At 63.7% G+C, this 55430-nt stretch carries 56 protein-coding genes (1 of these 56 running past the window's edge); 30 read left to right on the top strand and 26 right to left on the bottom strand.

The annotated features are described in order from the left end of the window. The first annotated feature begins 25 nt into the window (after positions 1-25). Genes hmgA through QO034_RS02375 form a run of 4 tightly spaced genes read left to right on the top strand, consistent with a single transcriptional unit; the run spans position 26 to position 3805 of the window. Positions 26-1381, top strand: a complete 1356-nt coding sequence (gene hmgA / locus QO034_RS02390) for a homogentisate 1,2-dioxygenase (RefSeq protein ID WP_284483903.1) — start codon at positions 26-28, stop codon at positions 1379-1381. Between the two features lie 55 nt (positions 1382-1436). Beyond that, positions 1437-2075, top strand: coding sequence for a maleylacetoacetate isomerase (maiA, locus tag QO034_RS02385; protein WP_284483902.1), 639 nt, complete (start codon positions 1437-1439; stop codon positions 2073-2075). A 6-nt stretch (positions 2076-2081) separates the two neighbouring features. Then, positions 2082-3326, top strand: a complete 1245-nt coding sequence (fahA, locus tag QO034_RS02380) for a fumarylacetoacetase (RefSeq protein WP_284483901.1) — start codon at positions 2082-2084, stop codon at positions 3324-3326. Positions 3327-3358: 32 nt separating this feature from the next. Further along, entirely contained in the window at positions 3359-3805 is a 447-nt protein-coding gene (locus QO034_RS02375; protein ID WP_284483900.1) for a MarR family winged helix-turn-helix transcriptional regulator, read from the top strand. A gap of 56 nt (positions 3806-3861) precedes the next feature. Here the strand turns inward: QO034_RS02375 and hpaR are convergent, their stop codons facing one another. Further along, entirely contained in the window at positions 3862-4266 is a 405-nt protein-coding gene (gene hpaR / locus QO034_RS02370) for a homoprotocatechuate degradation operon regulator HpaR (RefSeq protein ID WP_284483899.1), read from the bottom strand. 104 nt (positions 4267-4370) lie between these two features. Here hpaR and QO034_RS02365 point away from each other — a divergent pair, with 104 nt between their 5' ends. The 5 genes from QO034_RS02365 (at position 4371) to hpaH (ending at position 9026) form a co-directional block, all read left to right on the top strand. Then, the gene (locus tag QO034_RS02365) at positions 4371-4763 is read left to right on the top strand and encodes a 5-carboxymethyl-2-hydroxymuconate isomerase (RefSeq protein ID WP_284483898.1); all 393 of its coding nucleotides are present in this window, start codon (positions 4371-4373) and stop codon (positions 4761-4763) included. After that, the gene (gene hpaE, locus QO034_RS02360) at positions 4760-6271 is read left to right on the top strand and encodes a 5-carboxymethyl-2-hydroxymuconate semialdehyde dehydrogenase (protein WP_284483897.1); all 1512 of its coding nucleotides are present in this window, start codon (positions 4760-4762) and stop codon (positions 6269-6271) included. The genes QO034_RS02365 and hpaE overlap by 4 nt, the downstream gene beginning before the upstream one ends. A 107-nt stretch (positions 6272-6378) precedes the next feature. Continuing rightward, a complete protein-coding gene (gene hpaD / locus QO034_RS02355; RefSeq protein ID WP_284483896.1) occupies positions 6379-7362 on the top strand; it encodes a 3,4-dihydroxyphenylacetate 2,3-dioxygenase in 984 nt (327 codons plus the stop codon). Positions 7363-7374: 12 nt separating this feature from the next. Beyond that, positions 7375-8229 carry a fumarylacetoacetate hydrolase family protein gene (locus QO034_RS02350; RefSeq protein WP_284483895.1) on the top strand — a complete coding sequence of 285 codons (855 nt, stop codon included), beginning with the start codon at positions 7375-7377 and terminating at the stop codon, positions 8227-8229. Continuing rightward, a complete protein-coding gene (gene hpaH / locus QO034_RS02345; RefSeq protein WP_284483894.1) occupies positions 8226-9026 on the top strand; it encodes a 2-oxo-hept-4-ene-1,7-dioate hydratase in 801 nt (266 codons plus the stop codon). The genes QO034_RS02350 and hpaH overlap by 4 nt, the downstream gene beginning before the upstream one ends. 344 nt (positions 9027-9370) lie before the next feature. Here hpaH and QO034_RS02335 read toward each other — a convergent pair whose 3' ends face one another. Continuing rightward, a complete protein-coding gene (locus QO034_RS02335) occupies positions 9371-10837 on the bottom strand; it encodes a DEAD/DEAH box helicase (RefSeq protein ID WP_284483893.1) in 1467 nt (488 codons plus the stop codon). A gap of 123 nt (positions 10838-10960) precedes the next feature. Then, positions 10961-11911 carry a glycosyltransferase family 2 protein gene (locus QO034_RS02330; RefSeq protein ID WP_284483892.1) on the bottom strand — a complete coding sequence of 317 codons (951 nt, stop codon included), beginning with the start codon at positions 11909-11911 and terminating at the stop codon, positions 10961-10963. Between the two features lie 180 nt (positions 11912-12091). Between QO034_RS02330 and QO034_RS02325 the strand changes: the two genes are divergently transcribed. Beyond that, a complete protein-coding gene (locus tag QO034_RS02325) occupies positions 12092-12859 on the top strand; it encodes an N-acetylmuramoyl-L-alanine amidase (RefSeq protein ID WP_284483891.1) in 768 nt (255 codons plus the stop codon). Between the two features lie 6 nt (positions 12860-12865). Here the strand turns inward: QO034_RS02325 and QO034_RS02320 are convergent, their stop codons facing one another. Continuing rightward, a complete protein-coding gene (locus QO034_RS02320) occupies positions 12866-14473 on the bottom strand; it encodes a peptide chain release factor 3 (RefSeq protein ID WP_284483890.1) in 1608 nt (535 codons plus the stop codon). Between the two features lie 282 nt (positions 14474-14755). Between QO034_RS02320 and QO034_RS02315 the strand changes: the two genes are divergently transcribed. The 3 genes from QO034_RS02315 (at position 14756) to QO034_RS02305 (ending at position 17791) form a co-directional block, all read left to right on the top strand. Continuing rightward, entirely contained in the window at positions 14756-15535 is a 780-nt protein-coding gene (locus tag QO034_RS02315) for an SDR family oxidoreductase (protein ID WP_284483889.1), read from the top strand. Between the two features lie 90 nt (positions 15536-15625). After that, a complete protein-coding gene (locus QO034_RS02310; RefSeq protein WP_284483888.1) occupies positions 15626-16579 on the top strand; it encodes a glutaminase in 954 nt (317 codons plus the stop codon). 87 nt (positions 16580-16666) lie between these two features. Next, a complete protein-coding gene (locus QO034_RS02305) occupies positions 16667-17791 on the top strand; it encodes an ABC transporter ATP-binding protein (RefSeq protein WP_284483887.1) in 1125 nt (374 codons plus the stop codon). Here the strand turns inward: QO034_RS02305 and QO034_RS02300 are convergent. Beyond that, positions 17788-18459: a helix-turn-helix transcriptional regulator gene (locus QO034_RS02300; protein ID WP_284483886.1), complete on the bottom strand. Its 672-nt coding sequence runs from the start codon at positions 18457-18459 to the stop codon at positions 17788-17790. The two genes, QO034_RS02305 and QO034_RS02300, sit on opposite strands and share 4 nt — an antisense overlap. Positions 18460-18679: 220 nt before the next feature. Here QO034_RS02300 and QO034_RS02295 point away from each other — a divergent pair, with 220 nt between their 5' ends. Genes QO034_RS02295 through QO034_RS02280 form a run of 4 tightly spaced genes read left to right on the top strand, consistent with a single transcriptional unit; the run spans position 18680 to position 21113 of the window. Then, complete coding sequence (locus QO034_RS02295) at positions 18680-18907, top strand: twin-arginine translocase TatA/TatE family subunit (protein ID WP_284483885.1); 228 nt, start codon at positions 18680-18682, stop codon at positions 18905-18907. A 6-nt stretch (positions 18908-18913) separates the two neighbouring features. Continuing rightward, entirely contained in the window at positions 18914-19399 is a 486-nt protein-coding gene (tatB, locus tag QO034_RS02290) for a Sec-independent protein translocase protein TatB (protein WP_284483884.1), read from the top strand. After that, positions 19396-20274 carry a twin-arginine translocase subunit TatC gene (gene tatC / locus QO034_RS02285; protein WP_284483883.1) on the top strand — a complete coding sequence of 293 codons (879 nt, stop codon included), beginning with the start codon at positions 19396-19398 and terminating at the stop codon, positions 20272-20274. The genes tatB and tatC overlap by 4 nt, the downstream gene beginning before the upstream one ends. 11 nt (positions 20275-20285) lie before the next feature. Further along, positions 20286-21113 carry an ATP-binding protein gene (locus QO034_RS02280; protein ID WP_407696715.1) on the top strand — a complete coding sequence of 276 codons (828 nt, stop codon included), beginning with the start codon at positions 20286-20288 and terminating at the stop codon, positions 21111-21113. Positions 21114-21130: 17 nt separating this feature from the next. Here the strand turns inward: QO034_RS02280 and QO034_RS02275 are convergent, their stop codons facing one another. The 6 genes from QO034_RS02275 to QO034_RS02250 all read right to left on the bottom strand — a co-directional run bounded on the left by QO034_RS02275 (position 21131) and on the right by QO034_RS02250 (position 25329). Continuing rightward, positions 21131-21466, bottom strand: coding sequence for a hypothetical protein (locus tag QO034_RS02275; RefSeq protein ID WP_284483881.1), 336 nt, complete (start codon positions 21464-21466; stop codon positions 21131-21133). A gap of 121 nt (positions 21467-21587) precedes the next feature. Then, complete coding sequence (locus QO034_RS02270) at positions 21588-22775, bottom strand: LysM peptidoglycan-binding domain-containing M23 family metallopeptidase (protein WP_284483880.1); 1188 nt, start codon at positions 22773-22775, stop codon at positions 21588-21590. A gap of 58 nt (positions 22776-22833) precedes the next feature. Then, entirely contained in the window at positions 22834-23481 is a 648-nt protein-coding gene (locus QO034_RS02265; RefSeq protein WP_284483879.1) for a protein-L-isoaspartate(D-aspartate) O-methyltransferase, read from the bottom strand. Then, positions 23478-24260, bottom strand: coding sequence for a 5'/3'-nucleotidase SurE (surE, locus tag QO034_RS02260; RefSeq protein ID WP_284483878.1), 783 nt, complete (start codon positions 24258-24260; stop codon positions 23478-23480). The genes QO034_RS02265 and surE overlap by 4 nt, the downstream gene beginning before the upstream one ends. Positions 24261-24378: 118 nt before the next feature. Then, positions 24379-25014, bottom strand: coding sequence for an SDR family NAD(P)-dependent oxidoreductase (locus QO034_RS02255; protein ID WP_284483877.1), 636 nt, complete (start codon positions 25012-25014; stop codon positions 24379-24381). Positions 25015-25056: 42 nt separating this feature from the next. Further along, on the bottom strand, positions 25057-25329 hold the full coding sequence (locus QO034_RS02250; protein ID WP_284483876.1) for a hypothetical protein: 273 nt from the start codon (positions 25327-25329) through the stop codon (positions 25057-25059). Positions 25330-25563: 234 nt separating this feature from the next. Between QO034_RS02250 and QO034_RS02245 the strand changes: the two genes are divergently transcribed. Next, positions 25564-26301 carry a hypothetical protein gene (locus tag QO034_RS02245; protein WP_284483875.1) on the top strand — a complete coding sequence of 246 codons (738 nt, stop codon included), beginning with the start codon at positions 25564-25566 and terminating at the stop codon, positions 26299-26301. 16 nt (positions 26302-26317) lie between these two features. Here QO034_RS02245 and purF read toward each other — a convergent pair whose 3' ends face one another. The 5 genes from purF to QO034_RS02220 form a co-directional block, all read right to left on the bottom strand. Further along, the gene (gene purF / locus QO034_RS02240) at positions 26318-27775 is read right to left on the bottom strand and encodes an amidophosphoribosyltransferase (protein ID WP_284484019.1); all 1458 of its coding nucleotides are present in this window, start codon (positions 27773-27775) and stop codon (positions 26318-26320) included. A gap of 206 nt (positions 27776-27981) precedes the next feature. After that, positions 27982-28611: a Hint domain-containing protein gene (locus QO034_RS02235; protein ID WP_284483874.1), complete on the bottom strand. Its 630-nt coding sequence runs from the start codon at positions 28609-28611 to the stop codon at positions 27982-27984. Between the two features lie 297 nt (positions 28612-28908). Next, positions 28909-29463 carry a CvpA family protein gene (locus tag QO034_RS02230; RefSeq protein WP_284483873.1) on the bottom strand — a complete coding sequence of 185 codons (555 nt, stop codon included), beginning with the start codon at positions 29461-29463 and terminating at the stop codon, positions 28909-28911. Between the two features lie 45 nt (positions 29464-29508). After that, positions 29509-30873 (bottom strand): DNA repair protein RadA, encoded by a 1365-nt coding sequence (gene radA / locus QO034_RS02225; RefSeq protein ID WP_284483872.1) that lies wholly within the window; start codon positions 30871-30873, stop codon positions 29509-29511. A 16-nt stretch (positions 30874-30889) separates the two neighbouring features. Next, positions 30890-31318 carry a paraquat-inducible protein A gene (locus QO034_RS02220; RefSeq protein ID WP_284484018.1) on the bottom strand — a complete coding sequence of 143 codons (429 nt, stop codon included), beginning with the start codon at positions 31316-31318 and terminating at the stop codon, positions 30890-30892. Between the two features lie 160 nt (positions 31319-31478). Between QO034_RS02220 and QO034_RS02215 the strand changes: the two genes are divergently transcribed. Beyond that, a complete protein-coding gene (locus QO034_RS02215; protein WP_284483871.1) occupies positions 31479-32180 on the top strand; it encodes a M23 family metallopeptidase in 702 nt (233 codons plus the stop codon). Between the two features lie 9 nt (positions 32181-32189). Here QO034_RS02215 and QO034_RS02210 read toward each other — a convergent pair whose 3' ends face one another. The 6 genes from QO034_RS02210 to pyrC form a co-directional block, all read right to left on the bottom strand. Further along, positions 32190-32936, bottom strand: coding sequence for an ABC transporter ATP-binding protein (locus tag QO034_RS02210; protein ID WP_284483870.1), 747 nt, complete (start codon positions 32934-32936; stop codon positions 32190-32192). After that, positions 32933-33715 (bottom strand): MlaE family ABC transporter permease, encoded by a 783-nt coding sequence (locus tag QO034_RS02205; protein ID WP_284483869.1) that lies wholly within the window; start codon positions 33713-33715, stop codon positions 32933-32935. Before QO034_RS02205 ends, QO034_RS02210 begins: the two co-directional genes overlap by 4 nt. Beyond that, positions 33712-34746 carry an alanine racemase gene (gene alr, locus QO034_RS02200; protein ID WP_284483868.1) on the bottom strand — a complete coding sequence of 345 codons (1035 nt, stop codon included), beginning with the start codon at positions 34744-34746 and terminating at the stop codon, positions 33712-33714. Before alr ends, QO034_RS02205 begins: the two co-directional genes overlap by 4 nt. A 119-nt stretch (positions 34747-34865) precedes the next feature. Further along, a complete protein-coding gene (locus QO034_RS02195) occupies positions 34866-36359 on the bottom strand; it encodes a replicative DNA helicase (protein WP_284483867.1) in 1494 nt (497 codons plus the stop codon). Positions 36360-36719: 360 nt separating this feature from the next. Beyond that, positions 36720-37400: an orotate phosphoribosyltransferase gene (locus tag QO034_RS02190; RefSeq protein ID WP_284483866.1), complete on the bottom strand. Its 681-nt coding sequence runs from the start codon at positions 37398-37400 to the stop codon at positions 36720-36722. Positions 37401-37437: 37 nt separating this feature from the next. Next, positions 37438-38478 carry a dihydroorotase gene (pyrC, locus tag QO034_RS02185; RefSeq protein WP_284483865.1) on the bottom strand — a complete coding sequence of 347 codons (1041 nt, stop codon included), beginning with the start codon at positions 38476-38478 and terminating at the stop codon, positions 37438-37440. Between the two features lie 108 nt (positions 38479-38586). Here pyrC and QO034_RS02180 point away from each other — a divergent pair, with 108 nt between their 5' ends. Beyond that, positions 38587-39036 carry a hypothetical protein gene (locus QO034_RS02180; protein ID WP_284483864.1) on the top strand — a complete coding sequence of 150 codons (450 nt, stop codon included), beginning with the start codon at positions 38587-38589 and terminating at the stop codon, positions 39034-39036. Positions 39037-39242: 206 nt separating this feature from the next. Here the strand turns inward: QO034_RS02180 and QO034_RS02175 are convergent, their stop codons facing one another. The 3 genes from QO034_RS02175 to QO034_RS02165 are packed head-to-tail and all read right to left on the bottom strand — an operon-like array spanning position 39243 to position 43251. Further along, complete coding sequence (locus QO034_RS02175) at positions 39243-41588, bottom strand: glycosyltransferase family 2 protein (RefSeq protein ID WP_284483863.1); 2346 nt, start codon at positions 41586-41588, stop codon at positions 39243-39245. Next, positions 41588-42220 carry a sulfotransferase family protein gene (locus tag QO034_RS02170; protein WP_321169982.1) on the bottom strand — a complete coding sequence of 211 codons (633 nt, stop codon included), beginning with the start codon at positions 42218-42220 and terminating at the stop codon, positions 41588-41590. The genes QO034_RS02175 and QO034_RS02170 overlap by 1 nt, the downstream gene beginning before the upstream one ends. A 2-nt stretch (positions 42221-42222) precedes the next feature. Further along, positions 42223-43251 carry a glycosyltransferase family 2 protein gene (locus QO034_RS02165; protein WP_284483862.1) on the bottom strand — a complete coding sequence of 343 codons (1029 nt, stop codon included), beginning with the start codon at positions 43249-43251 and terminating at the stop codon, positions 42223-42225. 243 nt (positions 43252-43494) lie between these two features. Between QO034_RS02165 and QO034_RS02160 the strand changes: the two genes are divergently transcribed. The 10 genes from QO034_RS02160 (at position 43495) to QO034_RS02115 (ending at position 53761) form a co-directional block, all read left to right on the top strand. Then, positions 43495-44403, top strand: coding sequence for an AAA family ATPase (locus tag QO034_RS02160; protein ID WP_284483861.1), 909 nt, complete (start codon positions 43495-43497; stop codon positions 44401-44403). Between the two features lie 83 nt (positions 44404-44486). Continuing rightward, positions 44487-45755 (top strand): vWA domain-containing protein, encoded by a 1269-nt coding sequence (locus QO034_RS02155; protein ID WP_284483860.1) that lies wholly within the window; start codon positions 44487-44489, stop codon positions 45753-45755. 145 nt (positions 45756-45900) lie between these two features. Next, the gene (locus QO034_RS02150) at positions 45901-46446 is read left to right on the top strand and encodes a YeeE/YedE thiosulfate transporter family protein (RefSeq protein ID WP_284483859.1); all 546 of its coding nucleotides are present in this window, start codon (positions 45901-45903) and stop codon (positions 46444-46446) included. After that, positions 46443-47036, top strand: a complete 594-nt coding sequence (locus QO034_RS02145) for a YeeE/YedE thiosulfate transporter family protein (protein ID WP_284483858.1) — start codon at positions 46443-46445, stop codon at positions 47034-47036. Before QO034_RS02150 ends, QO034_RS02145 begins: the two co-directional genes overlap by 4 nt. Positions 47037-47190: 154 nt before the next feature. Next, positions 47191-48162, top strand: coding sequence for an XdhC family protein (locus tag QO034_RS02140; protein ID WP_284483857.1), 972 nt, complete (start codon positions 47191-47193; stop codon positions 48160-48162). Then, positions 48159-49163 carry a molybdopterin-binding protein gene (locus tag QO034_RS02135; protein WP_284483856.1) on the top strand — a complete coding sequence of 335 codons (1005 nt, stop codon included), beginning with the start codon at positions 48159-48161 and terminating at the stop codon, positions 49161-49163. The genes QO034_RS02140 and QO034_RS02135 overlap by 4 nt, the downstream gene beginning before the upstream one ends. Before the next feature lie 141 nt (positions 49164-49304). Continuing rightward, entirely contained in the window at positions 49305-49733 is a 429-nt protein-coding gene (locus tag QO034_RS02130) for a hypothetical protein (protein ID WP_284483855.1), read from the top strand. A 167-nt stretch (positions 49734-49900) separates the two neighbouring features. Then, positions 49901-50386, top strand: coding sequence for a (2Fe-2S)-binding protein (locus QO034_RS02125; protein WP_284483854.1), 486 nt, complete (start codon positions 49901-49903; stop codon positions 50384-50386). 130 nt (positions 50387-50516) lie between these two features. Then, on the top strand, positions 50517-52880 hold the full coding sequence (locus QO034_RS02120; protein ID WP_284483853.1) for a xanthine dehydrogenase family protein molybdopterin-binding subunit: 2364 nt from the start codon (positions 50517-50519) through the stop codon (positions 52878-52880). A 92-nt stretch (positions 52881-52972) separates the two neighbouring features. Beyond that, positions 52973-53761, top strand: a complete 789-nt coding sequence (locus QO034_RS02115) for an FAD binding domain-containing protein (protein WP_284483852.1) — start codon at positions 52973-52975, stop codon at positions 53759-53761. Between the two features lie 90 nt (positions 53762-53851). Here the strand turns inward: QO034_RS02115 and QO034_RS02110 are convergent, their stop codons facing one another. Next, on the bottom strand, positions 53852-55430 hold the 3' portion of the coding sequence (locus tag QO034_RS02110; RefSeq protein WP_284483851.1) for a 4Fe-4S binding protein. 521 nt of this gene lie beyond the right edge of the window; the window shows 1579 of its 2100 coding nt (coding positions 522-2100); its start codon lies beyond the right edge, outside the window; the stop codon is at positions 53852-53854.

Below are 55430 nucleotides of genomic sequence, written 5' to 3'. Positions count from 1 at the left end.
CTCGGATTTTTCACGGAGACACCAGATGAACGATATGGACATCCAGCCGATGGTGCAGGCAGACGGCGCCACGACAACACCGGGCTACATGCCGGGGTTCGGCAACGATTTCGAGACCGAAGCGCTTCCCGGCGCCCTGCCGCAGGGCATGAACAGCCCGCAGAAATGCAACTATGGCCTTTATGGCGAACAGCTTTCGGGCACAGCGTTCACGGCGCCCGCGCATCAGAACGAACGCACCTGGTGCTACCGGATCCGGCCATCGGTGAAACATTCCCACCGTTACGAAAGGATCGATCTTCCATACTGGAAATCGGCGCCGCACGTGGTCGACGACGTGATCAGTCTGGGCCAGTACCGCTGGGACCCCGTTCCGCACTCGGACCAGGGGCAGACCTGGCTGACAGGCATGCGGACGATGACCACCGCGGGCGATGTGAACACCCAGGTCGGCATGGCAAGCCACATCTATCTGGTCACCGAAAGCATGGTCGACAGCTATTTCTATTCCGCGGACAGCGAGCTTCTGGTGGTGCCGCAGGAAGGCCGGCTGCGGTTCGCGACCGAATTGGGCATCATCGACCTCGAACCCAAGGAAATCGCGATTCTGCCGCGCGGGCTGGTCTATCGCGTCGAAGTTCTCGACGGGCCGGCGCGCGGTTTCGTCTGCGAAAACTACGGCCAGAAGTTCGAGCTTCCGGGCCGTGGGCCGATCGGCGCGAACTGCATGGCGAACCCGCGCGATTTCAAGTCTCCGGTCGCGGCATTCGAGGATCGCGAAGCTCCGTCGACGGTGACGATCAAATGGTGCGGTCAGTTCCATGCGACGCGCATCGGCCATTCCCCGCTCGATGTCGTGGCCTGGCATGGCAACTACGCCCCGGTGAAATACGACCTGCGCAACTATTGCCCGGTCGGCGCGATCCTGTTCGATCACCCCGACCCGTCGATCTTCACGGTTCTGACGGCGCCATCCGGTCAGCCCGGAACGGCCAACATCGATTTTGTCCTGTTCCGCGAACGTTGGATGGTCATGGAGAACACCTTTCGCCCGCCCTGGTACCACAAGAACGTGATGTCCGAACTGATGGGCAACATCTACGGGCAGTATGACGCCAAGCCGCAGGGGTTCGTGCCCGGCGGAATGAGCCTTCACAACATGATGCTGCCACACGGACCCGATCGCGAAGCCTTTGAAAAGGCGTCGAACGCCAATCTGGGGCCGGACAAGCTGGACAACACGATGTCCTTCATGTTCGAGACACGGTTTCCGCAACACCTGACCGAATTCGCCGGCAAGGAAGCGCCGTTGCAGGACGATTACATCGACTGCTGGTCGGACCTGGAAAAGAAGTTCGACGGCACGCCCGGCAAGAAATGACCGTATCGCGCCGCCCGGCCTTGGCGGGCGGCGCCCGATGCGGTGAGGACTGAAGATGAAACTCTATTCCTACTGGCGATCCACCACCTCCTACAGGGTGCGTATTGCGCTGAACCTCAAGGGGCTGAGCTTTGAGACCGTCCCCGTGAACCTCGTTGCGGGCGATCAGCGCTCGGACGCGTTCCGGGCGCTCAATCCGGGGCAGGGGGTGCCCGCGCTCGTGCTGGCGGACGGGACGGTCCTGGCCCAGTCGATGGCCATTCTCGACTACCTCGATCATCTCGTGCCCGAACCCGAGTTGATCCCGAGCGATCCCTTGAAACGCGCGCAGGTGCTCGCCGCGGCGCATGTCATCGCCATGGACGTTCATCCGGTCAACAACCTGAAGGTGGTGAACCGGCTGAAATCCCAATTCGGCGCCACCGCCGACGACGCCACCGCGTGGATGCGCCACTGGATGACCGAAGGTCTTGCCGCGTTCCAGGCGCTCTTGCCGCAGGGACCGCGGTTCTGCTTTGCCGATGCGCCGCAGATCGCCGATCTCTGCCTTGTCCCGCAACTTTACAACGCGCATCGATGGGGCGTCGATATGACCCCGTTTTCCCGTCTTCTTGAAATAGAGGCCGAAGCCTTGGAGTTGCCGGCATTCCACGCCGCGCGACCCGAGAACCAGCCTGACGCAACCAAAGGATAATTTCACATGACTGCTCTGCTTCGTTCCTGGATCGCTTCCGCGAACACCGCCGAAACCGATTTTCCGCTGAACAACCTGCCCTACGGAGCTTTTCGCACCGGATCCGGCGACCTGCACGCGGGTGTCGCGATCGGCGACCGGATTCTCGACGTCAGCGCACTGGAAGCGGCCGGCAAACTTGACCTGCCGGCGGGCACGTTCCGGTCGGGCGTATGGAACGATTTCATGGCGCTTGGGGCCGATACATGGGCGGCGTTCCGGGCGTTCCTGACGGAAAACCTGTCCGAAGGCGCCGCGGGACAATCCGACCTGCAAGGGTTTCTCGTTCCGATGGCGGGCACCAGGCTCGAAATGCCGTTCTCTGTATCCGAATACACGGATTTCTATGCCGGGCGTCATCATGCCTTCAACGTGGGTTCTCTGTTCCGCGACCCGGCCAACGCCCTGCCGCCCAACTGGCTGCACATCCCGATCGGTTACAACGGGCGCGCGTCGTCCGTCGTCGTCAGCGGCACGGAGGTGACGCGGCCAAACGGCCAGTTGAAAGCCCCGGACATGGAGATGCCGGTCCTTGCGCCGTCCAGACGGTTCGACCTGGAACTGGAAATGGGCGCCATCGTCGGGCAGCCTTCTGACCGGCCTGTTTCCGTGCAGCAGGCGGACGACATGATCTTTGGCTACGTCCTGTTGAACGACTGGTCGGCGCGGGACATCCAGGCGTGGGAATATCAGCCCTTGGGTCCGTTTCAGTCCAAGGCGACCGCCACTTCTATCAGCCCCTGGATCGTCACCAAAGCGGCGCTCGAAACCTTTCGCACATCGACACCGGTGCGCGAGAAAGAGCTTTTGCCCTACCTGCGGGAACCGGGGCCGATGCTCTATGATATCGAACTGGAGGTCGGTCTCGCCCCCGCCGGCAAGGACGAAACCGTGATCTCCCGCACCAACTACAACGAGATGTACTATTCCGCTGCGCAGCAACTTGCGCATCACACCTCGTCCGGTTGTCCGATGCGGGTCGGTGATCTTCTGGGGTCGGGCACGATCTCGGGACCGGAAAAGGAGAACCGCGGCAGCCTCCTGGAACTGAGCTGGGGCGGCCGGGAACCCCTGACGCTGGATACCGGCGAGACCCGCACCTTCCTGGAAGACGGCGACACCCTGACCCTGCGCGGCCACGCGCAGGGAGACGGTTACCGCATCGGCTTCGGCGCCTGTTCCGGAAAGCTTCTGCCCGCGCGAGCCGTGTGAGCGGCGCAGGCGCGGCTTGAGAAGGAGAACCGATGAGGCTTGAGACCTATTTTCCGTATCGGCTGGCCATCGCCGCCGAAGCCTTTTCGCAGAAGCTCGTCGAGGTCTACGGTCGCGAATACGGATTGTCGCGGGAGGAATGGCGGCTTCTGGCGTTGCTTGCGGACGAAAAGGAAGTGACATCCGCCGATCTCAAGCGGCGCGCGACGCTGGACAAGGTTCAGATCAGCCGTGCGTCCAAACGATTGGAGGAAAAGGATCTCGTCGTCGGTCGGATCGCAGAGCATGACAAGCGCCAACGGATCTACCGCTGCACCGATGCCGGGCGGGCCCTGTTCGCAGAGCTGTTTCCCCGGGTCGAAGCCCGCGCGGAGGCGATCCTGAACGACCTGTCGGAACCTGACCGCCTGGCGCTGCTTCGCGGCATCGCGGCATTGACCGAGGCGGTGGGCGGCAAAGAACCGAACGGGTCCGCCTAGCGTGGCGCGACGCGCGGCTGGAACGTGCCGCCAGCCAGGCCGGGATCAAGGCCGGCCTATCGCAGCGAAATGTCCTGCAGCCGGTTCAAGAGATCCAGCAACTGTCGCAATTCGTCCTCGCCGAATTCGTCCGTCAGGCGCTGGGACAGGGCGTTGCTGGCCTCGGTATGGTCGAGAACGATCTTGCGCCCTTTGTCGGCGATTTCGACGATCGATCTTCTCCGGTCAAGGCGGTCCTCGGTGCGTGTTATGAGCCCGTCGCGTTCCATGGCTTTCAGAATGCGTGTCAAGCTGGGCAACAGCAGGCAGGCATTCCGTGCAATCGCCGTTTGCTCTTGCGGGCCGTCTTCATCAAGCACCCGCAAGACGCGCCATTTCTGTTCCGAAACCCCGGTGCTGCCGAGCATCTCGCGCACGGGCTCCATGACAACCTCGCGTGCGCGCAGCAAGGCGATCGGCAATGACCGCGACGTCTTGCGAAGGGACGGAGGACCGATGGAGTTCATAATTGACATGTTAAGCAATAAAGTTAACATGTCAATTAAAAGGAATCCGGAGCTTCGCGATGCCGCATATACACATCGATTATTCGCCGAACCTCGCAGAGCGTCTGGATATGGGCGGCTTTTGCGACGCGATCCGCGTCGCGGCGATTGAAACCGGGATATTTCCGGTCGCCGGAATCCGGGTGCGGGCGACCGCCTGCGACCATGTCGCGATCGCCGACGGTAACGCACGGCATGCATTCCTGGACATTTCGATCCGGCTGCGCGCCGGCCGTCCGATGGACGCGAAGGAAAAGGCGGTCCGGCACATCTTTGCCTGCGCCGAGGATTTCTGCGCCCATGTCATGGCCGGATCGTCTTTCATGCTGTCGATGGAAATGCGCGACATCGATCCCGCGCTCAGCCCAAAGGCCAGTTCCATCCGAAATTACCTTTCGGGAGACCCCGAATGAGCAAGCTGAATACCAATCTGGAACGGCTGAACGGGCATCTCGCGCGGTTTCGCGAAACCGGCATCCTGAACCGGATCGCGGGCCGGGATGTTCCCGGTGAACACGGTGTGTTCCAATCCGTTTCGCCGGTGGACAGGAGCGCCATCTGCGATGTGGCGCGCGGCGGGGCGTCGGACGTGGATGCTGCCGCCAGGGCCGCCGCGCAGGCTTTTGCCGATTGGCGCGATCTCCCGGCCACAGAGCGGCGACAGATCCTGAACCGTATCGCCGAAGGGATCGAGGCGCGCGCCGAGGAGATTGCGCTCTGCGAATGCTGGGACACCGGGCAGGCCCACAAGTTCATGTCCAAGGCGGCGCTTCGCGGCGCCGAGAATTTCCGCTATTTCGCCGACCAGGTGGTGCAGGCGCGCGATGGCAAGCATCTCAGATCACCGACCTTGATGAACGTGACGACGCGCGTTCCCATTGGCCCCGTGGGGGTTATCACCCCGTGGAACACCCCGTTCATGCTGTCGACCTGGAAAATCGCGCCGGCGCTCGCAGCGGGCTGCACCGTCGTTCACAAGCCCGCGGAAGCGTCTCCGCTGACAGCGCGGCTGCTGGTCGAGATCGCCGAACAGGCCGGGCTGCCGCCCGGCGTGCTGAACACGGTGAACGGGTTCGGCGAGGACGCGGGAAAGGCGCTGTGCGAACATCCGGTCATCAAGGCCATCGCCTTCGTCGGGGAAAGCCGGACCGGCAGCCTGATCACCCGGCAGGGTGCCGACACGCTGAAGCGCAATCACCTCGAACTCGGCGGCAAGAACCCGGTCATCGTCTTTGACGACGCCGATCTCGACCGGGCGCTGGATGCCGTGATCTTCATGATCTATTCGATCAACGGTGAACGCTGCACCTCGTCCTCGCGCCTGTTGGTGCAGGACACGATCAAGGATCGGTTCGAAGCCAGGCTGATCGAACGGGTGAACAGGATCAAGGTGGGTCATCCGCTGGATCCGGCCACCGAAATCGGCCCGCTGGTCAGCGAAGAACATTTCCGGAAAGTGACCGGCTATTTCGAGATCGCCAAGGCTGACGGTGCGACCATCGCCGCCGGCGGCGAGACGGTCGGCGAAGACGGCTATTTCGTTCGCCCCACGCTTTTCACCGATGCCACGACCCGGATGCGCATCGCCCAGGAAGAAATCTTTGGTCCGGTCCTGACGTCGATCCCGTTCGGAACCGAAGAAGAAGCGTTGCGGATCGCCAACGACACCCCCTATGGCCTTACCGGCTATGTCTGGACCAACGATCTGACCCGCGCCCTGCGGTTCTCGGACAGGCTCGAGGCCGGAATGATCTGGGTCAACTCGGAAAACGTGCGCCACCTGCCGACGCCGTTCGGCGGGGTCAAGGCCAGCGGCATCGGCCGGGACGGGGGCGACTGGTCTTTCGAATTCTACATGGAGCAAAAGCACATCGGCTTTGCCACCGGACATCACAAGATCACCAGGCTGGGAGCGGGTTGATGCAATCGACCGCTGCCGCCGCGACATTCCAGATCCCGACCGATCAACCGCAAAGATCCGGCGCGGGCCGGCCCAGAACCGTCTGCCCCGTTCACTAGGAGACATCGATGCCCGTTCCCGCACCAAATCTCTATCCCGATTTCAACACGATCCGCCTCAGCCACGTGTGTCTGAACGTCAAGGATCTCGCCGCATCCCGAACGTTCTACGCCGACATCCTGGGCTTTCAGATCAGCGATGAAAACGACAGCCACATCTATCTGCGCGCCATGGAAGAACGCGGGCATCACAGCGTCATCCTGCAAAAATCCGACCAGCCCGGCACTGTCGAGGTGATGGGGTTCAAGGTCTTTGACGAAGCCGACCTGGACCGCGCCGAAGCCTATTTCACGGCCAAGGGCCGGCCGACCTCCTGGGTGGAGCGGCCATACCAGGGGCGCACGCTGCTGACGGCCGACAACATCGGCATTCCACTGGAATTCTATCACAAGATGGACCGGCTCGAGACGATCCATCAGAAATACGCGCTCTACCACGGGGTGAAACCGCTGCGCATCGATCACTTCAACTGTTTTTCGCCGGATGTGGATGCGTCCGTCGCGTTCTATTCCGATTTCGGCTTTCGCGTGACCGAATACACGGAAGACGAAGAAAGCAAGAAACTCTGGGCCGCATGGATGCACCGCAAGGGTGGCGTGCACGACATGGCGTTCACCAACGGGACCGGTCCAAGAATGCATCACGTGGCGTTCTGGGTGCCGACACCGCTTAACATCATCGATCTGCTCGATCTGATGTCGACCACGGGCTACATGAAGAACATCGAACGCGGACCTGGCCGCCACGGCATTTCCAATGCCTTTTTCCTCTATATCCTGGACCCTGACGGCCATCGGATCGAAATCTATTGTTCGGACTATCAAACGGTCGATCCCGACCTGGAACCGATCAAGTGGGATCTGAAAGACCCACAACGCCAGACGCTTTGGGGCGCGCCGGCTCCTGAAAGCTGGTTCAGGCACGGAACCCGGTTCGTCGGAGTGGACCTGCGCGAATCCGGTCTTGCCGTCAGCCCCATCATCGCGCCCTAGCCGGAGACTGCCATGCGGTTCGCAACCTATTCTTCCAATGGCCTGACGTTTTTCGGCGCCGTCACGGAGGAGGGCATGATCGCCCTGAATGACCATTGCCCCCAATGGCCGACGCTGCTCGATGCCGTGCGAGCAGGCGGGCTGGATCGGTTGGCCCGGATTGCCGGCGGCCTGCCGGTGACCCACCGGGATATCACCTATGACATGGTGTTGCCCAACGCGCCCCGCATCCTCTGCGTCGGCGTCAATTTCCCGGATCGCAACGCCGAATACAGGGACGGCAGCGACCAGCCGCGATACATGTCGCTCTTTCCCCGGTTCGCCAGCGGCTTCACCGGCCACGACCGGCCGCTGATCCGGCCGCCGGAGAGCCGCGCGCTCGATTATGAAGGCGAAGTGGCCATCGTGATCGGAAAAGGCGGGCGGCGCATTTCGCAGGACGACGCCTATGACCATATCGCTGCCCTGACGATCTGCAACGAAGGCACCATCCGCGATTGGGTGCGGCACGCGAAGTTCAATGTCACCCAGGGCAAGAACTGGGACCGTTCCGGTTCCATGGGACCCTGGCTGGTGCCGTTCACCGATCCCGGTCAACTGGACGCGGCCCGCATCGTCACTCGCGTGAACGGAGAAATCCGCCAGGACGACATGCTGTCGCGCATGATGTTTCCGATTCGGCGCGAGATCGAATACATCTCGACCTTCATGACCCTGCAACCCGGCGACATCATCGTCACCGGAACGCCCACCGGAGCAGGGGCCCGGTTTGATCCGCCGCGCTATCTTGCCCCCGGCGACGTGGTCGAGGTCGAGGTGAACGGCATCGGGACCCTGCGCAATATCGTCGAGGACGAGAAACCATGACCCCGCAAGATCACGCCAAGGCCGCCGCCGATCTTCTGCGGGCAGAAGCCACCGGCAACCAGGTCGGCCTGCTGAGCCTGCGCCATCCCGAAATGACGATGGACGATGCCTATGCGATCCAGAATGCGATCCGGCGCGAAAAGACGGCCGCCGGACGCGGGATCATCGGCTGGAAGATCGGCCTGACCTCCAGAGCGATGCAAAATGCCTTGAACATCGACATTCCCGACAGTGGAATCCTGTTCGACGACATGCTGTTCGAAGACGGCGCGACGGTGCCCGCAAACCGGTTCATCCAGCCGCGGATCGAGGCCGAGATCGCCTTCGTGATGAAGGCGCCGTTGTGTGGGAGGGACGTGACCCGCGACGACGTGGCGGCGGCAACGGATTTCGTCGCGCCGGCCATCGAGATACTCGATACACGCGTCCGGCGCGTGGATCCCGAGAGCGCCCGGACACGGAGCGTCTTTGACACGATCAGCGACAATGCGGCGAATGCGGGGGTCGTGCTTGGTTCGCAACGCCACGCTGTTGACGCCTTTGACCTGCGATGGGTGGGAAGCATCGTGTCCCGGAACGGAGAGGTCGAGGAAACGGGCCTGGGGGCCGGCGTGCTGAACGATCCGTTGGAAAGCGTCGCCTGGCTTGCCCGGCGCATGGCGAGCTACGACCAAGTCATCGCACCCGGCCAGATCATTCTGTCCGGCAGCTTCATCCGCCCGGTGGAATGTCCCTCCGGCACGAGAATTCACGCGGATTTTTCCGGGTTTGGCAGCGTCGCAATCGCGTTTGCATAGAACATCCGCTCCCCGATCCGCGTCCGGAAGTCCGGGGCCGTGCATCGCGTGGTCATCCTTCCCGCGGCGCTCGTATCCCGGAGACGAACCGAGATTTTCGGAAACCGAGACCCGTCCGGACGGTCCGGCGCGAACGTGAAACGGTGGCGCGTTCCGGACCCGACGGATGATGCCTCCGTTCGTTCGGGGCGCCGATGCAGCGCTGACCGGGTCAGATGCGGGATCATTGGCAGCAAGGCGCGGGGGCAATCGTCCGGCGGCAGCAGCGTGCGCCGACGCCGGTGGGAGAGATTGAGAAGACAATCTTCCCCGGCGTTCAGGATCGGAAAGCGGCTTTCGCCTTTTCAGTCGGCCCGCCGTTCCTCGAAGCTCAGCGCGATGAAGCTCGGCAGGTGATCCCCCATGCCCACGACAGCCGCGCCGCCGCCCGAAGCCCGGTCCGAAGACCGCCGGCGCGAGCCCCGTTCGGGCAATGCCGATTTCGGCGCGGCGATCCCGGCTGATTCCGAAGACGGATCGGTTTCGGCAACGGGTTCGGCCGCGGCTTCCACGGGTTTCTCCGCGGCTTTTTTCCTCGATCCGCGGCTGCGGCTGCGAGACGGGCCGGATTTCTCGTCCTTGGCGTCCGGTGTCTCCGCTGCGGTCTGATCCTCGCTTTCGGTTTTCATCGGATTGTCCAGACGGGGAATTTCCTTCTGCACAAGCCGTTCGATGTCGGCGAGGTTCTTTTCGTCGCGCGGCACGCAGATCATCATCGCGGTGCCGGCGCGGCCGGCCCGGCCGGTGCGGCCGATCCGGTGCACGTAATCCTCGGCATGGCCGGGCACGTCGAAATTGAACACATGGCTCACCGACGGGACGTCGAGCCCCCGCGCGGCCACATCGGAAGCAACCAGGAAGCGCAGGGTGCCGTCGCGGAATCCGTCCAGTGTGCGGGTGCGCTGACTCTGGTCGAGATCGCCATGGATCGGCGCGGCGTCATAGCCGTATTTCTTGAGGCTCTTGGCAACGATATCCACATCCGTCTTGCGGTTGCAGAAGATGATGGCGTTGGTGCATTTTTCGCCTTCACCGTCGATCAGCGCGCGGAGCACCTTGCGCTTCTCGCTGGCCTCGCGATCCTTCCGGCTGCCCTTGAACATCACCACGCCCTGTTTGATGTTCTCGCCGGTCGTCGCCTGGCGGGCAACTTCCACCCGCACGGGCGCTGACAGGAAAGTGTTGGTGATCCGTTCGATCTCGGGCGCCATGGTGGCCGAGAAGAACAGGGTCTGCCGGGTAAAGGGCGTGAGGCTGAAAATCCGCTCGATATCGGGAATGAAGCCCATGTCGAGCATCCGGTCGGCCTCGTCCACCACCATCACCTGAACACCGGTGAGCAGCAGCTTGCCGCGCTCGAAATGGTCGAGCAGACGGCCCGGCGTGGCGATCAGCACGTCGACGCCCTTGTCGATCAGCTTGTCCTGTTCGTTGAAGGACACGCCGCCGATCAGCAGCGCCTTGGTCAGCTTGACGTGCTTGGCATAGGTGTCGAAATTCTCCGCCACCTGCGCGGCCAGTTCGCGGGTCGGGCAGAGCACCAGGCTGCGTGGCATCCGGGCGCGGGCGCGGCCGCGGGCCAGCATGGTGATCATCGGCAGCGTGAAGCTGGCGGTCTTGCCGGTGCCGGTCTGGGCGATGCCCAGAACGTCCTTGCCCTCGAGCGCCGGGGGGATTGCGCCCTCCTGGATCGGTGTGGGAGATTCGTAGCCGGCTTCTTCAATAGCCTTGAGCACCTTGGGATTCAGGTTCAGTTCAGAAAATTTTGCCATGTGTGTCCGTGTCTTGCGGACACTTTTCTGGCCCGCACGTCTGATCGGAGCCGGACCCCACTGGTCCTGCGCTTCTGCGCATGTTGGCTCGTTCCAGCGCCTTAGCAAAAAGGCGGGCGGGGGTCAAACAATGCCTTTGTCGCAGGGCGCAATATCGCCCCGTCCGGAAATCCGCGCGCCCGGGTCGAACGTCGGAAAATGCCTGCGCCGTTTTTCCGCGAGATTCAGGTCGCGCAAACGTAACAGGCCTTTGGCTGCGAGGCGGTCGCGATGGTCCTGCGTGTCGGCGCAGAGCGTCTCGAAGAAGTCGCGAAGACCCTGCCTCCCCCGGTCGCGTTCAACGGTTCTCAGCAACCGATGCAGCGTCGGTGCGGCGCCGTCGGCCTGCGACGGGACCTTGGCCGGGTTCATGCGATAGGAGCCTTTCAGAAGACGGAACCGGTAGGCCGAAATCCACTGATCCCAATTGCGGACATGAAAATGGCACAGATCCACGTCGTCCAACGGGACTTCGTTCGGGTTCTCGTCTCCGCCCTGATAGACATTGTGTATCCGCAGGCTGATATCCGGAAGACCTGTCCGGACAAAGACCTTGCCGGCCAGATGGCTGAGAAAACCGCCTTTCACATATGCCCCGTAGTCCGGATAAAGTTCCCGGACGACGGTATCCCGATCCGCGCCACCGGGAATGAAGGCCTTGAAGGCCGTGCCGTCGCCGGCCAGCGCCTCGACGGGACGGACCCGGGCGCTTGTCGCATCGCGAGGCAGATCGGCGAGCCGAGACCCGATAGAGCGTTCGCACCACAAGAATTCATCCACGTCGATATGCGCCAGCCAGTCGACATCGCCGGCACGCCCGTAGGCATGTGTTGCGTTCAACACCTGCCTGACCTGATGCTTGCGTGGCCTCGGTTCGCCAATTCTGCGCCAATGCGTTGCGTCACATGTGGCAACCCGCACTTTCGGATGCGCCTTCAGGAACGCGTGGGCGCGCGGTTCCGGCGCATCCAGGTAAAGATAGAGCCGATGCGCGCCAAGGTGCAGGTGAAAGGCTGCAAACTCCAGTGTTTCCAAGGGCGACGCCTTGATTGTCGCGACGATTCCCCAACGCGGTGGCGCGGTGTCCGTGGATGCGCCGGCAGCCGTCATCTGTCGATACAGCCATTTTGCGTGGCTGTTGCAACAGGAATGGATTGAAGCGGCAAATTGTGATAGTGTTTTGCCATTATTTGAAGAGTTTCAAGGAAGAGGATCATGGCAGATGTTGTTCCGAAGTCATGGAAGCCAAAGGCTGACATGCAGCGTATTCATGTTCACTGGACAGCCGGCGGACACAAGGCGAATTCCACGGACAAGGCGGCCTATCACATCCTGATCGAAGGGGACGGTGATCTGGTGCGCGGCGACAAGTCGATTGCCGCCAACGCCAAGGGATCCGGCATGAAGCAGGCGAGCCATACGCTCAATGCCAACACCGGGGCGATCGGCGTGTCCATGTGTTGCATGGCCGGGGCGCGGGAAAGCCCGTTCGATCCGGGCAAGTTCCCGATGACGGAAAAACAGTGGAACAAGATGATCGAGGTTGTCGCGGATCTGGCCGAGACCTACGGGATCATGGTCACGCCGGTCACGATCCTGACCCATGCCGAAGTCTGGCCGAACCTCCATATCAAGCAGAAGAACAAGTGGGACATCGTGCGGCGCGCCTTTGATTCCAGCACCGTGGGGCATAAGGAAGTGGGCGACGTGATGCGCGCGGAAATCGCGGCGGTCATGGATCGCGACCTTCCGGAAATTCCGGTGGATGAGATTCCGCAGGAAATGAAACCTCCGAAGTATCGGGTGTCGGGTGTCTGGCCATCGACCCTGAATTTCCGCGATGCGCCGAACGGCAAGCGGGTCGGATCGCTGCCGGAACGCACTGTCGTGGAACGTCTGGGCGTGGTTGATGCCTGGTGGCGGGTCAGGACACGTCAGGGATTTATCGGTTGGGTCTTTTCGGATTTCCTGAAACCCGTCTGACACGGTTCAGACCATCATTTCCTTGGTCGCCGTCAGTTTCACATCCGGATAGTCGCGTTCGACGCGATCGATGTCCCATTGCAGGCGGGTGAGGTAGACGATGTCGCCGTCATTGTCATGGGCTATGTGCTGCTTGTTGGCATCGATGAATTTCTCGACGGCTTGCCGGTCGCCATTCACCCATCTGGCCGACTTGAACTGAGAGGCTTCGAAGCGCACCGGCAGGCCGTATTCCAGTTCGATCCGGCTGGCCAGGACTTCGAACTGCAACTGGCCGACGACTCCAACCACGAAGCCGGAGCCGATGGACGGTTTGAATACCTTGGCGGCGCCTTCTTCGGCAAATTGCATCAGCGCCTTTTCCAGGTGCTTGGATTTCAACGGATCGCCCGCCCGCACGCCCTGGAGAAGTTCCGGCGCGAAGCTGGGGATGCCGGTGACGCGCAGGATTTCCCCTTCGGTCAGGGAGTCGCCGATGCGCAATTGCCCGTGGTTGGGAATGCCGATGATGTCGCCAGCCCAGGCCTCTTCCGCCAGTTCGCGGTCACTGGCGAGGAACAGCACAGGATTGGTGATCGCCATCGGTTTCCTGGTGCGCACATGGGTCAGCTTCATGCCGCGTTTAAAGTGGCCCGACGCCAACCGCACGAAAGCCACGCGGTCACGGTGCTTCGGATCCATGTTCGCCTGAACCTTGAAGACAAACCCGGAAACCTTTGTTTCTTCTGGAAGAATGTTGCGCGGCTCGGCCGATTGGATCTGCGGTTGCGGCCCGTACATCCCGATGCCGGCCATCAGCTCCTTGACGCCGAAACTGTTGATCGCGGAACCGAACCAGATCGGGGTCATGTGCCCTTCCAGAACCGCCTGCGGATTCAGCGCGGGCAGCAACTCGCGGGCCATCTCCAGTTCCTCGCGCAATCGGTCCAACAGGTTCGAAGGCACGTGTTTCGCAAGCTCCGGATCGTTCAATCCCTTTATTTCAATGCTTTGCGCCACCTTGTTGCGGTCTGCCCGGTCCATCAGTTCCAGCCGGTCCCGCAGGATGTCATAGCAGCCGACGAAATCCCGGCCCTGACCGATGGGCCAGCTTGCCGGCGTCACGTCAATGGCGAGATTTTCCTGTATCTCGTCAATGATTTCAAAGACATCCCTGCTTTCCCTGTCCATCTTGTTGCAGAAGGTCAGGATCGGCAGATCGCGCAGGCGGCAGACTTCGAAAAGTTTCCGAGTCTGGCTTTCCACACCCTTGGCCCCGTCGATCACCATCACGGCGGCATCTACCGCGGTGAGCGTCCGGTAGGTGTCTTCGGAAAAGTCCGAGTGGCCGGGCGTGTCCACAAGATTGAACCGGAACTCGTTGAAATCGAAAGACATCGCCGATGCGGAAACGGAAATCCCCCGGTCCTTTTCCATTTGCATGAAATCGGACCGCGTGCGCCGCGCTTCACCCTTGGCGCGGACTTGCCCGGCCATCTGGATCGCGCCGCCGAAAAGCAGGAACTTCTCGGTCAAGGTCGTCTTTCCCGCATCCGGGTGGGAGATGATCGCAAAGGTGCGACGCCGGGCGATTTCCGGCGGAAGGTCGGGGCGATTTGAAACGGTGTCCAGCATGACCGGGCGTATAGGTAAGGTTTGGCGCAAGCGCAAGAAATTCAGGCGGTCGTGTTCCCGCGTCGGCCAACTCCGGATCGGTGGCGGACCGACCGGACCGGATCGGGGTGCGCCGCGAACAGGGGGGGTGACACGTTCCCGAAAGCGGAACCGGTCAGAGCCGTCATTCGCGGCTTGTCTGGCGCAAGCGGCAAGCGTTCCGAGCAATTCAGCGGTTAAACGCTGGCATCGACCTCGCCAGCGGTGTTAATCGGGACGGGACATGACATCGGGAGGACGAACATGGATCTGGGAATAACCGGGAAACGGGCGCTGGTCTGCGCCAGCAGCAAGGGCCTGGGGCTTGGCTGTGCGGAGGCTCTGGCCGGGGCAGGCGTCAATCTGGTGATGAATGCGCGCGGGGCGGATGCGCTTGAAACCTCCGCGCAGGCCATCCGTGATACCTATGGGGTCGATGTGGTGACGGTCGCCGCCGACGTGGCGACGCCCGAAGGGCAGGATGCGGTCATCGCGGCGGCGGGCGCGGCCGATATCCTGGTCAACAACGCGGGCGGGCCGCCGCCGGGCATGTGGTCGGACTGGGACAGGGACGATTTCATCAAGGCGCTGGACGCCAACATGCTGGCCCCCATCGCGCTGATGAAGGCGCTGATGCCGGGGATGATGGACCGGGGATGGGGCAGGGTGGTGAACATCACCAGCCAGTCGGTGCGGGCGCCGATCGCGGTTCTGGGCCTGTCCAATTCCGCCCGCACCGGTTTGACCGGCTATGTCGCGGGCACGGCGCGGCAGGTGGCGGGCAAGGGGGTCAACATCAACAACCTGCTGCCCGGCATTCACGCGACGGACCGGGCGGATGCGCTGGACGGGAATGTTGTGAAGGCGGAAGGGATCTCGCTTCAGGAAGCCCGCGACCGGCGCGCGGCGACCATTCCGGCCGGGCGCTATGGCACGCGGCAGGAATTCGGCGCGGTCTGCGCTTTCCTGTGCAGCCAGCACGCCGGGTTCATCGTTGGCCAGAACATCCTGCTGGATGGCGGTGCGACCAACCTGACCATGTAGGTGGAAACGGGTCCGGTCCGCCACGGGCCGGCCCGCGTCGTTTCACGGCAGTCGATCGCGCGGACATGTCGGTCGGGAACCAATTTCATCATGACACAGCAGAAGCCTTCCTCCGACAGCCTGCGCGCGATCCTGGCCGACATCGCGGAAACGATGGCGCAGGAACCATTCCGCGGCAGCGTGGCGGATTACATCCCCCAACTCGCGCGTGTCGATCCGGCGCAGTTCGCCATCACGCTGGCCACGGCGGAAGGCGATGTCATCTCGGTCGGCGACGCGGATACGCCATTCTCGATCCAGAGCATTTCCAAGGTCTTTACCCTGGCCGTGGCGCTTGGAAACCAGGGCGAACGCCTGTGGAGCAGGGTCGGGCGTGAACCGTCCGGCGATCCGTTCAATTCGATCGTGCAACTGGAATATGAGAAGGGCCTGCCGCGCAATCCGTTCATCAACGCGGGCGCAATCGCCGTGACCGACAGCATCCTGGGGCAGTATGCGCCGAAAGAGGCGCTGGGTCAGATCCTTCAGTTCATCCGTTTCGTCGCCGGGCAGGAGGACATCGCCATCGACCCGGCGGTCGCCCGGTCGGAACAGGAAACCGGGTTCCGCAATGTCGCGCTGGCCAATTTCATGCGCGGCTTCGGCACGCTTCAGGGGGCGCCCGAGCGGACGCTGGGCGTCTATTTCCACCACTGCGCGATCGCGATGACGGCGCGGCAACTGGCGCTGGCCGGCCGGTTCCTGGCCTTCGATGGATGCCTGTCCCCCGGCGGGGCGCGGGTGATCAAGGCGCGCATGGCGCGCCAGATCAACGCCCTGATGCTGACCTGCGGGCTCTACGACGGATCCGGCGAATTCGCGTTCCGGGTTGGCTTGCCCGGAAAGAGCGGCGTGGGCGGCGGTATTCTGGCGGTCGCGCCGGGGCAGGCCTCCATCGGCTGCTGGTCGCCGGGGCTGAACGCGCTTGGCAATTCGCATCTGGCGTCCCGTGCGCTGGAACTGCTGGCGGATCGAACCGGGTGGTCGGTCTTCGCCCCGCGATGACGGCGACCGCTTGCACAGGGCCGGTCGGGTTGCTATCTGCGCCAAAGCCCGATGGATTTGATCGGAAAACGTAGACGAGGCCCGGCGGTGCAAACCGAAACCCAGCGCAGTTCATCCGGAAATACGCTGGCGTCGCGTGTTCCGCGGCTTGAAATCCGTCACCTGGTGCGCCAGTTCGACGGCCGTCCCGTAGTGGATGACGTTTCGCTCAGCATCATGCCGGGTCAGGTGACGTGCCTGCTGGGGCCGTCGGGATGCGGCAAGTCGACGACGCTCCGGATGATCGCCGGTGTCGAGATGCAGGACAGCGGCGAAATCTGGGTCGATGGCAAGCTGATCTGCGACACGGTCTTCCGTGTGCCGCCCGAGCGGCGTCAGATCGGCCTGATGTTCCAGGATTTCGCATTGTTCCCGCATCTGAGCGTGGCCGGAAACGTGGCCTACGGGCTCCGGGGCGGCAAGGACGAGAAACGGGCGCGTGTGGTGGAACTGCTCGAAAGGGTCGACCTGCTGCAATTCATCGATGGCTACCCGCATCAGCTTTCCGGCGGCGAACAGCAGCGTGTCGCCCTGGCCCGCGCTCTCGCGCCCCGGCCAAGGATCATGCTGATGGACGAACCTTTCTCGGGGCTGGACAACCGGCTGCGCGACGGCATCCGGGACGAAACTCTGGGCCTGCTCAAGGAAGAGGACACGGCGGTCCTGCTGGTGACTCATGAACCCGAAGAAGCGATGCGCATGGCCGATGAGATCGCGCTGATGCGCGACGGCAGGATCGTCCAGCAGGGCGCGCCCTACAACGTCTATACCCGTCCGGTGGACCGTGCCGCGGTGTCGTTTTTCAGCGATGCCAATGTGCTGAACGCGCAGGTCAACGGGGCGCTTGCGCAAACCCCGTTCGGCCAGTTCCTCGCGCCCGGTGTGCCCGATGGCACGAATGTGGACATCGTGTTCCGTCCGCAGCATGTGAAGATCGATTTCGACCGGGCCGGTGTCGGGCCGCTGCCGACCCCGACCGATGGCGTGGCGGCGCGGGGCACCGTGGTGCGGGCCCGGTTCATGGGCCACGAGAGCCTGGTCGAGTTCCGCATGGATTTCGACGACAAGATCCTGAAGGTGACGGTGCCCAACGTCTTCCTGCCCGCCGAGGGCAGGGTGATGTGGCTGACGATCCGCCGCGACCGCTGCTTTGTCTTTCCGACCTCGCGCTAGCCGCGGAGCGGTCGGTCCGGCAGCCTTTTGCCCGGCTCGTCCACGAACAGTTCCGGCAGCGGCGAGGCGGCGTCGATCAGGTCGATGCGGAAATCCCGGAAATCCGCGCAGAGTTCGCACCAGGCCGTCAGAATCCAGACGTGCCCCCAATTGTCCAGTTTCAGCGGGCGCACCGTGCGCGTCGTCCGGGTTCCGCCGGGATCGCGGCAGGTAAGGCGCAGCTTCTGCTTGCCCTTGATGGCGCTGCGCAGGCTGGCCATGTGCGACAGCCCGCGGGCGGTGTCGGCCAGCGGAGTCAGCGCGGTTTTCCAGGCATCGGCCTCGGCAACGGTTTCGGCGGGCAGAACGGCGTCCAGCTTGTCCGTCAGGGCCAGAGCCGCGGCCTTGAGATAGGGATCGGCCGCTTCGGCGACGATGGCGACGCCGATGTTGAGCGCATCGAGTTCCTGCGGCGTCAGGGTCAGGGGCGGCAGGGTGATCCGGTCGGCTGCGCGGTATCCCGTCCCGCGCGTGCCCTGCACCGGCACGCCGGACGCGGCCAGCCGGTCCATGTCCCGATAAATCGTGCGTATTGACACGCCAAGCCTGCCGGCAAGGTCCCCGGCGCGATGCAGGCGCCCATCCCGCAGGATGGCGATAATGTCGATCAGTCGGTCCGTGCGGGGCATGGGATCTGGTGGCACAGAAGCCGGGGACTGTCCAGAGAAACCGCCAAAAACATGTCAGTTGTGTTGGGTGACTTTAGGGTTGCACGACAAATCCTCCGGTTTTCGGGCGCTCATCCGAGGTTTGCCGCTTTTCCTTGACCTGTGCGCTGCGTAGAAGTCTGGCGACTTTCCAAATGCGCGCGCCGTTTCGCGGTGCGCCCTTCAGTCTGAGGAGACGGACATGTTGAACAATATCGGCCTTCCCGGCCTTTTGCTGATCGCGGTCGTGGTGCTGGTTCTGTTTGGCCGCGGCAAGATCAGTTCGCTGATGGGCGAAGTCGGCAAGGGCATCACGTCGTTCAAGAAGGGCATCAACGAGGGCCAGAAGGAACTGGAAGACGATGCGTCGGAAACGGCCAAGGACATCACGCCCAAGACCGATGCCGCAACCGACAAGGACAAGGCGTAACCGCAAATGTTCGACCTGGGCTGGACAGAGCTGCTGCTCATCGGGATCGTGGCGCTGATCGTGGTCGGCCCGAAGGATCTGCCGGTTCTGTTCCGCAATGTCGGACGGTTCGTCGGCAAGGCCAAGGGCATGGCGCGGGAATTCAGTTCCGCGATGCATGACGCGGCAGAGGAATCGGGCATGCGGGACGTGGCCAAGGGGCTGAAAGCCGCGACAAATCCGGTGTCCAGCGCAATGGACGGCGTCAAGGAGGCAACGCGCGACCTGACCGACGGTTTGAATCCGGCCAAGCTGGACGGCAAGAAATACGACCCGAACAGCGCAACCGGGAAACTGGCGGCGGAACGGGCTGAAAAAGCCAAGAAGATCGAAGCGGCCACCGCGCGCGCCGCCGCCGACCGGCTGACACGAGAAGCGGCCGAAGCGCAGGCCAAGGCCGCCGAGATGGAAGCCGCTGCGGCGGCCTCTTCGACACCGGATGGCAAGACATGAGCAATACCGATGAGATCGACGACAGCAGCGCGCCGCTGATCGAACATCTGGCGGAGCTGCGCAACCGGCTGATCCATTCGGTCGTGGCCTTCATCGTCGGCATGGTCATCTGCTTCACCGTGGCCACCCCGATCTTCAACTTCCTGACCGCGCCGCTCTGCCAGGTGCTGGCGGAACGCGGACAGGATTGCGACCTGATCTTCATCAGCCCGCAGGAAGGGTTCTTCGTCGCCATCAAGGTCTCGCTGCTGGGCGGGTTCCTGTTGGCCTTTCCCTATATCGGGTTGCAGATGTGGCGCTTCGTGGCGCCGGGCCTCTACAAGTCGGAAAAGGGCGCGTTCCTGCCTTTCCTAATCGCCTCGCCGTTCATGTTCATCCTCGGCGCGAGTTTCGCCTTCTACATCGTGACGCCGCTGGCCTATGATTTCTTCCTCGGATTCCAGCAGTTCGGCGCCGAAGGCGAGGCCGTCACCGAGGGCGCCGCGCCGCTCAGCGTCGTGTTCCAGGGCAGCGCGCAGGAATATCTGAACCTGACGATCAAGTTCATCGTGGCCTTCGGCCTGTGTTTCCAGCTGCCAGTGCTCTTGACCTTGATGGGCAAGGCCGGTCTGGTCAGCGCCGAGGGGCTCGGCAACGTGCGCAAATATGCCGTCGTGGGAATCCTCGTGCTCGCGGCACTGGTCACGCCGCCCGATGTCATTACGCAGGTGATCCTGTTCGTCGTGGTCTACGGGCTGTATGAGGTCTCGATCTTCCTCGTGCGGCGGGTCGAGAGAAAGCGCGAGGAAAAGCTGCGCGCCGAAGGCTATTACGACGATGAAGAAGAATTCGACGATCCGATGATGGCCGAATTCGAGGAGGAAGACGGCAAGTGATCGACGACCCGATGGATCGAATCGCGGCGGCTCTGGAACGGATATCGCCGCCGCCCCAGCCCGCCCCTGATTTCGACGTGGCGACAGCGTTTGTCTGGCATGTGGAACCGGACCGCCTCGCGCCGGTCGCGCAGGTCAACCGGGTGGACCTGGACCTGCTGGTGGGAATTGACCGGTCGCGCGATACGCTGCTGGACAACACCCGCCGCTTTGCCGCCGGATACGCCGCGAACAACGCCTTGCTCTGGGGCGCGCGGGGAATGGGAAAGTCCAGCCTCGTCAAGGCGATACATGCCAGGGTTCAAGCGGATTTCGCGGATCTGAAACTGGTCGAACTGCAACGCGAGGATTTGCCGAGCGTCGGGCGGCTGCTGAACCATCTGCGCACCGCGCCCTACCGTTTCCTGTTGTTTTGCGACGATCTGTCATTTTCCCATGACGACCAGCATTACAAGAGCCTCAAGGCCGTGCTGGACGGAGGGATCGAAGGACGGCCCGGCAATGTGGCGTTTTATGCCACGTCCAACCGCCGCCACCTGATGCCGCGCGACATGATCGAGAACGAACGCAGCAGCGCCATCAGCCCGTCCGAAGCGGTCGAGGAAAAAGTGTCGCTGTCGGATCGTTTCGGCCTGTGGCTTGGATTCCATCCCTGTTCGCAGGACGAATACCTGTCGATGATCGATCGCTATTGCGCGGCATACGGAATCGAGGTCGCGCCGGAAACCTTGCGGGCCGATGCAATCGAATGGCAGGCCACACGGGGCGCAAGGTCAGGTCGTGTCGCCTGGCAGTTCTTCACGGATCTGGCCGGTCGCAACGGTATCGGGCTGACCTGACAGCCTGGCCGGAACGATTACTCGACCGGGCGCGTCTGCAGGCGGGTGTCGATTCCTTTGCCGATGAAATTGACGTAGTTGCCATCTTTGGCGAGCGTTGCGTTGACGCCGTTGATATCGGCCACCCAACCATGACCTTCCGGTGACAGGGAAAAGGTCTGCGGCACATCCTGTGCCTGAATGCCGGCGTTGCCGGAAGACTGAAACGTCATTTCCGTGCAGTCCGCGTTGACTTCGAACTGGGCTTGAAAGCCACCGTCCTCCCCGCGGAATGAACCGCCTGCCCAACGGCAGTCTTCCGCCATGGCGGTCGCGGGACCGAGAATGAGGCCGAGGGTCAAAACGAACTTCATATCGAAACCTCCCGAGGTTGACAACGACCACAGTGTGCGGCGGGCGCAGCCTCCGTCAAGTGACCAGATCAGAAGCGGACCGGACGGGTCAACGCAACGCCTTTGAAGTCCTGGCCGAAGTCTATTCCAGATAGGGCATGGGATTGACGCTGTCAAAACCGTTGCGGACCTCGAAATGCACATAGGCATTGTCGCCGCCGCGCAACTGCGCCAGCTTCTGTCCGCGCCGCACCGGGTCGCCTTTCTTGACCGTGATCTTGTCGACGTTGGCATAGACCGTCAGCAGATTGTCCGGATGGCGCACCACGACGATGGGAATCTGGTCGGCATCTTCGGTGATGGCGGCGACCGACCCGGCGGCGGCGGCGGTCACGGACGTTCCCGGAGCGGCCGAAATGTCGATGCCGTCGTTCTTCCCCTTGGCATAGGTGCGGATGATCTTGCCTTGCACCGGAAAGGCCATCACGGCGTTGCTGCTGATCGACGGTTGTCCCACATCGGTCTTCGGAGGCTCCGGCGGTTTCGGGTCGATCTTTTCATCGGGCAGGGGGGTGGCCGCACTTGGCGGCGTCGGCGTCGGCGATCCGGCGCCCGGTTCTGTCACCGCGGCGGCGGTGGCCGCCGCTGCCGTGCCGCTCCTCTGCGGCGCGGTGCCGCCGACGACGGGAATCAGCAGATATTGGCCTTCGCGGATCGTGAAATCGGAATCCAGCCCGTTCCATTCCGCCAGTGACTTGACCGGAACCTGGTAGAGACGCGAAATCGTGTAAGCGGTTTCGCCCCGGGCCACCTTGTGGCGGACGGGTTCCGGGTTCGGTGTGCTGACGACCGTCGGGGCCGGCCGCGTCGCCGCCGGTTCGAGCGTGCTGGTCTGCACCGGGCTGGTATCGGGCGCGGAATCGATCGCGCTGCCGGCAAGAGTGGCGATATCCACCGCTCCGGTCGCCGCCGAGGGTTCCGCCACGCGGCTGGGGAGCGCCACGATTTCGCCGGCGCGCAACGGGATTGTCGGGTCGAGCCCGTTGTAGCGTGCGACCGCTTCCGGCGACAGCCCGACCCGGTTGGCCACATCCGCCACGGTGTCGCCGCGCCGCGCCACGGCCATCTGGTAATTCGGATAGGATATGACGCCGCGGCTGTCCGGTTCGGGACGTTCCGTCGTGATGTTCCTGGCCGCATCGCTGGTGTTGAACGCGCCGATCTGGCCGCGCATGTCAAAGTCGAGCGGTTGCGAACATCCCGCCACGAGCGCCGCCAGGGCGACCGCGCCGCCGATGCGTGCCAAACCTGTCCGGGAAGAAAATTCCATCTCTCGTTCCTCGCTCTGTCCCCCCTGTTTCATCGGGAGGTTCCGTATCCTGTGCCTGTCATCCGTCCTTGCCGAGCCCTTCGAGCAGGGGAACGAACCGGACGGGGCGGATTTCATCATAATCGAACCCGGTTTCGGACCGATGCACCCGGATCAGCGTCTGCACCGCATTGGACTGACCGACCGGAACCATCATGATACCCCCGATCTTCAACTGCGCCAAGAGCGGCCCGGGGGGGTCTTCGGCGGCCGCGGTGACGATGATGCGATCGAAAGGCGCCTGATCGGGCAGGCCAAAGGATCCGTCCGCCACCATGGCGGTGATATTCGTCAGGCCGATATCGGCAAAGACCTCGTTGGCGGCCCGCACCAGCCGCGCGTGGCGGTCCACCGTGTAGACCCGGCGCGCCAGCTTGGCGAGGATGGCGGCTTGGTAGCCCGATCCGGTGCCGACCTCGAGCACCTTGTCGCGCGGCGTGATCTGGAGCGCCTGGGTCATCAGGCCGACCACCGATGGCTGGCTGATCGTCTGCCCGCAGGCGATGGGGAGCGGCATGTCCTCATAGGCGCGGTCGGCGAAGATGCCGCGCACGAACTTGCCGCGGTCGATCGCCTCCATTGCACCGAGCACTCTCTTGTCGGTGACGCCGCGCGACCGCAGGGCAAACAGGAACTGCATCTGGATTTCGGCGGCGGGTCCGGTCATTCGATGGCTTTCATCGCGTCCAGAACGTCATGCGCCGTCAGATCCGCCCGCATCGGCGTGACCGAGACATAGCCATCCAGATTGACCGCCGCGTCGGTGCCGGGTTCGGTCCTGATCTGCTGATTGCCGCCCTTGATCCAGAGAAACCGCCGTCCGGACGGAGAACTGTGCGGTTCGACACCAAACCGCGTCCCGCGCCGGAATCCCTGCGGTGTGACGCGGATGCCCCTGACTTCACCGGCAGGGACCGGCGGGAAGTTGACGTTGAAGAACAGCCGGTAATCTTCGTCCGCTTGCGGGCAGGAGGTCAGGATCTTCCGGATCACATCGGCACCATGACCGGCGGCGGCGTCAAACGGGTTGTCGAGCCCGAAGTTGCGCGGACCGTAATATTGCGACAGGGCAATCGCCGGCAGTCCCTGGAGCGCGGCTTCCATCGCGCCGCCGAGCGTGCCGGAATACAGCGCGTTCTCGGCTGAATTGTTGCCTCGGTTGACGCCCGACAGAACCAGATCGGGGGCTGCATCCTTCATCACGTCATGCAGGCCCGCCATGACGCAGTCCGCCGGGCTGCCTTCGGCGGCAAAGCGGCGTTCGCCCATCTTTGCGATCATCATCGGATGGGTATAGCTGATGCAGTGGGCGACGCCGGATTGCTCGAATGCCGGCGCCACGGTCCAGACTTCGCCATCCGGTCCGGCAAGATCCGTCGCGATCGCGTCCAGAATCTCGAGTCCCGCTGCGTTGATGCCGTCATCATTGGTGATCAGAATGCGCATGAAATCCTGCCCTTTCGGCCCTTGATAGACGCAGCCCTGAGCACGGGCAAGCAAGCGCGTTTCCGCGGCCCTCGAATTTCGCCGGTCTGTTGTGGGTGGCCCGCAGTGACAACCGCGTTCAGAGCAATGCCAGAAGCCGGGCCGCTTCCTCTGCCGGACGGGCCAGCGCCGTGCGGTCCTCGCCGGGAAAGAATCGCGCGCGCGTCGCCGTGGGCATCGGGGCCGGGGTCAGGACCCGCACTTTCGGTCCGGTCTTCACGGTTTCCGCCGCCCAGCTTTTGGCGAGCGCGATCTGGGCGGCCTTCGTGGCGCCGTAGATGCCGAAGAACTTGTCGCCTGCGCGGGGATCGTCAAAGAAAACGGCCTGGCCTTCCGGCCCGAGCAGGGGCGCGACATAGGGGATCAGGACCGAGGTTGCCGTGGCATTGATCGCGATGGATTTGTCCCAATCCTTGGAATCGACGAAATTCGCGGGACACAGCATCGCGGCATGGATCGCGCTGTGCAGCCAGATGTCCAGCTTTCCCCAGCGGTCGTGTATGCCGCGGCACAGGGTCTGCATCGCCTTCGGGTCGGTGATGTCCATCGGGGCCAGAGTCGCGCTTCCGCCTGCGGCCTTTATCCGGTCGTCGAGTTCTTCGAGCGCGCCCGTCGTGCGGGCGACGGCGACGATGTGATGGGACGGGGCCAGCGCCTCGGCGAGCGCTGCGCCAAGGCCACGGGAGGCGCCGGTAATGAGGGCAAGCTGTGTCATGTGGGCGGTTTGGCCCCTGTTGGCGACCGGGTCAAGCCCGGATCAGCTGGCGGGCAGGTCCAGCCGGAAGGTGCGGCCGTTCTTTTCCATCATCACCCCGGATTCGTCGATTGCGAGCACGCGCCCGCCGGACAGCCTGTCGCCGCGTTCCACGCGCTGGATGGATCCGTTCGGCTTGCGCACAAGCGCGGCGAGGTTGTCGCGGGGACCGAACAGGCCGATCAGGTCGGTTGAGCTCCGGTTGAGCGCACTTTTGGTGGTGGCCATCTTGGCCACGTTCGCGGGCGTTTTCGCCGCCCGGTTCCTGCTTGTCATGGTTGCCTCGATAATCGCGAGAGAATTATGCTGCGATGCAGCAATTTCGGTTCGCGGCGAGTATCACGACCAAAATACGAGGGAAAGAGGGCATACCGCAGCGGATTCGCCGCGTCGGCAACCTCTTGCCCATTGACGCTTCGGCAATCGATGGCCGGAGCTTCTTACGGATCGGGTTCCCAACTGGGCGCGATACGCTAGCATCCTCACCATTGATTGGCAGGGGACCGGGACGTGACGGAAATCGCAATCTATCTCACCGGCTTGATCCTGATCCTGGGGGTCTGGCTGCAATACCGTCGATTCCTGATTTTCGATGAGGAACTTTCGGGCTTGAACGAAGTGTTCGATTTTCCCTTTGCTCTCTGCGAAGTTCTGATCGGCGGAACTTCGATGGAACAGTATCGCGCGGCGAAAGTCACTGTGCTTCAAAAGCAATTGTCAGTTGTCAGCACGGCGCGTCAATCCGGAGCGCCAATGGTCGAAATCATCGATTCACTTGGTAGCCCGCGCCGTATGCCAACCGAGGGTGCCACCGGATTTCTGTTGCGGGAAATCGGATACCAAGAGGACGAAATACGGCATCTGAAATTCTGGCGCTGGATCAAGTACAACCTGCACGCCCTGATCATCCTGGCCTACGCGGTTGGATTCGCGTTTGTCGGCGTGGTGCAAGGACTGGATCGAAGTACGCTCGATCTGTGGCCGGTCGTAGGGGCGCTTGGATGGGCCGTGGCGTTCTCTTTGCAATGGGTGTTCAGCTGGATCTTCCTGTCTGTGGCAATCGCGCTTTTCATAGTAGATTTCATTCAGACCTACACTGATCAGGTTACGCTGGTCTTTGTGCGCAACATCGCACACGCGCTGGCTGAAAACCCGGATCTTCTGTGCGGTCTCGCGGTGATGCTGGTCTCGGCAGCGATCACATCGCTGGTGGATGTCGTGGAACTGGTTTCAGACACCAGGGGATAATCCCCCGGCACGCTGCCTATTCTGCGGCGGCTTTCATCACGAAACCCTGTTCGACCATGTCGGCGGGTTTAACGGGGTATTCCCCGGAAAAGCAGGCGTCGCAATACTGCGGACAGTCCTTGCTGCGCCCCTGCGTTTCGCCGACGGCGCGATACAGCCCGTCCAGCGAAATGAACTTCAGGCTGTCGACTTCGAGATGCGCGCGCATCTCTTCTTCGGACATGGTCGCGGCCAGCAGTTTTTCGCGCTGCGGCGTGTCCACGCCGTAAAAGCAGGGCCAGGCCGTCGGCGGAGACGCGATGCGGAAATGGACTTCCTTCGCGCCGGCATCCAGGATCATTTCCTTGATCTTGCGGCTGGTCGTTCCACGCACCACCGAATCATCGACCAGAATGACCCGCTTGTCCTTGATCAGCGCGCGGTTGACATTCAGCTTCAGCCGCACGCCCATGTTGCGGATCTGCTCGGTCGGTTCGATGAAGGTGCGGCCCATATACTGGTTGCGGATGATCCCCATGGCGTAGGGGATGCCGCTTTGCAGGGAATAGCCGATGGCCGCAGGGGTGCCGCTGTCGGGCACCGGGCAGACGAGATCGGCATCGACCGGGCTTTCCTTGGCCAGTTCGCGGCCGATGTTTTCACGGGTTTCATAGACGCTGCGCCCGCCCAGGATGCTGTCCGGTCGGCTGAAATAGACATGTTCGAAGATGCAGAAGCGCGAGGGCTGCGGGCGGAACGGGAAATGGCTTTGCACGCCGTTGCCGTTGATGACCACCATTTCACCGGGCCGGATTTCGCGGACGAATTCGGCCCCGATGATGTCCAGCGCACAGGTTTCCGAACTCAAGGCCCAGCCGTCGCCGATCTTGCCCAGGACCAGCGGGCGCACGCCGAGCGGATCGCGCACGCCGATCAGCTTGGTGCGGGTCATCGCGACCACGGAAAACGCGCCTTCGACCTTGCGCAGGGCTTCCTCCATGCGGTCGGGGATCGACCGCCCCATGGATCGCGCCATCAGGTGGATGATGCATTCGCTGTCCGACGAGCTTTGAAAGATCGAACCGCGTTCGATCAGTTCGCGCCGCAGGGCGTTGGCGTTAGTGATGTTGCCATTATGCGCGATGGCCGCGCCGCCCATGGAGAATTCGCCAAAGAACGGTTGCACGTCGCGAATCGCGGTCTGCCCCTTGCTGCCCGAGGTGGAATAACGCACATGCCCGATCGAGATCGGGCCCGGCAGGGTTTCCATGATCTTCTGGCTGGTGAAATTGTCGCGCACATAGCCGAAGCGGCGGGCCTGGTTGAAACCGGTTTCAGGGGCGTGGCTGACGATGCCGCCGGCTTCCTGGCCTCGATGTTGCAGCGCGTGCAGGCCGAGCGCGACGAAAGTCGACGCATCCTGAACGCCGATGACGCCGAAAATCCCGCATTCTTCGCGAAGCTTGTCGTCGTCAAAAGGGTGAGCGGGCGGCATGTGCAGGTCGGCCAAGGCGTGGCAGCTCCGAATCCGTTGGCAGGGTCGGGACATGACATAGTGCGTCTGTCGCCCGGTGTCACCTGCCGCTGTCATGAAAGCGTTGCATATCGGACGTTCCAAAAGCCGGTGCCCGGGATGCGGGTAAAGTCAAAGGCCGCCTCCGAACGAGGCGGCCATTTGCGCGGGTCTTGGATCGGATCGGATCAGGCGGCCCGGGCCGGGGCATATCCGTGGGGATCGAGCGCGAGATGCCCGCCGTTCAGCATCGTCAGCAGGGCGCGGGTCTCGCCGTAGCCCAGGGTGCGGAAGAAGGGATCGGTCGTTTCGGACGGAACATGGATCAGCGCGCCGGTCTGGGCATAGACGATTTCTTCGGTGGCGAAGGTCAGTTCGGTTGCCGTCATCTCGCCCAACCCGGTCAGCGCGGTAATGCCCCGAAACCCGGTCATGGCCGCTGCCGGTGCCAGCACGCAGGGCGTCTGGAACAGGGTCTCGCATTCCGGTTCGATCACGGCGACGTGCTGCCCGGCGGTCAGGACAAGGTCGGAGCAGTTGTTCAGAACGCCGGCGGGCACATGGATGGCGCGGGCGGTTCCGGCCGCCAGGGCATGGGTGCGGATGCCGGTGATCTCGGTGAAACCGCCGTCCAGCGTATAGACCTCGTCGCCCTCTTTCAGCGTCTCGACCGAACGCCAGCCGGAGGGCGTTTCCAGCAGCGTTCCGGCCCGAAAGGCGCTGGTTTCCTCGCGCTTGGGCAATGGCAGAACAGGGGTCTGTGCGACGATGGCGGTGGGCTGGAATTGGGCGAAAGCCTGGCCGTGGTTGAGAAGCATCTTGCAAGTCCTTTGTCAGAGTGTCCGGTTTGTCTGACAACAAGCTGGCACCGAAAATTTGCCGTTTTTTCGTCACTATTGGGGCGTTAATGTTCTACTTTTTCCAGAATGCGCAAGAAACGGCCGCAGCACCCCGGATTGGGGTGTTTCTGCGAACGCGTGGTAAGGTTCTGTTAACCAAGCGGGGTTGTTCCTGCCGTCAAATTGTCGCGGACGAACGGCGATTCTGTGGCCGTTCGGATTTCAATCTGGGCGAATCTTGGGAAAAACGCGGGCGCCGGAGGCTGATTCCTTGGCTCACTCGCCGCAGGAACTGACCAGGTTCTCGTATTGCTGTGTGATCCAGCCGAGCGCCTGTTCCGGATTGCGCTGTTCGATCGCATCGGTCAGCCGCGCGAAGACCTGGGCCGACCGGCTTTCGTCCACGATCGTGAAGGTTTGTCCGGTTATGACGGTCTCGTAGACGAAGAAGGCGATGGCGACCAGAAGGACGCCGCGGGCCACCCCGAAGAAGAACCCGAGTCCCTGATCGACGCCCCCCAGCGCGGACCGCTGAACCAGTGACGAGAACAAGGGCGTGAAGAACGACACCAGAATCAGGGCGACGGCGAAGACCGCGGCGAAGGCGGCGATGATGCTGAGTTCGCAGCTATCGGCGACGAGTTCGCCCAGAACCGGAATTTCCTTGATCAGCGGTTCGACCTTGGGCGCGAAGAGGAAACCGAGGATGGCGGCGGCGATCCAGCCGGCAATCGCCATGACCTCGCGCACGAGGCCGCGCGAATAGGCCAGCAAGGCAGACAGAACGATGATCAGGGCGACCACCCCGTCGATAATTGTGAAACCTTCCATAGTCCTCGCCTGTTCTACTGCTGCCGTCCGACGGGTCGAGCGATCTTACCCGGCCCCGAACACTTCGCCAACAAATCCTGTCAAGTCTGTAGCCCGCGTTAACGCAAGCCCGTCTTTTGTGCCGGTTTTGCCACCCGCTGGAGCGATAGCGGCGGTAAAACCAAGTTTTCGCGCTTCTTTCAACCTGTTTTCTGTCTGCGGGGCAGGGCGCAAGGCGCCCGACAGGCTGATTTCGCCGAAAACCACCGTGTCGGCCGGCAAAGCGGCGTCTTCCCGCGCAGAGAGCAGCGCGGCGGCGACCGCGAGATCCGCGGCGGGTTCCGAAATCTTCAGCCCGCCCGCCACGTTGAGATAAACGTCCAGCCCGGCGAAAGGGATGCCGCAGCGGGCTTCGAGCACGGCGAGGATCATTGCGAGCCGGCCGCTGTCCCAGCCGACCACGGCGCGGCGCGGCTGGCTGTGTGGGCTGGGCGCGACCAGCGCCTGCAATTCGACCAGCACCGGCCTCGTGCCTTCGATTCCGGCAAAGACCACCGATCCCGGCGTGGGACGGCCGCGTTCGGACAGAAACAGGGCCGAGGGGTTGGAGACTTCGGCCAGACCCATTCCCGTCATCTCGAACACGCCGATCTCGTCCGCCGGGCCAAAGCGGTTCTTGACGGCGCGCAGGATTCGGAACTGATGGCCTCGTTCGCCTTCGAAATAGAGCACCGTGTCGACCATGTGCTCTACCACGCGGGGGCCGGCGATCTGGCCTTCCTTGGTGACATGGCCGACCAGCACCACCGACAGGCCTCGGCGCTTGGCGAAGGTCGTCAGTTCATGCGCGGCGGCGCGGACCTGGCTGACCGAGCCTGGCGCGCTTTCCACATTGTCCGCCCACATGGTCTGGATCGAGTCGATGATGACCAGCTGCGGGCGTTCCACGTCCAGCGTGGTCAGGATATCGCGCAGGTTGGTTTCGGCGGCCAGTTTGACCGGCGCGGCGGCCAGCCCCAGCCTCTGCGCCCGCATCCTGACCTGCGCGCTGGCTTCTTCGCCGCTGACATATAGCGTCTTGAGCCCGGCGGCCGCGAACCTGGCGGCGGCCTGAAGCAACAGGGTTGACTTGCCGATGCCCGGATCGCCCCCGACGAGGATCGCCGAGGAGGGCACCAGACCGCCGCCCAGAACGCGATCCAGTTCCTCCATCCCCGACAGGGTGCGCGGCGGCGGCGCTTCTTCGGTCGACAGGTCGGTCAGGGTGATCGGACTGCCGCGTTTCGCACCCAGCGACCTGGACGCGGGCCCCGAGGACAGCGGCGCTTCTTCGGAAATCGTGTTCCAGTCGCCGCAGGCTTCGCAACGTCCGGACCATTTGGAAAACGAGGCCCCGCAGGCCGAACAGGAGAAGGTCTTGGATTTTGCCATGATGTCTTGTGACCGCTCAGCGTTTGGCCGTCAAATGGCTAAACAGGATCGAGGCGAGAACGCAGCCGGTGAACAGGTAGAGCCCCCAGGCGGTCTGCACCGTCGCCAGCCCGATGCCCTTGACGACCACGATGTAGAGCGCGATCAGGAAAATGTCGGCCATCGCCAGCTTGCCGAGGATGTCGAGCGCCGGCAGCACCTTGCGCCGCATCAGCCCGAACTGGATCAGCGCCAGGCCGATGGTCTTGAGATAGGGCGCAAAGACCGCGAGGAACGTCACCAGCAACGCCAGCGCCACATCGGTATCCCACAGGGCCTGAAGGCCGGAGATCACCGAGATCTCGGTCAGGCCGAACAGCGGCAGGTCGATCCCGGCCCGCAGGAGCGGCGCGAACCAGGCCACGGGATAAAGCAGGAGAAGCGACAGGTTGGCGAGGCGCAGCAGCACGGAATTCCCCTTTCTTGCGGGCCTTGAGGCGATGTGACCGTGAAATCCGCCACATGCAAGCCCTTGCAAGCGCCATCGACCGGAAGGTCGGGAATAGCGGGCTTTGCCGCAAACCGGGCGCATGCTAGCAAGGTATCGCTTGACAGGAGGTTTCCCCATGCGCCCGTTCCTGATCTGCGCACTTCTGGCCTTGCCGGCCTGTTCGGAGGGTCCCTACCGTTTGCCCTACGCCGACGGCACCGAGGTTCTGATTACCAACGACGAGACGACCCATTCGACTCCGGACGCCCCGATGTTCGACATGCGGGCAAGCTTTGCCAATGAACCGCTTGTCGCGGCCAAGGCTGGCTGGGTGCGGTATTTCCGCGATACCGGCGACAGTTCCGCCCCCAACGACCGCAACAATTATGTCTGGATAGAACACCCGCTGGATTATTGCCAGGCGTCGGGTTCTGTGCCGCCCGGCGGCCAGTCCGGCTGCCGGGCCTGCGCCCGCGGCGCCGGGCGCTGCAACGAATGGAGCCTGTATGCCCACATGGCCCAGAACAGCGTGTCGGGCACTGCGGGGCTGTCGACCGGGGACTGGGTCGATGCGGGGCAGCAGATCGGGATAGAGGGCGATGTCGGCTTCACCCCCTGCGCCGCAGGCGACACGACGCCGCTATGCGGGCGGCACGTGCATTTCTCGGTGTTCCGGCCCGATCCGGACAATCCGGTCCTGATCCCGGATGGGCGGGGCACCTACGAGGCCTATGCCGAGGCCAACGGCCGGCCGGAACGGATCCCGCTGTTCTGCACGTCGGCGGGTCTGCGGCGGGCCGTGCAGGGCAGCGTTCATGTCGCGGCCGCCTGTCCGTGACCGGCCGCGTCACCGCACCGCTTCGATCGGCCCTTCGGCGCGGCCGTGGATGAACTGGTCGAGGTAGGGATCGCCCGAATCGTCCATTCCTGCCACCGGTCCGGTCCATTTGATCACCCCGTCATGCAGCATCGCCACATTGTCGGCGATGGCGCGCACGCTGGTCATGTCGTGGGTGATGGTCATGGCCGTCGCGCCCATTTCGACCACGATCTCGCGGATCAGGTCGTTGATGACGCCCGCCATGATCGGGTCGAGTCCCGTGGTCGGTTCGTCGAAAAAGATGATCTCCGGTTCGGCGGCGATGGCGCGCGCCAGACCGACACGCTTCTGCATTCCGCCGGACAGTTCGGCGGGAAACAGGTCGGCGACATCCGGTTTCAGTCCGACGCGGCGCAGTTTCTCGACCGCGATGTCGCGGGCTTCGGACTGCGGGCGCTTGAGCGAACCGCGCAAGAGCCGGAATGCCACGTTCTGCCAGACCGGCAGGCTGTCGAACAGGGCGCCGCCCTGGAACAGCATGCCGAACCGCGCAAGGAAGGCGTCGCGGTCGCCTTTCGCCGCATCCTTGCCATCGACGAGAATGGCGCCTGAATCCGGCTGAATCAGCCCGAGGATGCATTTCAGCGCCACCGACTTGCCGGTGCCGGAACCGCCGATGATCACCATCGAGGTGCCCTTGGGAACGTGCAGGGTCATGCCGCGCAGGACCTCTTTGCTGCCAAAGGCCTTCTTGACGTTCTCCATCCGGATCATATCGAGAAGAACACCCCCGTGAGCACGAAATTGGCGGCGAGGATCAGGATGGCGGCCACTTCGACGCTGTCCTTGGTGGCGCTGCCGACCCCCTGCGCTCCGCGCCCGGACTGCATCCCGTAGTAGCAGCCCATGAGGGCGGCGATCACGCCGAACACCGCGCCCTTGACCAGCGACGACACGATGTCGCGGGATTCCAGGAAATCGACCGTGTTCTGAAGATAGGCCGCCGCGTTGAAACCCAGGTTCTGGACCGCGACCACGTATCCGCCGCCGATGCCGATGATATCGCCAACCGCCACCAGCATCGGGAGGGTGATGAAGGCGGCGAGCACGCGCGGCGCGACAAGGTATTTCATCGGATGCGTGGACAGGGTGACCAGGGCGTCGATCTGCTCCGTCACCTTCATCGTGGCGATTTCCGCAGCTATGGACGAAGTGACGCGGGCCGCGATCATCAGCCCGACGAGCACCGGGCCCAGTTCGCGCACCATGCCGATGGCGACGATCTGGGGCACCACCGCTTCGGCGTTGAACCGCGCGCCGCCGGAATAGATCTGCAACGCCAGCGCGCCGCCGGTGAAGATCGCCGTCAGCCCGACGACCGGCAGCGAAAGCCAGCCGATATTCATCAGCGCATTTGCGAATTCGCGCGGATAATAGGGCGGTCGAAAGATATGCATGAAAGCCTGCGCCGCAAACAGCGCCATCCGGCCCGTGACCGCCAGCAGAGTCAGGACGGCGCGGCCGAGCCGTTCCAGAAGGCTCAGTGGGTTCATCCGCGATACTCCCGCCGGTACCGGGGACCGAGCGAGGTCAGGATTTCGTAGCCGATGGTGCCGGCGGCGTCGGCCAGGGCGTCCACGCCTTGCCCGGGTCCGAGGATCGACAGGGTTTCGGGGGGCTGCGCCAGATCGGTAACGTCGGCCGAGATCAGATCCATGGAGATGCGCCCGGCCAAGGGACAGGGCACGTCTCCACTGTAAAGGCTGATGTTCGGCCCCATGGCCCGGATCAGACCGTCCGCATAGCCTGCGGCGACGGTCGCAATGCGGCAATCGCGCGGCGCGGTCCAGGTATTGCCGTATCCGACGGTTTCACCTGCGGACACATCCCGGATCTGGATCACCGGAAGGTCCAGTGCGACCGCCGGTCTGGCATCCACGAAGGGAAGACCGCCATAGAGCCCGACGCCGGGCCGCGTCAGGTCGAAATGATAGTCCTTGCCCAGCAGGATCCCGCCCGTCGCGGACAGGGATCGCGGCGCGTCCACGTCCGCGGTCATCCCGGCGAATTCGCGCAGCTGGCGGGCATTCATCGGGTGGTCCGGTTCGTCCGCGCAGGCAAGGTGCGACATCACGAGAACCGGGGATGCCGGCAGGCTGATCCCGCGAATGGCGGCCCATTCGGCGGCTTCCATGCCGAGCCGGTTCATGCCGGTGTCCAGCTGGAAGCCGAAGGCCTGCGCGGGCATCCGTTCCATGTGATGCAGGACCTGTTCTGCCGAATTCAGCATCGGGGTCAGATCATGCGCCGCAATCAGGTCCGTATCGCCGTCCATATGCCCGGAGAAGATGCCGATCATCGGGCCGGGACCCAGGGCCTGGCGCACGACCGCGCCTTCCTCTGCCACGGCGACAAAGAACCGCCGCGCGCCGGCCTCGGCCAAAGCCCGCGCCACCCGCGCCGCGCCCAGCCCGTAGCCGTCCGCCTTGACGACCGCGCTGGTCTCGCAAGTGGACAGGCGGTTAAGCGCGCGCCAGTTGTCGGCGATGGCGGAGAGGTCAATGGTCAGTATTGCAGCGCTCATGGGCCGTTCATGACATGGACGCGGCGGGCGTCAAGAGGCAATCCCGTATCGGGTTGCTGGCCGTGGCCGTTGGAATCGCCCGAAATGCGAACGCTGAAAGCCAACCGGGACCGGCGGGGTCAGAACTCCTGGCTGTCGCCGGTCTGCCAGGGTTTTACGAGATTCCCGAACCGGGTGAACTTGCCTTCGAAGCTCAGTTCGACGGTGCCGATCGGGCCATGGCGCTGTTTGCCGATGACGACTTCGGCCTTGCCGTGCAGCTTTTCCATGCGGTCCTGCCATGCCGCCATCTCGTCGAGCCGGTCGTCGGACGGCTTTTCGCGCTCGACATAGTATTCCTCGCGGAACACGAACATCACCACGTCGGCATCCTGTTCGATCGACCCGGATTCGCGCAGGTCCGACAATTGCGGGCGCTTGTCCTCGCGGTTTTCGACCTGACGGCTGAGCTGGGACAGGGCGATCACCGGAATATCGAGTTCCTTGGCGATGGCCTTCAGCCCCATCGTGATTTCGCTGATCTCGTTGACGCGGTTTTCCGACTTTCCGGTGCCGCGGACCAGTTGCAGGTAGTCGATGATCAGAACGTCCAGCCCATGCGTGCGTTTCAGCCGCCGTGCCCGCGCCGCCAGTTGCGAGATCGGCAGCGCCGGCGTGTCGTCGATGTAGAGCGGGCAGGCTTCCAGCGACTTGGCGGCATCCACGAAGCGGCGGAACTCCGCTTCGGTCATGTCGCCGCGGCGAATCTGTTCGGACGGCACTTCGGAGGCTTCCGACAGGATGCGCGCGGCGAGCTGTTCGGCGCTCATCTCCAGCGAATAGAACCCGACGACGCCGCCGTCCACGGTGCCTTCGGTGCCATCCGGCAGCAGGCCGCGTTTATACGCCTTGGCGACATTGAACGCGATATTGGTGGCCAGCGATGTCTTGCCCATCGAAGGCCGTCCCGCAAGGATCAGAAGGTCGGAACGGTGCAGTCCTCCCAGTTTCTTGTCCATGTCGATCAGCCCGGTGGACACGCCCGCCAGTCCGCCTTCGCGCTGGTAGGCGGCGTTGGCGACGTTCACCGCGTCGGTGACGGCGCGCAGGAAACTCTGGAACCCGCTTTCGGTCTGGCCCTGCTCGCTCAGCTTGTAAAGCTGCTGTTCGGCCTCGACGATCTGTTCGCGCGGTTCGCTGGAAACATCCACCCGTGCCGCCTTGTCGCTGATGTCCCGGCCAAGACCGATCAATTGCCGGCGGATCGCGAGGTCATAGATCATCTGCGCATAATCGCGCACCGCAAAGGCGCTGATCGCGGCCCCGGCGAGACGGACCAGGTAAGCAGGTCCGCCCAGTTCCTTCAGCCCTTCGTCGCCTTCCATGAAGGCCTTGAGCGTGACCGGCGAGGCAAGCTGGTTCTTGGCGATCCGGGCGGCGGCGATCTCGTAGATGCGGGCGTGTACCGGGTCGTGGAAATGCTGCGGACCGATGATGCTGGCGACCCGGTCATAGACGTCGTTGTTGGTCAGGATCGCGCCCAGCAGTTGCTGTTCGGCTTCGACCGAATGCGGCATCGCGTCTGTAGCTCCGGTTTCGGGACTGCTCCCGTCGAAGCTGGTGATCTCGTTCATGTCGTGCCCCCAATTCGCCCCAGGTGGCCGCGTGTTGCCGCAGGCTCTTGTCTCTGGCCGGTGCGTGTCGCGCTGCCGGTGCCGGGTCATAGCGCAGGGTCTGCCGACCCTGCAAACTGTATCTTTCTGTGGATAGTCTGTGCATATCCCGGTGCCCCATCATGTTGCATGATGCGGCGGGCGCCGGTCAACATCTTGTGTGGCCATCGAGGAGGGTTTGCGCCGCCCGTGTGCTTTCAGCCGCAGGCAGAGCGGCCACACGCCGCATGAAATCCGCGCTTCTATCGCGGGAGAAGATCGAAAGATGATTCAACCTACGGTCGAATCATGTGGAGGGACGGGAGGTTGCGGTTTTTTGCGTCAGGAGGACTGACGCGCCTCCTGCCAGGCGCGGGGATTCGTCAGGAACGATTCGACTTCCGCAAGGGTCTGGGCATCGAAGGCGCCGGATAGCTTCGCCTCCTCCAGCACGTCCCACCAGGTGCACAGGTGATGCAGGGCGACCCCATGGTCCCCGAGCGTCTTTTCGGTTTCCGGAAAGATGCCGTAGTAGAAGATCACGGCGGTATGCGCGCAGGTGGCGCCGGTGTCGCGGATCGCATCGACGAAGCTGAGCTTGGACCCGCCGTCCGTGGTCAGATCCTCGACCAGCAGCACCCGGTCGCCTTCGGCCATCACGCCTTCGATGCGGGCGTTGCGGCCGTAACCCTTGGGCTTCTTGCGCACATAGGTCATCGGCAACCCCATGCGTTCGGCCACCAGGGCCGCAAAGGGAATCCCCGCCGTTTCGCCGCCCGCGATATTGTCGAAGGTCTCGAATCCCGCGTTGCGCATGACCGTGACCGTCAGGAAATCCATCAGCGTGGACCGGATGCGCGGATAGGAGATCAGCTTGCGGCAATCGATATAGGTCGGGCTGGGAAGACCCGAGGCCAGGATGAACGGTTCCGCCGAATTCAGATGAACGGCCTTGATTTCCAGCAGCATCCGGGCAGTCAGGCGGGCCATTTCTTCGGCCGGGGGATACGAGGTGGGGATCATCTGGGACTCCGTTCGATTTGCAGCGGGTTGCGGTGGGCTAGTCGGCGACGGACCAGTGCAGTGGAAAACCGGGATCGAAAACGGTGACGGTGTCCGTGCCGACACCGATCTTGTCCGGATACTGCACCTCTGCGCCTTTCGTCAGGGTCAGGTCCGCCGTGTTCACCGGCAGGCGATAGAAACCCGGTCCGAACAGCGAGGCAAAGCCTTCGAGCTTGTCCAGCGCCTGTTCGCGTTCAAAGACTTCGGCCAGGATCGACAGGGTGTTGGTGGCTGTGAAGCACCCGGCGCAGCCGCAGGCGTTTTCCTTCAGACCGTCGGTGTGCGGGGCGCTGTCGGTGCCCAGGAAAAACCTGTGATCCCCGGAGGTTGCCGCCTTGACCAGCGCCAGGCGATGGGTTTCGCGCTTGGCGACGGGAAGGCAATAATAGTGGGGTTTGATCCCGCCGACGAGAATATGATTGCGATTGATGACGAGGTGATGGGTCGTGATCGTGGCCGCCAGATCGGCGGTGCTGGACAGGACGTAATCCACCGCGCCCGAGGTGGTGATGTGTTCCATCACCACGCGCAAACCGGGGGTGGACCGGCGGATGGGATCCAGGATGCGGTCGATGAACACCGCTTCGCGGTCGAAAATGTCGATGTCGGCCGACGTGACTTCGCCATGCACGCAAAGCGGCAGGCCGATGTCGGCCATGCGTTCCAGCACCGGGCGGACGCTGTCGAAATCCGACACGCCGCTTGCCGAATTGGTGGTCGCCCCCGCCGGATAGAGCTTCACGGCCCGGACCAGACCGCTGGCATGGACCGCGGCGACGTCGTCCGGGTCGGTGTCTTCGGTCAGGTAGAGCGTCATCAGCGGCTCGAACGTCATTCCGTCGGGCAGGGCGGCCATGATCCGGTCGCGATAGGCGGCCGCCTGCTGCCCGGTCACGACCGGGGGCACGAGGTTCGGCATGATGATCGCGCGGGCGAAATGGCGGGCGGTTTCGGGCAGGACCGCCGCCAGCATGGCGTCGTCCCGCAGGTGCAGGTGCCAGTCGTCGGGGCGTTTGATCTTCAGGGTCTGTGTCATGCGCTTCCGCTAGCACAGGCCGTTCGCGCCGACCAGAGGGGCGAGACGATTTGCGCCGTTTCAAACCCGCGGGATGCGCTGCACTCTGACCCCGGTTGGAGAAACCGGATGCGCAGGACACTTACATTCAGGCATGGCTATGCGGTCGATGCGGACAGGCTGTTCGCGCTGGTTTCGGATCTGGACACGCTGGATGCGATCAGCGGGCCCTGGTTGCGGTTTCTTCACCTGCCGTCCGGACCCGTGGTCCAGGGTCAGGTCATCGATGTCGGGGTTTCGGTCTTTTGCCTGTTCCCGGAAAGGCCCTACAGGATGCAGGTGGTCGTCTTTGACCCGGTCGCGCGCAAGCTGCGCAGCGAGGAATCCGGCCTGGGCATCCGCAAGATGGTGCATGGTGTCCAAGCGCGCCCGGACGGACGCCATTCGGTTCTGCTGGAACACATCGACATCGATGCCGGGTCGCTGACGCCTGTCGTTGCGGCCTTCGTCTGGATCGCTCACAAATGGCGGCACTACCGCCGCCGTTCCCTTCTTGCGAACGATGGGGTGCCGTCCTGAAACGCATTTTCCGAAAATCACCGAGTGGTCTGACGGCGCCTGATTCCGGATCAATCATGGGGTGCGGCGCATGTTGTTGGGCATGGCAGGGCCATCAGCAGACGGACAAAAAGCGCCGGGTAACTTCCCGCCCCATCGGGGCATGAAACCGGTCCTGCCGCCATGCAACGGCCAATCAGTGCAGGTTCGCAAGGGCAGAAATTACTTCAGCTTTCCATGTCGAGCGCGAGCGCATAGGCGGCCCGTTCGGTGTCGGTCAGCCTGACCCTGAGCGCCTGTTGATACAGGTCTTCGAATTCGGGCATTCCGCGCAACTCCTCGGCCTTCGCGTGGTGCCATTCCAATCCCTGCCGATGCAGGTGCCGTATGGTGTCGTCCTGCAACAGGCGGTCGTATTCCGCCCGGACCCTGGGGATGTTGCGCTTGATCGTCACGTCCCGGTGGCCGGACCAGTCCATGCGAATCCAGTAGTTCAGGCCGATGGACCGATCGACATGCAGCGCACGTCCGCGTTGCCGCTTGACAAGGAAACTGTCGGCGCTGCGCAGGGCATAGTGGTTCAGTTGCAGAAGGTCATAGCCGACGGAAGTCCTGGAATTGCGCCAGCCTCGATCCACGACCTCGGACGTCATGTCCTCGCCCGAGCCGTTGACCCAACGCACATTGTCTTTCTTCGCCGGATCCAGCTTGTTGGGGCGGTGGCAGCTCATCTTCTCATAGGCGCCGATATTGCGGAACATTGTCTTGAAGCCCCAGACCGTATGCGGTTTGGGGCAGTATTTCGGTGCGCAGGTGTCGAACTGGTCGATGACGAATTCATCGCCCAGCCGCCTGATCCCGTTGTGCCCGAACAGACGCCATGTCATCGCGATGTTGCTGGCGTCGGGGACAAGCGCGAGAAAATCATCCAATGTTCCGTTTCCCGCGCGGACGTTGATGAACTCATCCACGTCGATATGGACGATCCAGTCGGCGGAACTGACGACCGGTTCCTTCAGCGCCCGGTTCAACGCGTGCTGCTGCGGAGATTTCCCCTTCCAGATGTCGTTGCTGCGATGGTGCAGCACGCCCATCGCCTGTAGGCGCTCCAGGATTTCGGATGTGCCGTCGTCGCAGTCGTTCGTGTAGATCACAAACGTATCGACGCCGATGGAACGGTGATACGCCACCCATTCCAGGATATAGGGGGCTTCGTTCTTCATGCAGGCCACGATCACTTTACCGGAAGACCCATCTTGCAAGATCCGCGGCGGAACCGGGTCAAAGGCCGGCGCAAGGATGTCTTCCCGCGTCGCACCCATGCGGTTGTGCGGCGCCATATGCGAGGATCTTAGCTGCCTGAGATTGCGGGCTGCCAGTGGCGGCAAGATGGCCGCCGATGCCTCGGGACCCGGTTCGCCTGAATCCCCATTGGCCACAGGGATTTGGGGCTCGTGTCCGCGCGGCAAACCGGCTCGCTGCGCCTTGTCGATGCGATACATGAAACCCAGAAGATACTGGCTGGCGCGAAAGCCGTTCCCGGGGTCGGCTTCCTGCCAGGTGTCGTCCGGAAAATCCGGGGCAAACGTATCCTCGCCGAGCGCGGGGTGAGCGCCGACCAGGTCCGCTACCTGTCCGCGAAACCGTTCGGAAACGGCGCACAGGCTGCCCGGTGCCAGCGGCGCACCGTCGATCTGGATCTCCCGAAGAAAACTCTGCCAGAGAGGAAGCGGAAGCCGGCGTCTTCCCGTGCCCAGCATCCGGCAGATCAATACGTTCAACTGCCGCGCCCGCGCCAGCCCCTCCGCCGAGGGAAGAGGCGGGACAGAGGGCATTATCGAGGCCGCCAGATCATGCATGAGACCGAAACTTTCGCGGATTTCATCGGCAATCCGTGCGGTTTTGAATCTTGCGGGGTCCAGCGGGCGCAGGGACAGGCTGTTCGGCCCGAAGGCGGATTCCCAGAACCGGACCAGTGCGGTGTAGTCCAGCCAGAAGGGCGCTCCCTGGTTTTCCTCGAACACACCGGTCGATGGGTCGATGTCCGGCGCCGCGTCGATACAGGCCCGCCACCAGTCGGGCCTCTGCGCAAGTTCGATCTCACGGCTCAACGGCACCGTGCGCCCGGTCATGACCTGAGCGGCGTAGTGGCGCGCGAGCATTCGCGCCGGTTCATCGACATGAGCGACGATGGAAATGTCATCCGAGAACCGGTTCAGCAAGGTCTTCAGCCGGTCCAGTTCGCTTTCCCGGTGCAATGCTGTGCCAAGCTGTGCGCAAGACAGGATCAGGTTTTCCGGCCTGGCCCGGGCGATTTCCCGGTCGAGATCGGCAATCAGGGCCTCGCGCAGGCCGCGTTGCCGGTTCGGGTCCAGAAGATTCTGTCCGAACCGAAGGGGGTCGATGTGATCATGGTCAGTCACCGCCATGAAAAGCCGGGCATGGTCCTCTGCCCCCGGACTGCGGGCAAAAAGGTTGCCCCGTTCCGCCATCTGGTCGCGCTGACCGGACATCACCCGTTGCATCTGCGCAGTCCGGTGCGCGTCCAGCCCGATATGAAGATGGATGCGCATCAGGTGGCAGATGCCCCGGCCCGCACCGGGTTCGCGTTCAACCGGCCCCACCAGGGAAGTTCCAGTCCAAGGAAATCGCCGATCCGGTCGCGCGCCAGGGGATCGGCAATATCGTAGGTCAGGTAATCCGGGTCATCCCCGAAGAACCGGGCCAGCGCGGCATAGTGCCCTCTGATCCACTGCATCCGCTCCTTCGTCGTTTGCCCGTAGTCGCGCGGCAGGCCGGGAATGGCCGAATTCGGCAGCCGGCTCATGCCCAGATCGGACCAGGCCAGCATCGATTGCGAGAGTTCAAAGGGATCGCGGCAGGACGCCAGGAACTTCAGCCCCGGATTGTGCACCCGCAGCGCCATGATCAGGGCAAAGTCCATCTGCGGCCAAAGGGAGTCATCCTCGCGCAGCAGGCTCATTTCCGAAATTGCGTCGATTTCGGACAGCAACGCGCCCGGATCACCGGACTGAAAATAGCCGCGATACAAGAGTTCCGCCACGAACTGGCCCTTCAGCGCGGCATCCGATGTGCTGCGCCTGCGGATTCTGCGGTCGGCGACCTTCAGGCCCGCGCGGCGCAACGCCCTGGCCAATGTCGTGGTGCCGGTTTTCGGCAGCCCCAGGTTGACGACCCGCAACACGATCAGAGCAGCCCCAGATCGGCGAGCATCGCCTCTTCCTGCGGGGGCAGCGTGCTGGCCGACGTCAGCAGGCTGCGCATGCGCCGATAGGCAGGCCGTCCTGCCAGTTCGACGCATCTGGCCCGGTGCAGACGGACACATTCCCGGTGCAGAGCGGCAATTTCGCGGTCCGCGTGAAAATCCCGCAACGCGGCGGTCAGGGCGGGCAAATACCTGTGGATGCTTGTATCGGAATGGGCGGGATCGTTGCGTTCGCGCCAGTAGGTGTCGTCAAAGACACGGTTCTCGCGATTCACGTCGCCCCGTGCGGTCTTGACCAGATAGCTGTCAAGCGATCGCAGGGCATAGTGGTTGAGCGTGGCGTGGGTCCGCGCGCCCCGCGCGGGAAACCGGCGGATACGCCGCGTATTGGCGGCCATCAGAAACTTGTGCGGCACCGCGCGGCCGGATCCGTCGGTCCAGACCGGCCGATCGGCAGGCGCAAGGTTGCCTTTGAAAAATGGCCTGTGAGCGCCGAAATACTGCAAGGGGAAATCGCGCCGAACCAGCGTTTTGACTTCGATCGCCGTTTCGCCGCACCAGATGTCCGGGTTGTGCGACCGTCTGAACTGCGCGATCACGGGTTCGTCGGCATAATGCTCCACGCCGTCGTTGGCGAAGAACTGAAAACTGACGGAAATCGCATGGGGATCGCCACAGGCGGCAATCAGCGCCGGTATGGTGTGATCGCCCGAATGAATGTTGAGAAACTCGTCGACATCGGCCACCCAGACCCAGTCGGCCTCAGACACAATGTCCTGATCCCGCGCGTGTTTCAGCGCTTCCATCTGGTAGTTCCGTCCTCTTGCCGGGTTCGGAAGGTGCCGCACGATCCCGCGCGCCGCCAGTGCGTCGAGCAAGGCGTCGGTGCCATCGTCGCAGTCGTTGGAATAGAACAGGAAATCCGTCACCCCGAGCAATCCGTTGAACGCGATCCACTCCAGAAGAAACGGGCCCTCGTTCTTGACGCAGGTTATCGCAGTGATCCGCATTCCATCCCTCGCGCCGCGCGCCGGCGTCGGCCCTGCCTTGAACCGGTCTGCCTCTGCGGTCTCTCTCGGCGCATTTCTATCGCCGCAAACCTTGATAATTCATGACATTCCTACGGGAACCGGTCAACGCCGGCGCTGTCCGGGCGTCGTCGTGGCAACCTGCGGTCTAAGACCATGGTCCCACAGCCCGCCGCTTGACGGCGCCGCCGAATTCGTGACCTTTTGGGCGTCAGAGGAGATCACATGCAGATACCGCAATCCATCGATGCCGTTCAGCAGATGCTGTCGGAACAGGGCTATGTCTGCGGTCGGGCGCTGGCGACGGTCGTTTTCCTGTCGCTGAAACTGGGCCGGCCGCTGTTTCTCGAAGGCGAAGCCGGCGTCGGCAAGACCGAGATCGCCAAGGCCCTGGCCGCCGGGCTGAACCGGCGCCTGATCCGTCTGCAGTGCTACGAAGGGCTCGATGCCTCTAGCGCCGTCTACGAATGGAACTTCCCGGCGCAGATGATCGCGATCCGGACCGCCGAGGCGTCGGGGAACGCCGACCGCGACGCGCTGAACCGCGAATTGTTCAGTGCTGACTACCTCGTCGAACGTCCGCTGCTTCAGGCGCTGCGCCCGGATGAACACGGCGCACCGGTTCTGCTGATCGACGAACTGGATCGCACCGACGAACCTTTCGAAGCCTTTCTTCTGGAGTCGCTCAGCGATTTCCAGGTGACGATCCCGGAGCTTGGCACGATCAGGGCGCCCGAGCCGCCGATCGTGATCCTGACCAGCAACCGCACCCGCGAGGTGCATGACGCGCTGAAGCGGCGCTGTCTCTATCACTGGGTCGATTACCCGGATTTCGACCGCGAGATCGAGATCCTGCACGCCCGCGCGCCCGAGGCTTCGGAAACCCTGAGCCGCGAGGTGGTGGCCTTTGTCCAGCGCTTGCGCACCGAGGACCTGTTCAAGAAACCCGGCGTGGCCGAGACCATCGACTGGGCCAAGTGCCTGCTGGCGCTGGACGTGATCAATCTCAGCCCCGAGGTCATCGCCGACACGCTGGGCGCGATCCTGAAATACCAGGACGACATCCAGAAGCTGCAGGGCTCGGAGGCGAAACGTATCCTCGACGAGGCCAGGGCAACGCTGGAGGTGGCATGAACCGCCGCGGGGCGACCTTTTTGATGCTTCATCTTTGCAAAAATACTCCGGGGGTATGGGGGCAGCGCCCCCATGACGACTGAATGCCCGAATACGCGCCGCTGGATATTCCCGACGACCCCAAGCTGGTCCACAACATCACCCATTTCGCCCGCGCCCTGCGCAAGGCCGGGCTTCCGATCGGCAGCGGCCGGGTGATCGACGCGATAAGGGCAGTGGAGGCGGCGGGGTTCACCGACAAGCGCGATTTCTACTGGACGCTGCATGCCTGTTTCGTGAACAAGCCCGAGCAGCGCACGGTGTTCGCGCAGATCTTCCGGCTCTACTGGCGCGATCCGCGATTCATGGAGCACATGATGTCGATGATGCTTCCCGCCATTCGCGGGGTGCAGGAGGACCGCAGCGCGCAGGCCGCAGAAAAGCGCGCCGCCGAGGCGCTGCTTGACGGGATCACGCCGGAGCTGCCGGAAGGCGACAGCGATGGCCCGGAGGAGGAGACGCTGATCGAGGTCGATGCCTCGATGACCATGTCGTCCGAGGAACGCCTGCGCCGTCTCGATTTCGAACAGATGAGCACCGAGGAAGTCGCACAGGCCAAGCGCATGCTGGCCCGGTTGAGCCTGCCGGTGCAGCCGATCCCGTCGCGGCGCGGCATGGTCAGCCCGCAAGGGCAGCGGGTCGATTGGCGCAGGACGCTGCGCGCCAGCATGCGGCAGGGCGGCGAACTGCACGACATCGTCCGCCGCAAACCCAGGCCGCGCTGGCCCAACCTCGTCGTTCTCTGCGATATCTCGGGCTCGATGAGCCAATACAGCCGGATCATCCTGCATTTCCTGCATGCGGTCAGCAATGCGAAGGGGGCGGGATGGGCGAAAGTGCATGCCTTCACCTTCGGCACCCGGCTCACCAATATTACCCGGCATCTCAATCAGCGCGACGTGGACGCGGCGCTGGCCGCCGCCGGGGCGGAGGCGCAGGATTGGGAAGGCGGCACCCGGATCGGCCAGTGCCTCGAGGCGTTCAACCGGGACTGGTCGCGCCGGGTCATGGGGCAGGGGGCGGTCGTCCTGCTGATCACGGACGGCCTGGACCGGGACGATCCGGATGCATTGGCGCGACAGATCGAACGCCTGCATTTGTCGGCGCGGCGCCTGATCTGGTTGAACCCCCTGTTGCGCTGGGACGGTTTCGCGCCCAAGGCACGGGGGATCGCCGCGATGCTGCCGCATGTGGACAGCTTTCGCGCCGGGCATTCGGTTGCGTCGCTTCAGGACCTCGCGTATGTCATCTCGCGCCCCGACGATGTCGGGGAAAAGGCGCGTCTGATGGCGCAGTTGCAGCGAGGCGGATAGCGCAACCGCCTGCCCGGTCCGGCATGACGGTCCGTCGCGCCAGATCGGTGCCGCGTTTCGGTCAATGGGCGAATTGATCCAGATCAAGACATCGCGAACCGATTTACGTATTCTGAAAGCAGAATATTATTGGAAAGGACAGACAATGGCTCTGAACTGGAAAATCGGTGGCCTGCTGCTCGGCTTGGTGTTCTTCGCCGCCGTGCTCTTGGTCAAACCCATCGGAGTATCCACGCAATTCGTCATTCTGGACGGCATCATCGCGAATGCGGTCAATCCGGACCTGGTGACGCAGACAGCGGACGGTTTCGCCTCGACCAATGCGTATCTCGACAAATATGCGAAATCCGTCGCCAATCCGTTGAACTACGGTTTCGTTTTCGTTCTGGCGATGGCTGTCGGCGGGCTTCTGTCGAGCCTCGCAAGGGGCGGCCTGTCCAGGGCCGAACGCAGCAGTCCGGCCCTGTGGCGGGGGAACTTCGGCGACAGCGCGGTAAAACGCTACGTCGTCGCCTTTCTCGGAGGGTTCGTGGTGCTCTATGGCGCGCGTCTGGCGGGAGGCTGCACGTCGGGACATATGATGTCGGGGATGATGCAGACGGCGGTGTCGGGTTACATCTTCGCCGCCGGCGCCTTTGGCGCGGCCATTCCCGTCGCGCTTCTGATGTATAAAAAGGAGGCCATCGCATGACGTCTCTTCTTCTCGCTCTCGTGATCGGTGCCGCCTTCGGTGCGGTTCTCGACCGGGTCGGGGCCAGCAATCCCTCGCTGATCGGAAAAATGCTGAACCTGACCAATCTCAATCTGGCCAAGACCATCCTGCTGGCGATCGGGGTCGGATCCGTCCTGATGTTCGGTGGTCAGATGCTGGGCGTCGTCGATGTGGGCCATATGTCCGTCAAGTCGGCCTATGCGGGTGTCTTCATCGGCGGCTTGATGCTGGGAGCCGGTTGGGCCGCCGCCGGATACTGCCCCGGCACCGGCGTCGTCGCGGCGGCTTCGGGCCGGAAGGATGCGCTGTTCTTCATTGCCGGGGGATTGCTTGGAGCCGCGGCCTACATGGTCACCTACCCGATGTGGAAATCCAGCGGCGTTCTGGAACCGGTTCTCGGCGGCAAGGTCACGCTTGGCGCGGTTCCCGGATCGGGTATTGACGCGGTGACGGCGCTGCCGGGGGATAGTCTCGGACTACTTCTTGGCGCCGCGTTCATCGCCGTCGCCTTCACCTTGCCCGAACGGCTTGTCAGCCGCCCGTCCGGACATCGCCATCCGGCGGAATGACGGCGTAGCCAAATGCGATCCCCTTGTGGCCGTCCGGGAAATCGGGCGGCCTGGGCGGTCAGGTGTTTGTGTTCCCACCTGACCGCTCTTATACCTTTTGGGGGGCAGACAGGATTTGCACCTGGCTTGATACTGCCGTGCCGGGAGGATGGACATGGATCGATTTGACAGCAGCCCCGAAACCGCGCTGCAATGGCATCGCGACGGTGTCGGCGCCGCCCTCGCCACGGTCGTGCAGACCTGGGGCAGCGCCCCGCGCAGGGTCGGCGCGCAACTGGCGGTCGGGGGCGACGGGCGGATCGAAGGATCCGTGTCCGGCGGTTGCGTCGAAGGCGCGGTGATCGTCGAGGCGCTCGAAGCCATCGACGACGGACGCCACAGGATGCTGGAATTCGGCGTCAGCGATGACGATGCCTTTGCCGTCGGGCTGGCCTGCGGCGGTACCATCCGGATTTTCGTGGAGCCTGTCGGCCCGGCCTTGCCGGTCGACATGCTGGAAGACCTGGTGCAGGCGCGTGCGATGCGCACGGCGCTGGCCTACGAGGTGAACACCCGCACCGGAGACCGTCGGCTGGTCAGGGGCGGATACCCCGACCGGATGCGGATGGACCGGTCCGGCTTCGAAGAGGATGGCGTCACCTTCGTCGCGGTGCACAATCCGCCCCTGCGCCTGATCGTCGTCGGTGCGGTCCATATCGCCCAGGCGCTGGTGCCGATGGCCCGGATCGCAGGCTATGACGCGGTGCTGATAGATCCGCGCGACGCTTTTGCCGCGAGCGATCGGTTCCCCGGCGAAACCATCCTGAGGGACTGGCCCGACGAGGCGGTGGCGCAACTCGGGCTGGATACGCGCACGGCGCTGGTTCTGCTGACCCATGACCCGAAGCTTGACGATCCCGCGCTCCAAGCCGCCTTGGCGGCCGAGGTTTTCTACATCGGGGCCCTGGGAAGCACACGGACCCACGCCAAACGGGTGGACCGGATGACGGCCGCAGGCTTCACCGAGGCGCAGATCGCACGCATTCACGGACCCGTCGGCCTGGACATCGGGGCTGCGGGGCCGGCGGAGATCGCGGTGTCGATCCTGGCGCAGATGACGGGCGTGCTGCGCGGACGGGTTTCATGAAGTTCGGCCCGGTCGCCGTATCGGAGGCCCAGGGCGCGGTTCTGGCCCATTCCGTGAAGCTGCCCGGCGCGCGGTTGCGCAAGGGGGTCGTCTTGACGGCGGACCATGTCGCCGCCCTGCGGGACGCCGGGCTGACGCAAGTCATCGCCGCCCGGCTGTCCCAGGGCGATCTCGATGAAAACACGGCCGCGTCGAAACTCGCCGCCGTTCTGGTGCCCGATCCGGCGTCGGCGGGGCTGACGGTGACGGCGCCTTTCACCGGCCGGGTCAATCTCATTGCCGATACGCCGGGTGTCGCGGTGCTGAACGTCGATGCTTTGGAGCGTTTCAACCGCGTGCATCCGATGATCACCATCGCCACGGTGCCGCCGTTCCAGCAGATGCAGAAAGGCGGCATGGTTGCGACGATCAAGATCATTTCCTACGGCGTGCCGGGAACGGATGTGGACCGCGCCGCGGCCTGCGCGCCCAATGCGCTGCGCATCGCCCCCCCGGTCTATGAAACGGCGGGGCTCGTCGTCACCGACATCGACGGAGGACCGGGCAATGACAAGGGCATCCGCGCCATGGAAGGGCGGGTCGCGGCGCTTGGCATGGACTTGTCGGATATCGTGACGGTGGACCACGACATCGACAATCTGGCCCGCGCCCTGGCCGGGATCCGCGGCGATCTGGTGATGATCCTCACCGGCTCGGCGACTTCGGACGTGGACGATGTCGCGCCCGCCGCATTGCGCCGGGCGGGCGGGGTGGTGGAGCGGTTCGGAATGCCCGTCGATCCGGGCAATCTCCTGTTCCTCGGCCGCATGGGGGGACGTCCGGTCATCGGTCTGCCCGGCTGCGCGCGGTCCCCGGCGCTCAACGGCGCGGATTGGGTTCTCAGCCGCATTGCCTGCGGTGTTCCGGTGACGGCCGCCGATATTTCGGCGATGGGAGTCGGCGGTTTGCTGAAGGAAATCCCGACCCGCCCACAGCCCCGCGCAGGCCGCAAACCGGCATGAACGGTGGTCTCGCGCTGGAATCGTTGCAGGAATGCACAGTTTCGTCAGGGAATTGCGCTTCGGGTTATTGTTTTGCGTGACTTGAAGTTTCGTCCGGGGTTGGATTCCGGTCGACCAAGTTCAACCCGCCAGGGGGATCACATGCGAAATCCCGGCCTGATCTGCGTTTGCGCCCTGGTTGCGGGGGGCTTCGCGCAGGAACTCGCAGCAGAGGACCGATCCGCGGGCCAAGCCTTGGGGCTGAACGCCATGGCGCGGGACGACAGCCGGGAATTCCGCTACTGGGTCAATGAAAACCTGGGCGTCGGGGCGCATGCAGAGCCGGTCGAAGACGTGCCGGATGGGTGGGTTGTCGGTGTTCCGGTGACTGTTCTCGTTGGCAAGGGTTGGGAATTTCTCGCGATGCCCGGCGCGGAAGTCGTCGATGGCGATACCGCAGCCCTGATTCGTCTGGGCGCGGGCTATGCCTTTGAATTCGATGCTTTTGATGTCAGGCCCGGAATTGAAGCCGACTTCGTGGAAGGCGACCTGAACTACGCAATCGGCGCAAATCTCGTCTTCAGTTTCTGAAGCCGGAAAACCCGGGACGTCCGGCGCAGAGCCTCTGTCTCCATGTCCTGTCGCCGGGCTCTCCGGGCGTTCCGGGATCATGCTAAAGTCCTATAATTTTCCTGTTCTCAACCCGACGGGGCCGTGTTTAACTCACCGCAAGAGTTTGAACATGCCGGGAGATTATTATGTCTGAAGTTCGGATTGTGGTGAATGGAGTTGAGCGTGTTGGTGTTGTTGAGGGTCGGACGTTGTTGTCGGGTTTTTTGCGGGACGGGCTGGGTTTGACGGGGACGCATGTGGGATGCGACACGAGCCAGTGCGGGGCCTGCGTGGTTCATGTGGACGGTCAGGCGGTGAAGTCCTGCACGATGTTCGCGGTTGAGGCGGACGGGCGTTCGGTGGACACGATCGAGGGGCAGGCGGCGCCGGACGGGACCCTGAACGCGATCCAGCAGGCGTTCCAGGATCATCACGGGCTTCAGTGCGGTTTCTGCACGCCGGGGATGGTGATGTCGGCGGCGGCGCTTCTGAAGGAGAACCCGACGCCGGGCGAGGCGGAGATCCGGGAGTATCTGGAGGGCAATCTCTGCCGGTGCACCGGCTATCACAACATCGTCAAGGCGATCCTGGCGGCGTCGGGTCAGGACGTGGCCGCCATCGCGGCGGAATAACAGCGGGGGGCCAGCCCCCCGCAGCCCCCCGGAGTATTTTTCCAAAGATGAAGGGGGCGGGGCGCGGCCCGGATTTTCAGAGCGGCAGGGCGGGGTTCCCCCCGCCGCCCCAGGGAAGGAGAATGAGAACATGCCGAAGGATCACGGGATCGGGGCCAGCCCGAAGCGGCGCGAGGACGTGCGGTTTCTGAGCGGGACCGGCAATTATACCGACGACATCAACCTGAATGGCCAGGCCTATGTGCATTTCCTGCGCTCGGACGTGGCGCATGGGCGGATCGACAGGGTGGACACGGCGGCGGCGGCGGCGATGCCCGGTGTCGTGCGGATCTTCACCGGCGCGGATTTCGAGGGCGTCGGCGGGCTGCCCTGCGGCTGGCAGGTGACCGACCGGCACGGGCAGCCGATGGCCGAGCCGGGGCACCCGGTGCTGGCGCAGGGCAAGGTGCGCCATGTGGGCGACCCGATCGCGGCGGTGGTGGCCGACACCTATGAACAGGCGCGCGACGCGGCGGAAGCCATCGAGCTCGACATCGAGGAACTGCCCGCCGTGGTCGACATGAAGGCGGCGCTGCGGGACGGTGCGCCGAAGGTGCATGACGACCTGGCGGGCAACCTCTGTTATGACTGGGGGTTCGTCGAGGAGAACCGCGAGGCGGTGGACAAGGCGATCAAGGAAGCGGCGCATGTGACCACGCTGGAGCTGGTGAACCAGCGGATGGTGGCCAACCCGATGGAGCCGCGGGTGGCGGTCGGGGATTACAACCGGGCGACCGGGGATCACACGCTCTATACCACCTCCCAGAACCCGCATGTGATCCGGCTGTTGATGGGGGCCTTCGTGCTGGGCATTCCCGAGCACAAGCTGCGGGTGGTGGCGCCGGACGTGGGCGGCGGGTTCGGCACCAAGATCTTCCACTATGCGGAGGAGGCTTTCTGCACCTTTGCCGCCAAGGCGGTGAACCGGCCGGTCAAGTGGACGAGTTCGCGCAGCGAGGCCTTCATGTCCGACGCCCATGGGCGCGATCACGTGACGAAGATCGAGCTGGCGCTGGACGCGGAGAACAATTTCGTGGCGCTGCGCACCGATACCCATGCCAATATGGGGGCGTATCTGTCGACCTTCGCGCCCTCGGTTCCGACCTGGCTGCACGGCACGCTGATGGCGGGGAACTACAAGACGCCGCTGATCTATGTGAACGTCAAGGCGGTCTTCACCAACACGGTGCCGGTGGATGCCTATCGCGGGGCCGGGCGGCCGGAGGCGACGTTCCAGCTCGAGCGGGTGATCGACAAGGCGGCGCGCGAGCTGGGGGTCGACCCGGTCGCGCTCAGGCGGCAGAACTTCATCACCGAGTTCCCCTATGCCACCCCGGTGGCGGTGGAATACGACACTGGTGATTACAACGCGACGATGGACAAGCTGATCGAGATCGGCGATTTTGCGGGTTTCGCGGCGCGCCGGGCGGCGAGCGAGGCGAAGGGCAAGCTGCGCGGGCTGGGGGTGAACTGCTATATCGAGGCCTGCGGCATCGCGCCCTCCAACCTGGTGGGGCAGCTTGGCGCGCGCGCCGGGCTTTACGAGAGCGCCACGGTGCGGGTCAACGCCACCGGCGGGCTCGTCGTGATGACCGGCAGCCATTCCCACGGGCAGGGGCATGAGACGGCGTTTCCGCAGGTCATCGCCGAGATGATCGGGATCGACGAGAGCATGGTCGAGATCGTGCATGGCGACACGGCGAACACGCCGATGGGGATGGGCACCTACGGGTCGCGTTCCCTCGCGGTGGGGGGCAGCGCCATGGTGCGGGCGACCGAGAAGATCATCAACAAGGCGAAGCGGATCGCGGCGCATCTGATGGAGGCGTCCGAGAGCGACATCGAGCTGAAGGACGGGCAGTTTTCCGTCGCGGGGACCGACAAGTCGGTGGCCTGGGGCGATGTCACCCTGGCGGCCTATGTGCCGCACAACTATCCGCTGGAGGATATCGAGCCGGGTCTCGAGGAGACGGCGTTCTACGATCCGTCGAACTTCACCTACCCGTCGGGCGCCTATGCCTGCGAGGTGGAGGTGGATCCGGAGACCGGCCGCGTGACGATCGAGCGGATGACGGCGGCGGACGATTTTGGCAATATCGTCAACCCGATGATCGTGTCGGGCCAGGTGCATGGCGGGCTCGCCCAGGGGATCGGGCAGGCGCTGCTGGAAGGCTGCGTCTATGACGAGAACGGCCAGTTGCTGAGCGCGTCCTACATGGATTACGCGATGCCGCGGGCGGACGACCTGCCGTTCTACACGGTGGATCATTCCTGCGTCACGCCCTGCACCCACAACCCGCTCGGGGTGAAGGGCTGCGGCGAGGCCGGCGCGATCGGGTCGCCGCCCTCGGTGGTCAACGCGGTGGTCGACGCGTTGCAGTCGGCGGGCCGGGACGTGACCCATATCGACATGCCGCTGAGCCCGGCGCGGGTCTGGGCGGCGCTGCAGGGCTGATTTCAACCGTCCGGACCGGGGCTCTGCCCCGGACCCCGGAGTATTTTCAGCAAGAGGAAGGGGGCGGCCCCGGGCTCTTGGAGGAGACAGAGATGTACAGTTTTGAAGTGGACAAGCCGGGCAGCGTCGAGGCGGCGGTCGCGGCGTTGCAGATCGAGGAGGCGATGGCGCTGGGGGGCGGCCAGACGCTGATCCCGACGCTGAAGCAGCGGCTGGCGAGCCCGTCGCGGCTGGTGAGCCTTGCGGGCATCGCCGAGATGAAGGGGGTTTCCGCAGTGGATGGCGTCGTGACCATCGGCGGCGGCACGCCCCATGCCACGGTGGCGCGCGAGGCGGCCGGGGCCTATCCGGCGCTGGCGGCGCTGGCGGGCAATATCGGCGACCCGGCGGTGCGCAACCGCGGCACCATCGGCGGGTCGCTGGCCAACAACGATCCGGCGGCCTGCTATCCTTCGGCCGCGCTGGCTTCGGGGGCGACCATCGTGACCAGCAGCCGCGAGATCGCGGCGGACGATTATTTCCAGGGCATGTTCACCACGGCGCTGCACGAGGGCGAGATCGTCACCGCGGTGCGCTTTCCGGTGCCGCAGGCGGCGAGCTATCAGAAGTTCGAGCAGCCGGCGTCGCGGTTCGCGCTGGTCGGGGTGTTCTTGGCGCGCTTCGCCGAGGGCGTGCGTGTGGCGGTGACCGGCGCCTCCGAGGACGGCGTGTTCCGCTGGAGCGAAGCCGAGGAGGCGCTGAACAAGGAGTTCCGCGCCGACGCCCTCACCGGCCTCGCCATCGCCCCCGAAAACATGATCGCGGACCTGCACGGCACAAAGGAATACCGCGCACACCTCGTCTCCGTCATGACAAAACGCGCCATCAGGGCCGTGGGGTGACTCCGCGGCGATGACATTGGAATTCGGGGGCAGAGGAGGTTCCGTGCCCCCGTTTCTGTTTTCAGGCCAGGTTGCCGTCGCGATGGACGGTCACGATGCCATATCCTTGGCGGAAGCTGCCTTGAACGGTTCGCGTCGCGGCGGACGTTTCGCAAGAACCAGCGGCACGCATTGCCTGTCGTCATTGTGGATGGTCACGCAATCCAGGCACTGGAAACATTCGGAATAGCGGATCTCTCCGGTTTTCCCGATGGCGCCGTAGTTGCATTTGACGCGGCAGAGCTGGCACGGGTTTCCGCAGTCCGGGCGCCGCGCGATCCAGTCGCGCCCCCGCACCAGGCCGCCGATCGCCATGACGGCGCCCAGGGGGCAGACATAACGGCAGAAGCCCTTGAAATGCAGCATTCCCGCCGCGAGCCAGAACGCGGCATAGGCCACATAATACCAGTCCCGGATGAACAGGGTGGTGATCGCGGTCTTGAAGGGTTCGATTTCGGCCACCGCATCCACCTGACCGGGGGCGAGGACCGCCGTGGCGATCATGCCGGCCAGCAGGACATACTTGATCGACTTCAGGCGCAGATCCCAGCGCCCGGTCGGTTCCAGACGGGGCAGGCGCAAGATCCGGCCGGCATGGTGGGCGAATTCCTGCATGGCGCCGAACGGGCAGAGCCAGCCGCAGAACAGCCCGCGCCCCCAGAGCACGAAACCCAGGATCGCAACGGCCCAGATCAGCAGCGAAAAGGGATCGTAGAGCAGGAAGGCGAAACTGCCGCCATCGACGGTGGCGCGCAGGCTGCCCAGCACTGTCACGATGGACAGCTGGCCCTGGCCCCACCAGCCGACGAAGCCGATCACCAGCGCGAGCACTGACAGCCGGATCGGCGTGAAGAGGCGCGTGCCCGCGAGCTGGTTCATGCGAAAGAACAGCACACCGACCAGGCCGGCGAGAAGCGCCGCCAGCAGGATCATGTCGGTCTGCCGGTCACGAAGAGCGGACAGCCATGGCGGTGTCGCCGCTGCCGCCTGCGGCCTGAGAAAGAAGCGATCGTCGGTGGCATGGTTGATCGAAAATTCGATGCTGCCGCTTTGCGGCTGGAACACCCCATGCCGGCGCACCGCCTGCAACCTGAGCATCCAGTCCCGTATCGGGTCGAACCCGAGGCGGCGGTCGGTGCGCAGGATCATGGCGATGCCCTCGGGAACGTCCGGCGCGAGGTCGAAGATCAGGTCGGCGTCCCTGAGCGCCACGGGAAACCCGCCCTGTTCCGCCGAAATCCAGTCGGGGGCGGTGTTGCGGACGAATTCCGGGCCGACAAGGCCGTGGCGGGCGGATTCGATCAAAAGCAGGGGTTCGTCATTGGGAGAAATCTGCAGAAACCTCTGCAATTCGGCGAAACCGTCGTCATCCAGCACCGCGCGGGCGATCGACGGCGGGCCGATGTCGACGACCCAGAGGTCGAGATAGACCCCGTCCGGATCGGCGCGCGCCTCCGGGTCATCGTCTTCCCAAAGGGTTCCGGCGAAGGCTGCGTCCACCTCGGCATTGGTGACGACAAGCCGGGTGGCCAGCCGCTGCGCGACCAGATCATCCCAGGTCAGCGGTTCTTCGTGCGCCGGGTCGGGATAAGCCGGCGGATCGAGCGACAGCCCCTGCATCTTTTCGCGG

Origin of the sequence: Sedimentitalea xiamensis (assembly GCF_030164465.1) — a bacterium.
GTDB lineage: Bacteria > Pseudomonadota > Alphaproteobacteria > Rhodobacterales > Rhodobacteraceae > Sedimentitalea > Sedimentitalea xiamensis.
This window is presented reverse-complemented; position numbering and strand designations above follow the sequence as displayed.

What these genes read in the sequence shown, in the direction of transcription:
- hmgA (WP_284483903.1), top strand. Translation starts at nt 26, where the DNA reads ATGAACGATATGGACATCCAGCCGATGGTGCAGGCAGACGGCGCCACG.
- maiA (WP_284483902.1), top strand. Translation starts at nt 1,437, where the DNA reads ATGAAACTCTATTCCTACTGGCGATCCACCACCTCCTACAGGGTGCGT.
- fahA (WP_284483901.1), top strand. Translation starts at nt 2,082, where the DNA reads ATGACTGCTCTGCTTCGTTCCTGGATCGCTTCCGCGAACACCGCCGAA.
- QO034_RS02375 (WP_284483900.1), top strand. Translation starts at nt 3,359, where the DNA reads ATGAGGCTTGAGACCTATTTTCCGTATCGGCTGGCCATCGCCGCCGAA.
- QO034_RS02365 (WP_284483898.1), top strand. Translation starts at nt 4,371, where the DNA reads ATGCCGCATATACACATCGATTATTCGCCGAACCTCGCAGAGCGTCTG.
- hpaE (WP_284483897.1), top strand. Translation starts at nt 4,760, where the DNA reads ATGAGCAAGCTGAATACCAATCTGGAACGGCTGAACGGGCATCTCGCG.
- hpaD (WP_284483896.1), top strand. Translation starts at nt 6,379, where the DNA reads ATGCCCGTTCCCGCACCAAATCTCTATCCCGATTTCAACACGATCCGC.
- QO034_RS02350 (WP_284483895.1), top strand. Translation starts at nt 7,375, where the DNA reads ATGCGGTTCGCAACCTATTCTTCCAATGGCCTGACGTTTTTCGGCGCC.
- hpaH (WP_284483894.1), top strand. Translation starts at nt 8,226, where the DNA reads ATGACCCCGCAAGATCACGCCAAGGCCGCCGCCGATCTTCTGCGGGCA.
- QO034_RS02335 (WP_284483893.1), bottom strand. Translation starts at nt 10,837, where the DNA reads ATGGCAAAATTTTCTGAACTGAACCTGAATCCCAAGGTGCTCAAGGCT.
- QO034_RS02325 (WP_284483891.1), top strand. Translation starts at nt 12,092, where the DNA reads ATGGCAGATGTTGTTCCGAAGTCATGGAAGCCAAAGGCTGACATGCAG.
- QO034_RS02320 (WP_284483890.1), bottom strand. Translation starts at nt 14,473, where the DNA reads ATGCTGGACACCGTTTCAAATCGCCCCGACCTTCCGCCGGAAATCGCC.
- QO034_RS02315 (WP_284483889.1), top strand. Translation starts at nt 14,756, where the DNA reads ATGGATCTGGGAATAACCGGGAAACGGGCGCTGGTCTGCGCCAGCAGC.
- QO034_RS02310 (WP_284483888.1), top strand. Translation starts at nt 15,626, where the DNA reads ATGACACAGCAGAAGCCTTCCTCCGACAGCCTGCGCGCGATCCTGGCC.
- QO034_RS02300 (WP_284483886.1), bottom strand. Translation starts at nt 18,459, where the DNA reads ATGCCCCGCACGGACCGACTGATCGACATTATCGCCATCCTGCGGGAT.
- QO034_RS02295 (WP_284483885.1), top strand. Translation starts at nt 18,680, where the DNA reads ATGTTGAACAATATCGGCCTTCCCGGCCTTTTGCTGATCGCGGTCGTG.
- tatB (WP_284483884.1), top strand. Translation starts at nt 18,914, where the DNA reads ATGTTCGACCTGGGCTGGACAGAGCTGCTGCTCATCGGGATCGTGGCG.
- tatC (WP_284483883.1), top strand. Translation starts at nt 19,396, where the DNA reads ATGAGCAATACCGATGAGATCGACGACAGCAGCGCGCCGCTGATCGAA.
- QO034_RS02280 (WP_407696715.1), top strand. Translation starts at nt 20,286, where the DNA reads ATGGATCGAATCGCGGCGGCTCTGGAACGGATATCGCCGCCGCCCCAG.
- QO034_RS02275 (WP_284483881.1), bottom strand. Translation starts at nt 21,466, where the DNA reads ATGAAGTTCGTTTTGACCCTCGGCCTCATTCTCGGTCCCGCGACCGCC.
- QO034_RS02270 (WP_284483880.1), bottom strand. Translation starts at nt 22,775, where the DNA reads ATGGAATTTTCTTCCCGGACAGGTTTGGCACGCATCGGCGGCGCGGTC.
- QO034_RS02265 (WP_284483879.1), bottom strand. Translation starts at nt 23,481, where the DNA reads ATGACCGGACCCGCCGCCGAAATCCAGATGCAGTTCCTGTTTGCCCTG.
- surE (WP_284483878.1), bottom strand. Translation starts at nt 24,260, where the DNA reads ATGCGCATTCTGATCACCAATGATGACGGCATCAACGCAGCGGGACTC.
- QO034_RS02255 (WP_284483877.1), bottom strand. Translation starts at nt 25,014, where the DNA reads ATGACACAGCTTGCCCTCATTACCGGCGCCTCCCGTGGCCTTGGCGCA.
- QO034_RS02250 (WP_284483876.1), bottom strand. Translation starts at nt 25,329, where the DNA reads ATGACAAGCAGGAACCGGGCGGCGAAAACGCCCGCGAACGTGGCCAAG.
- purF (WP_284484019.1), bottom strand. Translation starts at nt 27,775, where the DNA reads ATGCCGCCCGCTCACCCTTTTGACGACGACAAGCTTCGCGAAGAATGC.
- QO034_RS02235 (WP_284483874.1), bottom strand. Translation starts at nt 28,611, where the DNA reads ATGCTTCTCAACCACGGCCAGGCTTTCGCCCAATTCCAGCCCACCGCC.
- QO034_RS02230 (WP_284483873.1), bottom strand. Translation starts at nt 29,463, where the DNA reads ATGGAAGGTTTCACAATTATCGACGGGGTGGTCGCCCTGATCATCGTT.
- radA (WP_284483872.1), bottom strand. Translation starts at nt 30,873, where the DNA reads ATGGCAAAATCCAAGACCTTCTCCTGTTCGGCCTGCGGGGCCTCGTTT.
- QO034_RS02215 (WP_284483871.1), top strand. Translation starts at nt 31,479, where the DNA reads ATGCGCCCGTTCCTGATCTGCGCACTTCTGGCCTTGCCGGCCTGTTCG.
- QO034_RS02210 (WP_284483870.1), bottom strand. Translation starts at nt 32,936, where the DNA reads ATGATCCGGATGGAGAACGTCAAGAAGGCCTTTGGCAGCAAAGAGGTC.
- QO034_RS02205 (WP_284483869.1), bottom strand. Translation starts at nt 33,715, where the DNA reads ATGAACCCACTGAGCCTTCTGGAACGGCTCGGCCGCGCCGTCCTGACT.
- alr (WP_284483868.1), bottom strand. Translation starts at nt 34,746, where the DNA reads ATGAGCGCTGCAATACTGACCATTGACCTCTCCGCCATCGCCGACAAC.
- QO034_RS02195 (WP_284483867.1), bottom strand. Translation starts at nt 36,359, where the DNA reads ATGAACGAGATCACCAGCTTCGACGGGAGCAGTCCCGAAACCGGAGCT.
- QO034_RS02190 (WP_284483866.1), bottom strand. Translation starts at nt 37,400, where the DNA reads ATGATCCCCACCTCGTATCCCCCGGCCGAAGAAATGGCCCGCCTGACT.
- pyrC (WP_284483865.1), bottom strand. Translation starts at nt 38,478, where the DNA reads ATGACACAGACCCTGAAGATCAAACGCCCCGACGACTGGCACCTGCAC.
- QO034_RS02180 (WP_284483864.1), top strand. Translation starts at nt 38,587, where the DNA reads ATGCGCAGGACACTTACATTCAGGCATGGCTATGCGGTCGATGCGGAC.
- QO034_RS02175 (WP_284483863.1), bottom strand. Translation starts at nt 41,588, where the DNA reads ATGCGCATCCATCTTCATATCGGGCTGGACGCGCACCGGACTGCGCAG.
- QO034_RS02165 (WP_284483862.1), bottom strand. Translation starts at nt 43,251, where the DNA reads ATGCGGATCACTGCGATAACCTGCGTCAAGAACGAGGGCCCGTTTCTT.
- QO034_RS02160 (WP_284483861.1), top strand. Translation starts at nt 43,495, where the DNA reads ATGCAGATACCGCAATCCATCGATGCCGTTCAGCAGATGCTGTCGGAA.
- QO034_RS02155 (WP_284483860.1), top strand. Translation starts at nt 44,487, where the DNA reads ATGCCCGAATACGCGCCGCTGGATATTCCCGACGACCCCAAGCTGGTC.
- QO034_RS02150 (WP_284483859.1), top strand. Translation starts at nt 45,901, where the DNA reads ATGGCTCTGAACTGGAAAATCGGTGGCCTGCTGCTCGGCTTGGTGTTC.
- QO034_RS02145 (WP_284483858.1), top strand. Translation starts at nt 46,443, where the DNA reads ATGACGTCTCTTCTTCTCGCTCTCGTGATCGGTGCCGCCTTCGGTGCG.
- QO034_RS02140 (WP_284483857.1), top strand. Translation starts at nt 47,191, where the DNA reads ATGGATCGATTTGACAGCAGCCCCGAAACCGCGCTGCAATGGCATCGC.
- QO034_RS02135 (WP_284483856.1), top strand. Translation starts at nt 48,159, where the DNA reads ATGAAGTTCGGCCCGGTCGCCGTATCGGAGGCCCAGGGCGCGGTTCTG.
- QO034_RS02130 (WP_284483855.1), top strand. Translation starts at nt 49,305, where the DNA reads ATGCGAAATCCCGGCCTGATCTGCGTTTGCGCCCTGGTTGCGGGGGGC.
- QO034_RS02125 (WP_284483854.1), top strand. Translation starts at nt 49,901, where the DNA reads ATGTCTGAAGTTCGGATTGTGGTGAATGGAGTTGAGCGTGTTGGTGTT.
- QO034_RS02120 (WP_284483853.1), top strand. Translation starts at nt 50,517, where the DNA reads ATGCCGAAGGATCACGGGATCGGGGCCAGCCCGAAGCGGCGCGAGGAC.
- QO034_RS02115 (WP_284483852.1), top strand. Translation starts at nt 52,973, where the DNA reads ATGTACAGTTTTGAAGTGGACAAGCCGGGCAGCGTCGAGGCGGCGGTC.